The sequence below is a fragment of the Ancylomarina sp. 16SWW S1-10-2 genome, assembly GCF_009669305.1.
In the GTDB taxonomy this organism is placed as follows: domain Bacteria; phylum Bacteroidota; class Bacteroidia; order Bacteroidales; family Marinifilaceae; genus Ancylomarina.
Genome location: NZ_SADB01000013.1, coordinates 1 through 57,671, shown reverse-complemented (window position 1 = coordinate 57,671; position 57,671 = coordinate 1). Strand labels below are relative to the sequence as shown.

General features: G+C 34.3%; 37 protein-coding genes (1 of these 37 running past the window's edge). 18 read left to right on the top strand and 19 right to left on the bottom strand.

Annotated features, from left to right (window positions below):
• On the top strand, positions 1–2,356 hold the 3' portion of the coding sequence (locus EMN46_RS12220; RefSeq protein WP_154201096.1) for a HAMP domain-containing sensor histidine kinase. Its footprint begins 686 nt before the window's first position; the window shows 2,356 of its 3,042 coding nt (coding positions 687–3,042); the start codon falls outside the window, past its left edge; it ends in the stop codon at positions 2,354–2,356.
• A 216-nt stretch (positions 2,357–2,572) separates the two neighbouring features.
• Here EMN46_RS12220 and EMN46_RS12215 read toward each other — a convergent pair whose 3' ends face one another.
• The 7 genes from EMN46_RS12215 to EMN46_RS12185 all read right to left on the bottom strand — a co-directional run bounded on the left by EMN46_RS12215 (position 2,573) and on the right by EMN46_RS12185 (position 11,916).
• Complete coding sequence (locus EMN46_RS12215) at positions 2,573–3,550, bottom strand: type I phosphomannose isomerase catalytic subunit (RefSeq protein WP_154201095.1); 978 nt, start codon at positions 3,548–3,550, stop codon at positions 2,573–2,575.
• Between the two features lie 179 nt (positions 3,551–3,729).
• The gene (locus EMN46_RS12210; RefSeq protein WP_229130353.1) at positions 3,730–4,842 is read right to left on the bottom strand and encodes an ROK family protein; all 1,113 of its coding nucleotides are present in this window, start codon (positions 4,840–4,842) and stop codon (positions 3,730–3,732) included.
• Between the two features lie 2 nt (positions 4,843–4,844).
• Positions 4,845–6,002 (bottom strand): sugar MFS transporter, encoded by a 1,158-nt coding sequence (locus EMN46_RS12205; protein WP_154201094.1) that lies wholly within the window; start codon positions 6,000–6,002, stop codon positions 4,845–4,847.
• An 11-nt stretch (positions 6,003–6,013) separates the two neighbouring features.
• On the bottom strand, positions 6,014–7,012 hold the full coding sequence (locus EMN46_RS12200; RefSeq protein WP_154201093.1) for a LacI family DNA-binding transcriptional regulator: 999 nt from the start codon (positions 7,010–7,012) through the stop codon (positions 6,014–6,016).
• Between the two features lie 232 nt (positions 7,013–7,244).
• Positions 7,245–8,381: a YibE/F family protein gene (locus EMN46_RS12195; protein WP_154201092.1), complete on the bottom strand. Its 1,137-nt coding sequence runs from the start codon at positions 8,379–8,381 to the stop codon at positions 7,245–7,247.
• A 52-nt stretch (positions 8,382–8,433) separates the two neighbouring features.
• Entirely contained in the window at positions 8,434–9,972 is a 1,539-nt protein-coding gene (locus tag EMN46_RS12190; protein ID WP_154201091.1) for an alkaline phosphatase, read from the bottom strand.
• Between the two features lie 42 nt (positions 9,973–10,014).
• Positions 10,015–11,916, bottom strand: a complete 1,902-nt coding sequence (locus tag EMN46_RS12185; RefSeq protein WP_154201090.1) for a long-chain fatty acid--CoA ligase — start codon at positions 11,914–11,916, stop codon at positions 10,015–10,017.
• Between the two features lie 377 nt (positions 11,917–12,293).
• Here EMN46_RS12185 and EMN46_RS12180 point away from each other — a divergent pair, with 377 nt between their 5' ends.
• Together EMN46_RS12180 and EMN46_RS12175 are read left to right on the top strand one after the other, a co-directional pair.
• Positions 12,294–13,772, top strand: coding sequence for an aminotransferase class V-fold PLP-dependent enzyme (locus EMN46_RS12180; RefSeq protein WP_154201089.1), 1,479 nt, complete (start codon positions 12,294–12,296; stop codon positions 13,770–13,772).
• Positions 13,773–13,923: 151 nt separating this feature from the next.
• Positions 13,924–14,835 carry a metallophosphoesterase gene (locus EMN46_RS12175; protein WP_154201088.1) on the top strand — a complete coding sequence of 304 codons (912 nt, stop codon included), beginning with the start codon at positions 13,924–13,926 and terminating at the stop codon, positions 14,833–14,835.
• A gap of 33 nt (positions 14,836–14,868) precedes the next feature.
• Here the strand turns inward: EMN46_RS12175 and EMN46_RS12170 are convergent, their stop codons facing one another.
• The 9 genes from EMN46_RS12170 to EMN46_RS12130 form a co-directional block, all read right to left on the bottom strand.
• Complete coding sequence (locus tag EMN46_RS12170; protein WP_195715256.1) at positions 14,869–16,113, bottom strand: DUF3570 domain-containing protein; 1,245 nt, start codon at positions 16,111–16,113, stop codon at positions 14,869–14,871.
• A gap of 23 nt (positions 16,114–16,136) precedes the next feature.
• Positions 16,137–16,364: a DUF4266 domain-containing protein gene (locus EMN46_RS12165; protein WP_154201086.1), complete on the bottom strand. Its 228-nt coding sequence runs from the start codon at positions 16,362–16,364 to the stop codon at positions 16,137–16,139.
• Position 16,365: 1 nt separating this feature from the next.
• The gene (locus EMN46_RS12160) at positions 16,366–17,361 is read right to left on the bottom strand and encodes an FAD:protein FMN transferase (protein WP_229130352.1); all 996 of its coding nucleotides are present in this window, start codon (positions 17,359–17,361) and stop codon (positions 16,366–16,368) included.
• A 37-nt stretch (positions 17,362–17,398) separates the two neighbouring features.
• Positions 17,399–17,842 (bottom strand): thioredoxin family protein, encoded by a 444-nt coding sequence (locus EMN46_RS12155; protein WP_154201084.1) that lies wholly within the window; start codon positions 17,840–17,842, stop codon positions 17,399–17,401.
• A gap of 202 nt (positions 17,843–18,044) precedes the next feature.
• Complete coding sequence (locus EMN46_RS12150; RefSeq protein ID WP_154201083.1) at positions 18,045–21,713, bottom strand: alpha-amylase family glycosyl hydrolase; 3,669 nt, start codon at positions 21,711–21,713, stop codon at positions 18,045–18,047.
• A gap of 110 nt (positions 21,714–21,823) precedes the next feature.
• Positions 21,824–23,566, bottom strand: a complete 1,743-nt coding sequence (locus EMN46_RS12145; RefSeq protein ID WP_154201082.1) for a SusF/SusE family outer membrane protein — start codon at positions 23,564–23,566, stop codon at positions 21,824–21,826.
• A gap of 3 nt (positions 23,567–23,569) precedes the next feature.
• Complete coding sequence (locus tag EMN46_RS12140) at positions 23,570–24,658, bottom strand: SusE domain-containing protein (protein ID WP_154201081.1); 1,089 nt, start codon at positions 24,656–24,658, stop codon at positions 23,570–23,572.
• Positions 24,659–24,677: 19 nt separating this feature from the next.
• The gene (locus EMN46_RS12135) at positions 24,678–26,243 is read right to left on the bottom strand and encodes a RagB/SusD family nutrient uptake outer membrane protein (RefSeq protein WP_154201080.1); all 1,566 of its coding nucleotides are present in this window, start codon (positions 26,241–26,243) and stop codon (positions 24,678–24,680) included.
• Positions 26,244–26,262: 19 nt separating this feature from the next.
• Entirely contained in the window at positions 26,263–29,235 is a 2,973-nt protein-coding gene (locus EMN46_RS12130) for a TonB-dependent receptor (RefSeq protein ID WP_154201079.1), read from the bottom strand.
• 583 nt (positions 29,236–29,818) lie between these two features.
• On the opposite strand from EMN46_RS12130, the gene EMN46_RS12125 reads away from it, so the two are divergent.
• The 10 genes from EMN46_RS12125 to EMN46_RS12080 all read left to right on the top strand — a co-directional run bounded on the left by EMN46_RS12125 (position 29,819) and on the right by EMN46_RS12080 (position 47,828).
• Positions 29,819–30,832, top strand: coding sequence for a LacI family DNA-binding transcriptional regulator (locus tag EMN46_RS12125; RefSeq protein WP_154201078.1), 1,014 nt, complete (start codon positions 29,819–29,821; stop codon positions 30,830–30,832).
• A gap of 773 nt (positions 30,833–31,605) precedes the next feature.
• On the top strand, positions 31,606–33,003 hold the full coding sequence (locus tag EMN46_RS12120) for an MFS transporter (protein ID WP_154201077.1): 1,398 nt from the start codon (positions 31,606–31,608) through the stop codon (positions 33,001–33,003).
• Between the two features lie 12 nt (positions 33,004–33,015).
• Positions 33,016–33,675 (top strand): beta-phosphoglucomutase, encoded by a 660-nt coding sequence (gene pgmB, locus EMN46_RS12115; protein ID WP_154201076.1) that lies wholly within the window; start codon positions 33,016–33,018, stop codon positions 33,673–33,675.
• Between the two features lie 93 nt (positions 33,676–33,768).
• Positions 33,769–36,087 carry a glycoside hydrolase family 65 protein gene (locus EMN46_RS12110; RefSeq protein ID WP_154201075.1) on the top strand — a complete coding sequence of 773 codons (2,319 nt, stop codon included), beginning with the start codon at positions 33,769–33,771 and terminating at the stop codon, positions 36,085–36,087.
• A 126-nt stretch (positions 36,088–36,213) separates the two neighbouring features.
• Positions 36,214–38,076, top strand: coding sequence for a glycoside hydrolase family 13 protein (locus tag EMN46_RS12105; RefSeq protein ID WP_154201074.1), 1,863 nt, complete (start codon positions 36,214–36,216; stop codon positions 38,074–38,076).
• A 328-nt stretch (positions 38,077–38,404) separates the two neighbouring features.
• The gene (locus EMN46_RS12100; protein WP_154201073.1) at positions 38,405–40,804 is read left to right on the top strand and encodes a TIM-barrel domain-containing protein; all 2,400 of its coding nucleotides are present in this window, start codon (positions 38,405–38,407) and stop codon (positions 40,802–40,804) included.
• A complete protein-coding gene (locus EMN46_RS12095; RefSeq protein ID WP_154201072.1) occupies positions 40,804–42,456 on the top strand; it encodes an alpha-amylase family glycosyl hydrolase in 1,653 nt (550 codons plus the stop codon). The genes EMN46_RS12100 and EMN46_RS12095 overlap by 1 nt, the downstream gene beginning before the upstream one ends.
• A 178-nt stretch (positions 42,457–42,634) precedes the next feature.
• Entirely contained in the window at positions 42,635–44,035 is a 1,401-nt protein-coding gene (locus EMN46_RS12090) for an alpha-amylase family glycosyl hydrolase (protein WP_195715255.1), read from the top strand.
• 343 nt (positions 44,036–44,378) lie between these two features.
• A complete protein-coding gene (locus EMN46_RS12085; RefSeq protein WP_154201071.1) occupies positions 44,379–46,241 on the top strand; it encodes a PAS domain-containing sensor histidine kinase in 1,863 nt (620 codons plus the stop codon).
• Between the two features lie 96 nt (positions 46,242–46,337).
• Positions 46,338–47,828: a serine hydrolase domain-containing protein gene (locus EMN46_RS12080; RefSeq protein ID WP_154201070.1), complete on the top strand. Its 1,491-nt coding sequence runs from the start codon at positions 46,338–46,340 to the stop codon at positions 47,826–47,828.
• Between the two features lie 26 nt (positions 47,829–47,854).
• Here the strand turns inward: EMN46_RS12080 and EMN46_RS12075 are convergent, their stop codons facing one another.
• The gene (locus EMN46_RS12075) at positions 47,855–48,247 is read right to left on the bottom strand and encodes a hypothetical protein (protein WP_154201069.1); all 393 of its coding nucleotides are present in this window, start codon (positions 48,245–48,247) and stop codon (positions 47,855–47,857) included.
• A gap of 364 nt (positions 48,248–48,611) precedes the next feature.
• On the opposite strand from EMN46_RS12075, the gene EMN46_RS12070 reads away from it, so the two are divergent.
• The 5 genes from EMN46_RS12070 to EMN46_RS12050 all read left to right on the top strand — a co-directional run bounded on the left by EMN46_RS12070 (position 48,612) and on the right by EMN46_RS12050 (position 53,191).
• Positions 48,612–49,649, top strand: coding sequence for a serine hydrolase (locus EMN46_RS12070; RefSeq protein ID WP_154201068.1), 1,038 nt, complete (start codon positions 48,612–48,614; stop codon positions 49,647–49,649).
• Positions 49,650–49,894: 245 nt separating this feature from the next.
• Positions 49,895–50,380 carry a DUF1456 family protein gene (locus EMN46_RS12065; protein WP_154201067.1) on the top strand — a complete coding sequence of 162 codons (486 nt, stop codon included), beginning with the start codon at positions 49,895–49,897 and terminating at the stop codon, positions 50,378–50,380.
• Positions 50,381–50,543: 163 nt separating this feature from the next.
• Positions 50,544–51,938: an ATP/GTP-binding protein gene (locus tag EMN46_RS12060; protein ID WP_229130351.1), complete on the top strand. Its 1,395-nt coding sequence runs from the start codon at positions 50,544–50,546 to the stop codon at positions 51,936–51,938.
• Entirely contained in the window at positions 51,931–52,572 is a 642-nt protein-coding gene (locus EMN46_RS12055; protein WP_154201066.1) for an RloB family protein, read from the top strand. The genes EMN46_RS12060 and EMN46_RS12055 overlap by 8 nt, the downstream gene beginning before the upstream one ends.
• 82 nt (positions 52,573–52,654) lie before the next feature.
• The gene (locus EMN46_RS12050) at positions 52,655–53,191 is read left to right on the top strand and encodes a GNAT family N-acetyltransferase (protein WP_154201065.1); all 537 of its coding nucleotides are present in this window, start codon (positions 52,655–52,657) and stop codon (positions 53,189–53,191) included.
• A 289-nt stretch (positions 53,192–53,480) separates the two neighbouring features.
• Here the strand turns inward: EMN46_RS12050 and EMN46_RS12045 are convergent, their stop codons facing one another.
• Together EMN46_RS12045 and EMN46_RS20240 are read right to left on the bottom strand one after the other, a co-directional pair.
• On the bottom strand, positions 53,481–54,029 hold the full coding sequence (locus EMN46_RS12045; protein ID WP_154201064.1) for a sulfur transferase domain-containing protein: 549 nt from the start codon (positions 54,027–54,029) through the stop codon (positions 53,481–53,483).
• A 223-nt stretch (positions 54,030–54,252) separates the two neighbouring features.
• The gene (locus EMN46_RS20240; protein WP_154201063.1) at positions 54,253–56,811 is read right to left on the bottom strand and encodes a M1 family aminopeptidase; all 2,559 of its coding nucleotides are present in this window, start codon (positions 56,809–56,811) and stop codon (positions 54,253–54,255) included.
• Between the last annotated feature and the right edge of the window lie 860 nt (positions 56,812–57,671).

Sequence of the window (57,671 nt, the reverse complement as noted above, 5' to 3'; positions counted from 1 at the left end):
ATTTTTACTTGGTACATCTGATGGTATTATAAAAATAACCTTCGATTCTCAAGCTAAGGTCATCAATAAAGAAGTAATTGTAGAGAATATTAACGCATCGTGTTTCGAACGAATTTCCGATACAAAAGTAATAATAGGAACCTGGTTTCAAGGATTAGTGGAGCTTGATATTACTGATAAATATGCTGTATTCAATGTAGGTGGTTTTCCCTTTTTAACAATCAATGATATCCATATGGATGATTATGGTAAATATTGGGTTTCTACAAATACAGGAGCTGTTGTTATGGAAACGAAATTTTTTACCTCGCAGCTTTCAATTGTAAACGCGGAATATATTGCGTCTATTAATCTTGCTGATGATGGAGGTGTGAATTTCGCTGATAGGAAGCATATTTATAAGGCATACGATAGCCATAATATAGAGAGATTACCACTAAACTTTGAAGGTTCGTTAAGTGTTTTTAAAACACAAGGTAATTTGACTTTGGTGGGAACGGAGCAAGGCCGATTGAATGTTTTTAAAGGGAATAATTTATTATTGAATTTAGCTATTTCTGATCAACAAATTACCAGTATTGAGATTTCTTCAGATAAAATAGCATGGCTTGTTGCCAATAAAGAATTGTTTAAAGTCAATCTGGAAACGGGGCAGGTTATAAGTTATTTTGATTCGTTTTTGAGAAAACGTATTGTTCAGGATATTTGCTTGGATGAAAATAAAAATCTCTACATAGGAGGTCAATATAAAGATTCTTATTTGTTTAAATATGATGTTGTTAAGGACAAAATTGTCAATGTAAGTAAACCAATTCCTTTTCCAATTAATGCCGATTTTTGGAATATTGATTTGGTAATGGATCAGGACACATTGTATATGGGAACTTCAGCTGGTTTACTTAAATATTCCGACGATACTATTGTTCAAATCGATTTGGGTACTATGACTAATAGTGAAGTTAAATCACTTGCTATTGACAAACAGCATTCTTTATGGCTTACAACAAGTAAGGGGGTTGTTCGTAAACAAAAATTTGATATTTCCTTATTTGCAACTGATCAAGGTTTGCCTTCAAAAACTTTTACGAACCGTAGTTTGCTTGTTGATTCAAATAATAATTTATGGGTAGGTACTTCTAATGGTATTGCATTTGCACACATTTCGGGTTCTATTCGATCAACACCTAAGCCTTTGGTTTATATGGCAGATGATAAAGGTGAATTCATACATCAAAATGCAGATATTTCAATGGTTGCCAATTCGATGTTATTGTTAGATGTTTCGGCAATTATTTATCCTCAGAAACAAAATAAGTTTCAATATTGTACGGTTGAAGATTCTCCCAAAAATATTGATTGGAAAGAATTATCTGCTAAAAATCAGATTTTGTTATCCAAAATGAAACCAGGAAAGTATAAAATTTGTATTCGAGGGAAACATGACGGAAATTATGGCTGGAGTAAACATCGAATTATTAAGTTAAGGGTTGAGCAAGTTTGGTATTTAAGATGGTATACGTTTCTCTCTGAACTTTTACTGATATTATTGGTTATTTATTTAACAAATAAATATAGTAAAATAAGGACTGAAAAGAATCTTGTAGTCCTTGAGAAAATAGTCTCGGATAGAACAATTCAGTTGCAAAAAGCAAATGAGAACTTATCGACTGCGAATATTTCTAAAGATAAATTTCTATCGATAATTGCTCATGATTTAAGAAATCCTTTTAATGCGATTCGTGGCTTTTCAGATATTTTAATGAAGGAGTCCGATACTTTGACTGAAGACGAAAAGAAGGAACTGATTGAGATTATACACAGAAGTTCTGATGATACATTTAAACTATTGGAAAGTTTGTTAGAATGGGCTAAGGTGCAAAAAGGAAACATTAAATTAAATATTGAAGTGTTTGATTTAAAACTTCTGCTAGAGAAAAATTTGAGTGTTCATAAGAGCTTGGGTCTATTAAAAGAGCTTGAAGTGAAGGGCGAATTTGATCATGTAAATGTGAAAGCAGACAAAGCGATGATAGATACTGTAATTCGAAATATCATGTCGAATGCCATTAAATTTTCATTTCCAGGTCAAACAATTACTATAAGTTCGAAAATATCTAATGGTTTTGTTGTGATTCAAGTTGCAGATCAAGGTGTTGGAATGACAGAAAAACAATTGGAACAACTCTTTAAAATTGATTCTGTATTTTCTAGTGAGGGTACAGCAAATGAGACTGGTACAGGATTTGGTTTAATGTTGAGCAAAGAGTTTATAGAACTCAATGGTGGCGAAATATGGGCAGAGAGTGAAAAAGATAAAGGAACAAGTTTCTTCTTCTCAATTCCACTAAAACAATAGATTTTACTCTGTAATCTTAATTCTGTTTATAAGTAAATATAGAAAAAGACTCGAAAACATTATGCTTTTCGAGTCTTTTTTTATTTGAATATATTTGAGAAGAAAGGCATTTAATCGTTTTCCCCTTCTTAACTTTTACCAAGTTCAAATAAATGATTTATAAAGAGAATGTTTACTCTCTCATTCGAATCGTATTTTTAATACTATTGGTAAAGTTTATAAATAGACTTCTAAACATTTAGCTTTTCCCATTGGTTTAAGCTTTATATGTTTTAGTTCTGATGGAATTAGGATACTTTCTCCTTTTTTTACGCTTGTTTTTTCTTGATTGTTATAATCAATTTCGAATTCACCATCCAAACAAATATAAATCACAAAAGAATCCAATTTTGAGTAATCACAATCAATAATTCTATCGAAATCTAAAAGGTTGGTTGTGAAATGTTCACAGCTTTCAAGTTGTGTTGTTTTGTTAAGCTCAGTTTTATATTTTGTTGCATATTCTTTTTCTTGCGTATAATCAATCGCATCTACTGCCAATTCAGTATGAAGTTCTCTTGGATTTCCTAATTTATCGACTCTGTTCCAGTCATACATTCGGTATGTGATGTCCGATGTTTGTTGAATCTCAGCTAAAAGTATGCCTTTACCAATTGCATGAACACGACCTGCAGGAATAAAATAACAAGAACCATTTTCTACTTTTTCGGCATTTAGAATGTCTTCGAGTTTACCAGCTTCTAATTTCTCTTGATAGATTTTTTTATCAACCTTTTGATTAAACCCAACAATTAAATTGGCATCTTTTTCGGCATCTAATACGTACCACATTTCTGTTTTGCCGAAAGAATTATGACGTTGTTTTGCTAGCTCATCATCTGGATGAACTTGTATCGATAATGCATCGTTAGCATCTATGAATTTGATAAGCAGAGGAAATTCGTTTCCAAATTTTTCATATACTTTATCTCCTAGCAAACGAGCTCCAAAGTCTTCGATTAACTTGGTTAAACTTTCTCCTTTTAGATGACCGTTGGCTACAACAGATATATCATTTTTAACGCCTGATATTTCCCAACTTTCACCTATTAGTTTTTCGGATGAGAAATTTTTTGAAAGAACTGTTTTTAATTTACTGCCTCCCCAAATTGTTTCTTTAGCAATTGGAGTGAATTTGATTGGGTATAATTGCATGCTTTATAGTTTTTACTTTAGGACACCTTCTTCATTAATGATAAAGGTACTATTCGTTTTGTGTTTCTAGTTACTTAAGAACAGTCATCTTTAAATTTCATTTATAGTAGCCGCAAGATAATTAGCTGTGTCTAGTTTTTTTGTAAAATGGCGATCTTCTTTTTTACGATTCCATTTTTTTATTGACAACTAATTTCTTTTAGAGCATATGCATATGCTCCAATTCCAATTGCCTTACTTGCTCCCAATTTACTTGAGCAAATAGCTAATCTAGGTTCTGGATCATATTTTAAACTTTTATCGGTTCCTGGAATTGTAATTTTTCTGGAGCGATCTTTTATGAATTCTTGAAATTCCGCTTCATTATCGATATTATAAACCTTCTGAACTAAACGATTTTGAGTTTCTCCTTGAGCTGTATGGTACTGTCCATTTATTTCATTCATAACAGCAGGTATATATAAATCGTGTGCTCCAGTTAATCCTCCACCAATAACAGCTATACCGTCTGTTAGAGTTAAAAGATTTGCTAAACTATCGCCTATGCATCGTCCAAACATGTCAAATGCAGTTAATGCCGCTTTTTGATCAGAATTGTTAGAATCCATTGCAATATCATAAATATCCTTAGGCATCAATTCATCCGAATACTCTTTAGTTGCATTTTGTAAAAACTCTCTTTGAATAGCACGAGTGCTAATGCCTTCTTCAGCAAATCGTTCCGGAAATAATCTAGAACTCGTTAGCCAAACTTCGGTTGCAATTGAATTGTCACCAATAAATAGATTTCCATTCTGAACAATTCCTCCACCAAAACCAGTTCCTAGTGTTATACCTACTAGATTGGAATATTGTTTTGGACTATTAGCCTCTAGTAATCGTTTGTTTATTTCTGGAAGTATGCCTCCTAAAGCTTCGCCATATGCAAACAAATCTCCATCATTATTAATGAAAACAGGGATGTTAAAATGTTCTTCTAACATAGGTCCAAGTGCTACACCTCCTCTAAATGCAGGTAGATTTGGTAAGTCACCTATAATTCCTCTGCGGTAATCAGCTGGACCAGGAAAAGCAAAACTAATAGCTACTGGCTTTTCATTAATTAAGTTTTTTACTTCCTTAAAACCGTCAATTATTGTTTTTAAACAAAGTTCTAATTGATCAGCATTAGAAGGCTTTCTTATGGGTTCAATAATTTCAGAACCACTTTTTATTGCTGAAAAAACAAAGTTTGTTCCACCTGCATCAAGTGTTAGTACAACTCTATTGTCACTCCATATATCCATGTGCATCTTTACTTTCTTTTATAAAATGATAAACCAAAAATATACCCAATACATACTAGTGTAACAATAAAACCTGCCATTAATGAAAAAATATCAGCAACAGCACCAAAAGCTACAGGAACAAAAGCTCCACCAATAATAGCAGTTACCATCAAACCTGAAATTTCATTGCTTCTTTCGGGCATTTCATCAACAGTAATTGAAAATACCAATGGAAAGATATTTGCAAAACTTAATCCGATAAGGAAAATGGCTGCAAAACCCATTATAGAGCTTGTGGCAATAAAAAGTCCGACAATTCCAATCAGAGATAAAAATGTTGTAAGTTTCAAAAATTTTGAAGGTGACATCCAGTTTAAAATTATTCCACCTAAAAAACGACCAGTCATTAATGCGAGAAAGAAGAATAGTGTTCCCCATAAGCCTAATTCTTTAATATCGAAGCTAAATTTCTCAGCTAAGTAATTTGGTAGTTTTGCACTCATACACTGTTCAGCTCCTACGTATAGAAATATTGCTAACACCATAAAGAATATATATGGATTCTTTAATAAGGCTAATACTGAACCAAAAGATGCAGGAGTTGATGCTGTTTCATCTTTCTTCTCTTCTATTTTGACTACGTAAAGATAAATGGTTGCAATAAGTAAAATTCCAGAATAGATAGGAAATAACAATTTCCAATCGAGGCCCCAATATCGAGCTGCTATAAGAGGTAAAAGAGCTCCGGATAAAGATCCAATAGCTTTAAAAAATTGACCAAAAGAAAGGTTTCTTGAATACTTTCCTTCTGGAGATACATCACGCATAATAGGGTTGCCAGCAACCTGTAATAGTGTGGCTCCTGTTCCTAAAAGGAGTAAAGAGCCTAATAATAAGCCGAATGATGAGAAATCACCTAGAATCGGTAAAATCAAACCAGCTAAAGCGATAATCATCCCTAGTAGCAAAACTGTTTTTTTTCCTTTTCTATCTTGGAATAATGCCATTGGAACAGATAATAATCCGAACATGATAAATCCCATAAAAGTGACCAAAGAAGCCATGAAATTTGTCAATTCATATTCTGCCTGTAGTTGACTGGTTAGAGGGCCCACAACATCACCAAAGCCCATGCAAAGAAAGGCTAGAAATATAGGACCTGATTTTAAGTAATTATTCTTCATAAATATGATTATTAATTTCGTTCGATTAGTTTAGGTGTCAGCTCAATTCGTTTATTCTCATTTTTCTTCGAATGAATTATCTGAAGTATCATTTTTGATATTTGCTCAGTAACTTCTTTGATTGGTTGTGCTACCGAATTGACTTTAGGTAATGAATAGTCGAATAAGTCAACGTTATCAAAACTTACGAATTTAATTGTGTTCACTTTATCCTTATAGTAAGTATTCATTAACCAAATTGCAATAACAGTAATCTGGTTATTCGTAAATACGATTGTATCAACATTCGATTCTATGAGTTTTCTGAGTTCTCTTTCAGTCGTTTTCTTTAAATCATTATTATCAACTATTCGTATTAAATTACTATCAAAAACAATATTATTATCTTTTAAGGCCATTTTGTAACCTTCAATACGATTTTTAAGGGAATATATGTCGGGCGTTAATGTGATTAACCCCAGTTTTTTAGCTCCAGAATAGATTGTCTTTTCAATTGCATTTTTCATCGAAATTTTATTTTCGACTAAAATATAATTAGCTTTTACATCGGGATCTTCTCTATCAAAAAATACGAGAGGAAAATCTCGCGATAATAAGGATTTGATTGTATCACTTTGTATGAAACAAGAAGCCACAATTAAGGCATCAACTTGGCGATTTACAAACATGTTTAGAACTTGAGTTTCCTTATCTTTATTTTCGTCAGTACTACCTATAATAAGATGGTAGCCTTTTTCCCAAAAATGGTCTTCAAGTAAACGTCCTATTTTAGCAAAGAATGGATTGGAAATGTCAGGTACCAAATAACCTATTGTATTGGTTTGTCCTTGCTTTAAACTTTTAGCTATTTGGTTGGGGTGATAATTAACTTTCTTTACGTAGTCAAGGACTTTTTTTTGAGTTTTTTTGCTGATATTTTTCTCATCTCCTTTGTCGTTAAGGACAAAAGAAACAGTGGTTTTTGATAGTTCAAGGTCTTGAGCGATATCTTTAATTGACTTCTTTTTCAAAGCGTATTTTTTACTAAATCGGTTTACTAAATCGGTTTACGAATGTAGTAGTTTTTTTTAATTATACAAACACAATCGTTTGTTTTAATCAGAGTAGTTTGATTGGTTGATGATTTAATGTACTTAAAATGAGATATTTTAAGGCTTGGTGAAATTGATTTTATTTTGGAATTAATTAAGTATTTCGATTGATATCTTAATTATGAATCAAAATCTTAAAATTTGGAGTGAATTAAGATTTTGAAACTTTTTGGGTTAAAATCCAACTTCCTATGATGGCAGTAAATGGTGCCACTAGAATTAGTCCGAAGCTGCCAACCAGTGTGTGGAGCATTTCGCCTGAAACATAGGTGAGGTTTAGAATATTTGTCATTGGTGTGCCTTGTGCTATAAAAACCATTAGTAAGGCAGAAAAACCTCCTGAGTAAGCTAGAAGAAGTGTAGTTGTCATTGTGCCAATAACAGCTTTACCAACTTCGAACCCAGATTTACGAAGCTCCTTATGACCTATATTCGGATTGTGATTGACTACTTCGCATTGGGATGCGGCAATATCCATTGAAATATCCATTACAGCTCCAGATGAGGATATAAAGATACCTGCTAGAAAAATTTCAGTAAGATTTAAATGTGCGAAGCCTGAGTAAAGTAGGGTTTCTGAAAAGGGTTTTATAGCTCCATGTATATTAAATAAATCACCAAAGAAAATTGCCATTAGACAGGTGATTGCGACACCACTCATTGCGCCTAAAAATGCAACAACGCCTTTTCTATTGGTTCCAGCAACTAAAAAAATGATTACAGAAGTAAGTAAGGCAACGATGCCTAGTGATAAGGGGATGGGAGAGTAGCCTTTTAAAAAGCCTGGAAGAAGAAGTTTCCATATTGCAAGCCCAGTAAACATGAAAGAAAGGATGGCTTTAACACCAGTCCAACCAGCAAAACAAATTAATAGAATAACGAACAAAACTAAAAGCCACAATTCGATATTGATTCTATAATGATCGACAATGTTGGCATTGATAATTTTAGTTTGATCTTGGTTTAAATTTAAAACAGTAAGTGCTTTATCACCTTCTGAGAATACTTTATCAAATTCCATTTGACCAATCAATTGATTGAAGGCTTTAAGTTCTTTACCCTTAAATCGACTATTTAGAATCCTAATTTGAAGAACTTGTGTTCCTGTTTTTATGATACCTGTTTCAACAATTAGATCATCATTTGTTGATAAAACTAAGGCCTTTACTCTAAGCGAACTTGAATGATTGCTTTTATCAAAACCATTGGGCGCTAGAATTAAACATATACAAACCAATATGAGTAAGCTAACTAAAATTAAATCTGATTTTTGAGGTATTTTAAACATGCTAATGGAAAAGAAACAAGGATAAATCAGTTGACTTATCCTTGTTGAGTATTTATTTAGATTCTAATAATTTGAAAATGTTTTTTGCCATATCGGTGTTGTCATAGTAACCTGTGAATAGCTCTGATCCAACACCTATAGCTCTAACAGGAATAGGAGTCGCAGTATGCGAAAATGAGGTCCAGCCGATACCTGCTTTTTGCGATAAAATATGACAAGCTGTAGTTGTTAATGGATTATATCCACCATAAAGCAAGTAGAATTGATCATCTTTTTTTGAATTCTTATTGTCATTCATACTTTGTTCGAAAGCATTTTTAAGCTGCTCTTTTTCATAGTCTGAAAGTTCTAAATCTTTTTCTTTATCTCCTAAGCCAAAATGTTTTTTAACTAAAGCCATTCCATCTTCAAACTTATAGTTTCCAACATTATTTTTTTTGTAATTATTAACGAGTTCCGTAAAGCCGCCATTAGAAATGTTTTGATATTGAAGAATTTTAAATTCTGATTGGTAATGACTACCAGAAAAACCTAGAGCCATTCCTCCAGTTTCATGATCTCCACCAACAACGATAAGCGTTTCTTCGGGATGTTTGTTGTAGAAATCGATGGCTACTTTAACGGCATTATCAAGATTAATAACTTCTTTAATGGCAGTCGCTGCATCGTTGGCATGGCAGGTCCAGTCTATTTTACCACCTTCGATCATCATAAAGAATCCCTTGTTATTATCTAATAATTCAATTCCTTTTTTTGTGAATTCACTTAAACTGATATCATCCTTAGTTTGATCTATGGCGTAAGGTAAAGACATGCCTCCATCTAAACGAGGAGCAATTGCTATAATTTTATCATCTCCTTTTTTTAGCTTCTCAAATTCAGACTTCGTGTTTAATATACTGTAGCCACGCTTTTTTGCAATTTCAATTGAATTGGTTTGTTTGTTCTTAATTTTTTTATCTTTTCCTTGACCAAAATTGGCCATGATATTGTTCTTATCTATTTTCCCATCTCCATCAGGATGTTTGATGCCTCCACCTGCAAAGTAGTTGAAATTTGATTTGCTCAAGTCAAGGCTGATATTATAATACATGCTTCTTGATGGTTGATGTGCGTAAAAAGCTGCAGGTGTAGCATGATCGATAGATACCGATGTTACAATCCCAACCTTATAGCCTAGGTCTCGTGCTTTTTCAGCAATAGATTGCAACGGCTTCTGTTTTGAGGCATCCATACCAATGGTATTGATACTTGTTTTATGACCAGTTGCAAGTGCTGTACCAGCTGCTGCTGATCCGGTGATAAATCGGTTGGTTGCATAGGTTGTGTAAAAACCAAGATTTGGAAATTTGTTCATCTCAAGTTTTTGAACGCCATCTTTATTATTTATAGCAGATAGATAGGCTTCTGCTGCGTTAGTCTGCGTTAAGCCCATGCCATCACCAATAAAATAGAAGATGTATTTTGGCGACTTTCCTTTATAGTCTTTACGCTGTTTTTCACTATTTGAATCAAGCGCACTTGCTGTAAATGTAAGTAGTATTAAGCCTAGAGTTAAAAGACTTGTGAATTTGAAATTGTTGAATCTCATCTTTATTTGTATGTTATTAGTTGAAATTTTGTAGATGTAAATTTAAAATTTTTGGATTGTTTCTTTGTTCTTAAGGTTAAAAAAGTTTTTCCCATCTGGGGTATACAGATAATCTACATAATCTTTAAAGTAAGAAATAACCTTATCTCGAACAACTTTCATGGTTGAATTAACAAGCTTATTTTCTTCTGTAAATGCTTCAGGAAGAATACCAACGGCAGTAGGCATCCATCTTTGAGGAAACATATCTTGATATTTTCCTCCTGTTTTGTATGCGTTTAATTCAGATTGTAAGAGTTTAAGGGCTTCGTTTTGTCCTTCGTCACTTTTTGAATCTAATCCCTGTTCTTTTAAGTAAGATTGAATTGCTCCCTTGTTTGGTACAATTATGGCAATGGTGTATGGATTCTGGTTGTTGTATAAAATACACTGATCGATATAGGGTGACTGATCTAAGAAAGCTTCTTCTATACCTTCAGGGCTAAATTTTTCACCATCGTTGGCAATAAGTAAGGATTTAAATCGTCCAGAAACATGTAGATAGCCATCTTTGTCTAAGTGTCCCATATCGCCAGTATGTAACCAATCATTTTTAATTGTTTCGGCACTGGCTTTTTCATTTTTCCAGTAGCCTTTCATTACATTTTTACCTTTAATTACGATTTCTCCTGTTTTGCCTGCTGATAGTGGAATACCAAGATCATCACAAATTTGTAAATCCATATTTTTCACAAGCATACCAGATGAACCTAATTTATGATGTTTGTGTGAGTTTGATGAGATAACTGGCGATGCTTCTGATAACCCGTAACCTTGATATATTGGAATACCAATGGCGTAAAAAAAGCGTTGTAATTCCATATCCAGTAAGGCACCTCCACCAACAAAGAATTTAAGGTGACCACCAAAATTATCTCTGATTTTAGAAAATAAAAGCTTGTCGTAAAACTTGTAAATAGGTTTTAGAAATTTGCGGCTACCTTTTCCTTTGTCTATGCCAATACCATTGTAACGATAAGCTACATTAAGAGCTTTGTTAAACATTCGTTCTACTCTTGGACCTTTTGCTTTAATTCCTTTTTCAATATTTTTCTTGAAATTTTTAGCCAAAGCCGGAACACTTAATAAAATATCGGGTTTAATTTCCTTAATATTATTGGGAATGTTTTTAAGAGCTTCCATTGGTGATTTACCTTGTTGAACTGCAGCAATTGAGGCTCCTTTTAGCATAAAACTGTATATGCCAGCTGTGTGCGCAAATGAATGATCCCAAGGTAGAATAAGTAGTGTTTTGTATGTCTCTGGTATGTCCATCAAGCTTGATGCTTGAATAACATTGGATGTGTAGTTAATATGAGAAAGAATAATTCCCTTAGGATCGGCTGTTGTACCTGATGTATATGAAATGTTGGCATTGTCATTAGGCTTTATAGCCGACCAAAGTTTAATTAGGTTATTTTTATCTGTATCAGGTAAATTTTTACCAAGCTCAATTACCGAAGACAAATAAATTTCCTTAGATTCTAAAATAACATCATCATCAATGACGATAATGTGTTCAATGAGATCTAAATCATCTTTAATCTCTCTGATTTTCGAGATGTTATTTTTAGATACAATAACTAACCTAGATTCAGAATGTTGCAAACGAAATTTAAGTTCGTTTTGAGCATCTAATTTTACAGATAAAGGAACATTAACAGCTCCAGAGTATAGTATACCTAATTCTGAAAGTACCCATGCATTTCTACCTTCCGATAATAGCCCAATACGATCTCCCTTTTTTATGCCCATGTCATACAGTCCTGCGGCAAGTAAAAGAACTTGAGAATGAAGCTCTTTATAGGATTGAGAAGTGTAATTTTCTTCAGTTTTTTCCCATAAAAAGGGGTTGTTGGAGAATTGTTTTACACTATTCTCGAAGAGTTGAATAATCGTCTCCATATATGTTATCTTCTGTATTTTATAAGTTGTAAATCTAGGCCATTATGTGTTAATGAAGCCAAATTTAATGTTTTCCTGTCAATTTCTTCTATACTTTATAAATAGTGCTCATTCTAAATAAGGGAAGGTGTTATTTATTGTAAACTAATTGTTCATTGTTTTTGATGATTGGTGTTTATAATCAATATTATAGCTAGTAGAATTGTGCTGCTTGGTGAGTCCAAATAGCCTGATTCATAATAATATATGCATACACTATTTGTATTCCTTTTTCAGAATAGATACATTTATCTTTAGAATAAATGATCTGAAAATGATCTGGTTTTGTGATAAACCAAATTTTATTTAACAACAAAACATTTAATACAAACTTGAGCATGAGTAATTTGGAGAACCATTTTAAAAAGTTCCGAATAAATACGGTGGGAAACGAGGCCCAATTTTATTCACCTTTTGGTAAGCAAACCATCGTTTATGGCGATTGGATTGCCAGTGGTCGTTTATATAAACCTCTTGAAAAAAGAATGTTAGAAGATTTTGGCCCTTATGTAGCTAATACGCATACAGAGACAAATGTAACTGGTTCTTTAATGACCAAAAGTTACCATAAAGCTCAGAATCTAATAAAAAAACATTGTAACGCAGGACCTATGGATGTGTTGATGCATGCAGGTTATGGTATGACAGCGGTTATCGTAAAATTACAGCGTATTTTAGGCTTAAAAGACTGTGGCAGATTGGGGTCGAAAACCTGTATTCAAAATCAAGAAAAACCAGTTGTCTTTATTACTCATATGGAACATCATTCGAACCAAACATCATGGTACGAAACCAATGTTGATGTTGTGGTTGTACCTCCAGGAGAAGGTTTAACAATTGATTTGAATGAGTTGGAAAAGCAACTTGAAAAATATGCTGATCGTAAGAAGAAAATAGGTTCGTTTAGTGCTTGTTCAAATGTAACAGGTATTATAACTCCTTATCATGAAATGGCTAAGTTAATGCATAAACATGGTGGAATTTGCTTTGTAGATTTCGCAGCATCGGCTCCTTATGCTGATATTGATATGCATCCAGCTGATCCAGAATGTCGTTTAGATGGCATATTCTTTTCACCTCATAAATTTCTTGGAGGACCGGGTTCTTCAGGAGTTATGATTTTTGATTCAGCTCTTTACGATCCTAATGCGGCACCCGATCTTCCTGGTGGAGGAACTGTTGACTGGACTAACCGATGGGGAGAGTATAAATTTGTAAACAATATTGAAGCTCGTGAAGATGGAGGAACTCCAGGTTTTCTTCAATCCATTAGAGCCGCTTTGGTTATTGATATAAAAAATCAAATGGGTACTGATAATATGGAAGCTCGAGAAGAAGAATTACTTGATCTAGCTTTCACATTGATGCGCGAAATTGATGCGGTGACAATTCTTGCTGATGATGGACAAAAACGTATTGGTGTCATGTCATTTTACATTGATTATATTCATTTTAACCTGTTAGTAAGGTTGTTGAATGATCATTTCGGAATTCAAGTTCGTGGTGGTTGTGCATGTGCAGGTACTTATGGTCACTTTATGCTTGATGTAACTTACGAAAAGTCCCAGTCGATTACTGATGAAATAAATGCTGGTGATTTAACTCATAAACCAGGTTGGGTGCGTTGGTCATTACATCCAACAACTACTGATGAGGAGGTTGTTTATTTCGTGGAATCTATCAAGAAAATTGTGGCTAATTTTGATGAGTGGAAGAAAGATTACGAATACAGTAGCAAAACCAATGAATTTATTTACGCTGGTCTAAATAAAATTAAAGAAGAGTTTAGTCTCGATAAATTATTTATACTTGATTAGTTGATTTACTCAATTTAAAACAAAAACTCATCTTGTTGTATTGCAATAGGATGAGTTTTTTTTGTTTTTATATCTTTGAAAGTTTAACAAATACAAGATCAAAATAGTTGTAATTTTACTGATGTTCAGTTTTATTTAAAAAAAAATCGATTTGTACGATATTATTGGAGATATACACGGTGAGTTTGAAAGTTTGGAGAAAATGATTCAAACTTTAGGTTATACGATGGAAGACGGTTTTTATGCTCATCCTGAAAGAAAAGCCGTTTTTGTTGGAGACTTTGTTGATCGAGGTCCGCGTGTGATAGATAGTCTTTGTTTGATTAAGAATATGGTCGATCATGGCTCTGCCTATGCTGTAGTTGGTAATCATGAACTCAATATATTATCTTATTATACTAAAGATGATGAAGGTAATCCTTTGCGTGAGCATAGTGTGAAGAATAAAGCTCAAATTAGAAAAACTTATATAGAGTTTCAAGCTAATAAAGAAGCGAAAAAAATATACCTGAAATGGTTAAGATCTTTACCCTTGTTTTTAGAGTTTGATAATTTTAGAGTAGTTCATGCTTGTTGGGACCCAAAAGCTATTGATCTAATGAAAATGAAGCATCCTGAAAATAGGTTGAATAAAAAGTTTCTTAGAAAAATATATGGTAATAAAGGCAAGCTATATGATGCTTGTATGTTATTATTAAAAGGACGAGAATTCGCATTACCAAACGATCTTGTTATAAAAGATAGCTATGGAATCAAGCGTAATATGTTTCGAATAAAATGGTGGAAAAGGATGGAAGGAGAGAGTTTTTGCTCTTTGGCTTTTGGTAATCGATTTAAATTACCTAAATATACTATTCCACTAGAACTTTGTAAGGATATTCCCCCATACTCTGAGCAAGAACGACCTGTGTTTTTCGGTCATTATTGTTTATGTGAAAAAGCAGGTGTTGTGAGAGACAATCTTTGTTGTGTAGATGCTTGTGTTGCTAATGGAGGGCATTTAATTGCTTACCGTTGGGATGGTAATAGAAAATTGAGCAATAAAAATATTATAGAAGTGTAAAGAGTTAATAATAACTCTTTACACTTTCTTTTTTTAAAATGTGAAAGCAAAATCAAGGCTAACTAACCATGCATTTAAACCATCACTTCTATCGTAATAGGCTGTTCTTAAACCAATACTTTTAAACTGAACTTGTTTATCCTTTCTGAAAAGCGATTTGAAATTTCCGACTCCCATTATTGGTGAGTATTGTAAGCCTAAACCTATTTTAGTACTGTTTAAATCAGATAAATCGTAATCAGAGGTATAGAATTCGGGCGTTTGTGTACTGCTCGCTTTTCCAAATTCATAAAAATCATCAGCAGCAGTTTGTGTGTGATATCTAAAAAATGGAGATGCGATTAAACTTGGTGTAACTTGCATTGGTAATTCTATGCTTGCAGTATGTGCAGTAATTCCCCAACTATCGGTATAAAATCGATAGAATGTTCTCACTCTCATAAAATCGTTTAAGTAATAATTCCATCGCATTGAGATAGGTATTTTTAGACGATTATCATCCAAGCTTTCAACATTGCTAATACCTTTTAATACATCATCAGATTGTCCAATGGCATCGTCGAAAAAGACACGATGGAATGGCGTACTAAGAAGTCCCGATTGAGAAACAACTTCCATTGAGAATAAAGCCTGTAAGCGTTTATTAATTACTTGTGAATACGATAAACCAAGCTTCATGGTTGTACGTGTATCGTCTTTAAGCCATTCTGTTCCATTTCTGAGCTCTGTTGGATATAGCAATTTCCACGTATCATTCATATAGAGTGCATCCAAACTTAATGAGCGATTCTTATCTTTAGAATTTAAAGTATAAGAACCTCCAAAATTGAACGAAGTTACATCGTACTCAGCTGAAAAGCCAGCCATTACGCTATATGCATTTCCAGAATTGATTAAATTTCTGTTATAAGCTGCATTAATATGAGTACGAACATCCATGCTCGAAGCTCCAGATTTATTGCCATCAAAATAATCGATATTATCTGTTGAAGCAGACGAATAAATGTCAATTCCAAAATTCAAATCTAAACTCGATACCGAATCCATAGGAATATGAACCACGAAAGTAGGAGCGATGTTCTGAAGGTCTTCAGTGCCACGTCCACCCGTTACAGGTGAATGATCTCCGTCTTGGTCGTAGTAATTAAATAGAAAGTTTACTTCAGTGTCTTTGAGGTCAGCTGCCGATTTTTTTACTTTCTGTTGCTTATTATTTTGTTTGTCGTCAATACTGTTTTTATCAGTTTGAGCAGTAGCAGCAATTGATACTAATATCATTGCGCATAAAAGGATTAGTTTATTTAATTGCATCCACAGCCTCCTCCTGATTTACCACCGTTTGCACCGGCAGCACCTTCACGGTACGATTGAAAATTTGATTCGTAGCTTTCAAGCTTTTTAGCCTGAAGCGCCATTGCTTCGTCGTTAAGATACGCTTTTTGGTAGGCTGCAACTGACATACATGAGTTGAGACCAAACAATAAGCATAACCCAACCAGCAATATGATTGTTTTATTTTTTTTGTGCATATTATTCTCCAATTTTAATTTGATATTTGTGATTAGTTATCGGTTTCTGTATATAATCTAAGTGTAGATTATTAGATGTGAAAAGTTCTTGCTTGTCTGTAATCATTAGACATTCAATCCCCTTCAATCGGTTAATTAATTCAAGACCTTTATCTTTCCCAAGTACAAAAACTGAGGTGGCTAAAGCATCAGCCAATTCAGCATTGGGACAAATGATGCTAACGCTGCTTAATCCCTTAACAGGATAACCTGTTCTTGGGTCGATAATATGTGAATAGCGTTGACCATTTATAGTGACAAATTTTTCGTAATTGCCCGAAGTAACAACTGCTGTTTCGTTTATGCTTAGCCAGGAAAAGACTCTTCCTTTTTGTTTTGGATTCACGATGCCAATTTTCCAATCTTTTCCGCCTTCGTCTTTTCCCCAACTGATTAAATCACCTGAGGCATTAACCAAAGCGCCTGTTAAATTCATTTTCGACATGATATCGAGAGCCTTATTGGCAGCATAGCCTTTTCCAATTGCACCAAAGCCAATTTTCATACCTTTCTCTTTTAAGAAAACGGTTCTTTTATCAGGATTAAGGATAATGTTTTTATAATTGATCTTTGCTACCGATGCAGCTATTGTACTTGAGTCTGGCATTTCTTTCATCTTCCCATCAAAATGCCAAACCTTATCCATTGAGGCATAGCTAATATCGAATGCACCACCTGTTAATTTTGAGATTTTAAGTGATCGACGAATCAAGTTGAATAATTCTTGGTCAACAACAACAGGTTTTATTCCTGCATTTTTTATAATTTCTGAAGTTTGAGAATTCGTATTCCAAGACGAAATTAACTTCTCAATTCGCTTAATTTCTGCGATACCAGAGTCGATTGCTTTTGCTGCTTCTTCCTGATCTGTACTAATGGCTGTTAGTTCAAATCGAGATCCCATAAGTAAAAGAACTTTGGTATGAGATTCTTTTTGTCCTAATGTAATTAGTGACATAAACAGTAGGAGTATGCACGTAATATTTCTAATCATCTTATTTTTCAATCAATGTTTTTATGTGATTTACATATTCAGCTGGACTTAATTGTTTATAGCCTGTTTTCGCTATAATATTAAGATCAGAATCTAAAATGATAATCGTAGGGAATTGGCCTTCCTTATTATATTTCTCTGCTAGTTTTTCATTGTATTGCACTTGTTTTTTACTCAGTCTGTTTCTTTTCATTCTTGGAAAATCAACATCGAGCATAATCAAATTATCCTTTGCAAATGATTCAAATTCTGGAGTATTTAATATTGTTTGTTTTAGAATTATGCAGCCATGACACCAGTCAGAACCTGAGAAGTTCATAAATATCAGTTTGTTTTCTTGTTTAGCTAATTGTGCCGCTTGCTCAAGTTGATTTGTTTGAGAAAATCCATTGGAGAAGCTGGCTAATACTAGAAAAATGCTCAATAAAATTGTTTTATAATTCATCGGTATGTGTTCAATATGATAGAATAAATATTGTGTTTATAAACAAATGTAACTAATAATGTATCTAATTATCTAAATAAGTTGTTAAAATATATAAATAATTTAAGATCTTATTGTTTTAATTTATATTTCAATTGTTTTTTAATAAAGAATCCCACTTAACTCGAGTTAAGTGGGATGGTCCAATTATATGAAAATTTAATTACTGCTTAATTATTTTTTTTGTTAATCGACTACCATCTTCAAGGTCGAGTATGAGGATATAAATACCTTGATTTAAATGTCTGATATTTAAAACTTCATTAGCATCAGGTGTGTTTTTATGTAAAATCATTCTCCCTGTTAAATTATAGATATTAATTTGTTTAACCTGGTTAAGGTTATCCAGATAAAGTAAATCTTGAACAGGATTTGGATATATTCTAAGTTCTTCATCTAACACGTCCTCAATGCCTGTGGCATATCCAATTTCTTGTGTGTAGCTAGAATAAACTTTAGAACCAGTTAGTAAATCTCCACTTTTAGCAATTGGAGTTACGGAGAATCGTATGTACCTGCCCACATCCTCACGAGAAATTGTATATTCACGAGAAGTGGCTCCTGCTATAGCTGTTTCGTTAGTTCCTGATTCATCATCTGCAACATACCATTGTATAATAGGGCTGTCTTCCAAATCTCCTTCAGTATCGGTGTATATGTATGAGGCTGTTAACATGGCATCTTGTATAAGTTCACCATTAATTGCTAAATTACTTGCAACTGGAGGATTCGCAAGTGAAACAATTGAAGTAGTATAAGGACTATATACAATATCTCCGGTTAATAAATCACCAGTTTGAGCTATTGGAGTTACTGAGAAACGAATAAATTTGTAGCGATCATCTGAACTTAAGGTATAGTTTATATTGGTTGCTGATTGTATAGCTTCTTCATTTGATCCTTCAGCATCTTCTGCTCTATACCATTGAAAAATAGAGTTTCCTTCAGTATCACTTTCCATATCAAAATATGTATAGTTTGCAGTGAGGATTTCATCTTCGGTGAAATTACCACTTATACTTAAGTCACTGGCAACAGGAGGATTCACAAGAGAAATAATCTCTTCGGAGTAAGCACTATATACAATCTCTCCGGTTAAAAAATCACCTGTTAGGGCTACGGGTGTAATAGAAAATCGAATAAATTTATTTCTATCATCTGCACCTAAAGTATATGATAATTGATTTGCATCGGTAATCGTCGTTTCATTTTTTCCTTCAGCATCATCTGCTCTGTACCATTGGTAAATTGAACCACCTTCCAAATCATCATTTGCATCGGTGTAAGTGTAAGTGGCTGTTAAGATCTCATTTTCCTTATAAACACCGCTAACACTAACCTTGCTGGCAACAGGAGCTGTTGCAACATCAGGCGTTGTTAGTTGTTTGGTGGTATAAATGTGATATTCTCCAGCCTCAAGTTCTATTTCTGCATTTTTATCCGTAATTGTGAGTTCTTCACCGCTAAAGTAATCGTACCAAGTTCCAGTTTGACTGAAGTTTGGATCAATATTTCCATTCTCAAGATCGAAATTGGCAATTACACGTACATCCATATCAGAATGATTAATTTCAATTCTCTTGAGTGCTGTACTAGTTACTAGTGTGAAATCTTCTGATTCAAAAGCTATTTCTTCTTTTTTTAGATTAATTAAAGCAGAAAATACGTCATAAAGTCTTTTTCTGTTTGGCATATATTGGTATTCCCAATGAGTTGGTTTTTCGCCTACTCGGTCGTTGTAGTCAATGGAAATATCATAGCCCAATTCTTCAAATTGCCAAATCATTTTAGGACCAGGAGTACTAAAGAATATGGCTCCAGCAGCTTCAACTCTCGATAGAGCAGTACTCAGGTCTGTTACATCGTAATCATCTTGAGAATCGCCATAGGTAAGGTTACGATACATCATACGTTCTTCATCGTGACTTTCCATGTAGTTGACAATATTGGATTCGTCCCAACCTCTTTCATGCCAGGAAGTCCAACTTAGATCGGAATCATCATATCCCATAGTAGCTTGACTATAAGTGTAGTTTGCATTTCCCCACATTAGAATTCCATGATTAGCCAATTCGGTTTCCTCATTATTATCTGAGAGATGTTCAAAAATAACAACGGCATCACTTTTTCGAGCCCAAATTTCGTCGCTCATTCTTTTTAGGATGGCAATTCTATCGGCATCGTAAGCACTACCCCAAGAAGATGCGCCGTATGCTGTGTTCGAAAACCCTTTGGTAAAATCGAATCGGAAACCATCTATATGATATTCGCTCATCCAGTAGGAATTAATGCTGTCGACTAAATTTTGGGTTTGTTCACTTTCGTGATTAAAATCGTATCCCCATTGTGCATCAGGATTACTAAAATTACTTGTAACATTGTACCATGGATTGTTTTCTGTTGGGTTTGTACCATCAAAATACATGCGTAAAAAAGGAGATTGTCCGTAGGAATGATTTAAAACCATATCCATAAAAACAGCAATTCCTCGGCTGTGGCATTCAGCAATAAAATCTTTATAATCAGCTTTTGTTCCGTATGCTTTATCAGGAGCAAAATAAAAGGATGGATTGTATCCCCATGAACTATTTCCTTCAAATTCGTTAAATGGCATTAATTCTATGGCATTTACGCCCAATCGTTCTAGATAATCTAGGGTGTCTTTTACTGTTTTTATGTTTCCTGCATCGGTGAAATCGCGTATATGCAATTCGTAAACGACTAAATCTTCTTTCTTAGGAGAGGTAAATTCCGAATCGGACCAAGTATAGGCTGTTTGTGCTGTTTGAAAAACACTGGCTATTTCAGTTGTTTTATCAGAAGGGTAGGAGATTAAGTCGGGATAAGTACTATCCGAAATATATGAATCATTCCATGGGTCGAGAATTTTATCTGCATAAGGATCAGCAATTCTGATATCTCCATCGATTAGGTACTGGAAAATGTATTCTTTTCCTGCCGTAAGATTATCAAGAGTAATCCAAAAATAATCACCATCCTGATTCATTAGATAGTTATTGTTTAATTCCCAATCGTTAAAGTCACCAATTACAAAAATATAATCTTTATTAGGAGCATATATCGATAAAGTAACACTGGTGTCGTTTATATAGTTAATACCATCTTTAATATTATTAGGCTTTGTTACTGTTGGTGTATTGGCACGAACATAAAATTGAATGGTATCTCTAGCTTCTTTGGTTCCTGTACCTGCAACAGCCACCAATTTATGATAACCAGCTTCGGTAGGCGTTATTTCAGCACTTATTTCAGAGAGGTTATTTGTTGTTTCTAGTTCACCATCGATGTATAGTGTTAAAGTTTCATTTTCAGATGCTTTAACCTCAATGTTTAAAGTTTCGTTGAGTGCAACAACTTGACCATCAGTTGGTGTTGTGAAACTTACATTGAGTCCCTCTTGGTAAATAGGAATGCTTAAATCAGCAGTTTGTTTGGTTCCGTCTGATGAGCGAAGAACAAGTGCTAAATCAGTTACAACTTCGCCATTTGTAATTGAATAGTAGTCGGTAATATTGGGTGTAATAATAAGGGTATAAGTTCCATCGTTATTGTTGGTTAATTGAGGTTGAGCTGTATTGTCTCCCCAATCACCAATAACATGCTGCCATGATGTACTTCCTTCGATAAAAACGCCGGTGTGGGCATATAAATCGCCAGTAAAATAGTCTAAACTGGACTCTTTAGAAGAGTCGAAAGTAATTGTGATTTCTGAATCGACATTCGGAAATTCGGGGACTGTAGTAATTTGTCCAATTCCTATCGATGGGATCAATAGGAGAAAAGAAAGGAGATATATGTATAATTTTTTCATAGTTAGTTTCTTTTCGTGATGATCTTAAGACCTTATTGGTAAGTTATGAATTATTATTAAAAAAAAATCACGGGAACCTAAGTTCCCGTGATTTAATATTTATAGAGTTATTATTCAAATGTTCCGGTTTCAGTACTGAAATTTAATTTAACTACTTGTCCTGTAGTTATAGGAGCTGCAGGTAAATCATTACCCGTTCCACGGTAAGCAATTTCTCCAGATAATACACTGAACTCTGCTTGCCACCAATCTACTGATGTACCACTTTCATTAGTTAAAGTAGTAGCAGTTACATACATTCTTGCATTGTCATCTGCCACAGTTGCAGGAGAAACAAGAATTTTTGCATCTGTTACATCTGTAGTAAACAAGAATTGTCCACCGTCCCAATTTCCAAAAGCAGATCCTTGAGCATATATAACAGGATCGGTTACTTGAATGGTATTAGTTAAAAGATTGACAACAACCATTTTGTAACCTTCAGTTCCAGTTGGTGTATTATCTCCACCTTTAGTAAATATTCCATCAGCATCGGCATCACCTGTTTTTCCAAAATCACCACCGTCCCAAGCTTTATTCGAATTAAATTTTATTTGAGAATCAGCATCAAACCAAGCAATTTTCCAGAAAAGGTGTGGGTTACTATGAACAGGAATCATTTCTAAAATGGCATCATCACTCCAGTTCCAATCTGTTACAAAACTACCATTAATATACACTACAGAAGGATAGATAGGTGCTGCTATAATTGAATATGTTCCTTTGTTAAGATCCAATGTAATAGTATATTCGGCATCACCACCATCAAAAGCGATATTAGTGTTCACACCTTTTGGTGCAATAACTCCAGAGTTACCTTCACCATCAGCATCAGCCCAATCTAAACCGTCCCAATTTTGCTGATTAATAAATTTAAAGCTAGCTCCATCAGGAATAGTATATTCTAAAGAATAAACACCTTCAGATTCTCGAGTAAATTCAGCTGCTTGAGAAGGATCCCAACCATAGTCAGTTCCAGCTGCTGAAGGTGTAAGGCTACCCACTAAATATATATTAGGATAGTCGCTAACATAACTTTCATAAGCTGCGATAGATAAACTACTGTTTACAAAATCTGCAGTAACAGCATACCATCCTGTTTCACCTGTAAATTTGAAGTTTCCTTCATCATCACCTGCAGCTTCAATATTTTCAGAAATAGTAGCAAATTTACCGAAGTTATAATCAAAACCATCGCTCGATTGCATATCTGAAAACTTGAATGAAGCATCTTTAGTAAGCTTCAAATATTTAGTAAACACATTGTCTTTACCGTAAGCCATTAGGGCATCTGCTACCACTTCTGAAGCAGTAGCTGTACCATAAATATACAATTCAGTAGGGATTTTTACATCAAGATAAGGTGTTACTTTCATTGTAAATGAAGAAGAATATAAGCTATTAAGATCTTCGTTAGCAAAAGCTCTAATTCTTGCTTCAAGCTCTACCATTTTTGCAGGTGCATATCTGCTAGATATCAAAGTGTTTAGATCACCTACAGTAATTGTAGTAGTTATGTCATTAACACGATCAAATTCTAAAGGCGCTTTAAATTCATTACCTATAGTATCAATCTGAACATAGTATCTAACTCCGATAGGGTCAGCATATGTTGCATCCGTCCAATTTAAGTTGACTATAGCATTTCCTTCATTCTTCTTTTCAAGAACTAAATCGATTTCTTCGGTTAGTCCCTCAAGAACTGGAGCCGTTCCTTGAACGGGCTCAGTTACACTTGGCGTATCAAAATCGTCGTCACAGGCGATAAAAAAAACAGCCAATAGAGATATAAATAAATATTTAATATTTTTCATTTTTTATTCAATTTTACCTGTTTGATTAATAAAGTCAAGCACTATAGTCTGTTCTCCTGCACCCATGCTAAATCTTTCTTGATCATCACCATCAGCTCTGTATTCAATTACTCCATCAAGGAATATGAATTCAGCATGCCACCAGTCTGTTGCAGAAATGTATGGGTGAGTTATGTGAAGTCTTAGTTCACCAGCTGCAAACTCTTTAGTTAAATACATTGTTTTATTATCTGCATCTAATAAGAATTTGTTCTCATCTACAACTGATTCAGTAGGCCAAACTTCGCCGATAGTAGGACCACAAACGTAAATGTTAGCAGCTTCAATTATCATCTTATTATTTGCTAAATCAATACCAATAGTATAATATCCAGCTGTTCCAGGTACAGGTATATCTATTCCTCTGTCGTCAGCTGTTCCCAATGTATATTCGCCGCTAATTGCTTCACCAATTCTTCCAATGACACCTTTATAATCAGCATCGGAACAAAGTTTAAAGCTTCCAGTAGCTTCCATCCATACTGTAGTCCAAACAACGTCTTCGCTATGAACTTTGATGAATTTAAGCTTATTATTCTGAGCTACGCGTCCTACACCATCACCAAAAAGGTAGAATGTTTCAGGAGCAAAAAGAATATCTAGGTATGGTGTTGTATTAAAATCAATTACTGATGAATACAAAGTTTCAACGCCGTCTAGTGAAGATGTTACAATTCTTGCATAAACAGTAGCTTCTTCATCTACGGGAAGTAATAGTTTTTCTGTTAGAAGCTCGTTAAGAGCTCCTACAGTAAATGAAAAAGTGTTATCAGCAGCATCAACATCAAAAGTGACAGAATTAGAAAATTCAGCTGTAGTTGAAAATTGAAGTTTATGTGTAACAACAAGATCTACACCGTAATATGCAGGTGTGTATGAAATATCAATAGTTTCAGTTTTTGTAGCTTTTGATATAGCCAAAGTCTCACCAAACCCCGCAATATCGGAAGCTGCTGTATACTCTGTTTCATCTAATTTCACATCATCATCGTCGTCGCAAGAAAAGAAACTTACTGCGAGAAGTAATATGAATATGTATTTTATATTTTTCATAACGTATTTTTAAAATCGATTAATAACCTGAGATATTCGACAGATTTGGATTTGCATTTATATCTGACGATGGGATAGGGAATACATTATATAGTTCATTTGTACTTGTTCCATCAGCAACAGCACCTTTCCAAGGCCAAACGTAATCTGAACCTGTAAGTTTTCCAAAACGAACAAGATCTGTTCTTCTTTGACACTCCCAATATAATTCGCGACCTCTTTCATCAAGAATAAAATCTAAGTCTAAGTCTGATGCTGTAATGTCACCAGAAGCATCACCATAAGCTCTTTCTCGTAATTCATTGATGTATCCAACTGCAGTAGCTATGTCACCACCAGCTCCTCCACGAAGAACAGCCTCAGCATACGTTAAATAAAAATCAGCTAATCTGTAAAGAGGAAAATCTGTATCAGGGAATGATGTATTTAATCCAGCAGCGCCAGTAGAAGTGATATTTTTAAACTTACGTAATGCATAACCATCTTTAAAGTTGAAAATATCTGCTATTTCTAGATTTTGACCTTCTGTGAAGAACATGCCTCTGCTGTCTGTTCCTGTAGCATCTGGAAAAAGGTTTACAAAAGCCTTAGTGGTTCTATTACCACCCCAACCTCCGTCAATTCCGGATTCAACAGCTGGCATATCGCCTCCTACTGTAGAGTGTATTATAAATGTCATACCACCCCAAGTTTGAGTATTGTTTCCATCCGATGCAATTGGAAAAATAATTTCATTAGTTCTCAAATTATTATCTGCTAAGAATAAATTAGCATAATTTGACTCTAAAGAATATCCACCATTAATAATTTTGTTAGAATAAGTTATTGCTTCGGTGAATTTAGGCGTACCAATATAAACTTCTGCATTTAAATACAGCTTTGCTAAAATTGCCCATGCTAAACCTTTATCAGCTCTACCATATTCATTTGTTCCTGGATCAACTAAATCAGTTTCAATTGTTGTTAATTCTGATTCTATATAGTCAAATAATTCTTGCTGAGTAGCCATTTCAGGGAAGAAAAAAGAACCTATTTCATCGTCTTCTGTTACAAAAGGACCACGACCAAACATATCTAACATGTGATAATAACTTAAAGCTCTTAGAGCTCTAGCTTCATTACTAAAGGCTTTGTACTCTGGTTTATCTTCGGTTAGTTTAATCAAATTATTACAGTACGTAATTTGAAGTGTTATTCTGTAATACATGGCTGTAACGAATTCATTTGAACTGTCCCAGTCTTGATCATGTAAATCTCTTAAATTACCGTCATTCCAAGCACATATAGCTTCATCTGTTGGTAGTTCTTGGTGATTCCACAATAATCTTAAATAAGATGAAAAACCACCATCAATACTACTGATATCAGGATCTCCATCAACAGCTGTTTGACCTCCTAAAACAAGTCCTGCATAACATTTAGCTAAAAGTTGTTTATACGAATTAGCATCAGTCAGGACATTTTCTGCTGTTTTTATATCCTCGTCAAGAGGTTCCGTATCCAAATCATTAACACAAGACACACATGCAAATAATAATGCAAATGCTATCATGATATAATTTGTTTTAAAATATTTCTTATCCATAATAAATCACATTTATCAATTAAAATTTCACGTTTAATCCAAACAAGAATGTTCTTGGTCTTGGATATACATCATTGTCAATACCACCGTTAACTTCAGGATCTAATCCGTCATAATCAGTTAATACAAATGCATTTTGAACTGTTGCAAATGCTCTTGCGTTCATATCAAAACCTAAAAGTGGTTTTAATAGTTTCGTGAAGTTATATCCAAGAGTAATATTATCTATTCTCAAGAATGATGCGTCCTGAAGAAAATAATCAGAATATTGTTGTGCAGTCTCAAATTTTGATTTATTAATTTCAGAAGGCATGTTTGTCAAATATTCATTTACTGTCATCTCTTGGTAACGACCACCTACAATAACATTGTTGTATATCTGTCCGCCGACTCCAATTCTACCATTAAACCCAAAATCGAAATTCTTATACTTGATGTAAGATGAGAATCCCATATTATAATCTTGAGCAGGATCTTCAGCATAATATTTATCGTCTGAAGTGATTTGACCATCTTTATTTCTGTCTACGTAAAGTCCTTCAATAGGTTTGCCGCTAGCATTATAAACTTGCTCGTATACATAGAAAGTATTAAGAGGGTGACCTACAGCATTGATCTGAATTGTATTTCCAACACCAACACCACTAATATCACCAGTTTCTACACCTTTGTAATTAGGATCTTCATAGTTTGTCAAACGAGTAATTTCGTTTTTGTTATAAGCTAGGTTAAATCCAACTTCCCAATACAAATCGTCTTTATCTATAAGAATACCATTGATAGAGAATTCAAAACCATTATTTTCCAAGTCACCAACATTTGTCAACAGTCTGTCTGTAAAGTTAGTTCCAGCAGGTACTGGGATTGTATTTAATAGATCTTCAGTCTTACGTTTGTACACATCTACTGTACCCGTAATTCTGTTATTTAAGAATCCAAAGTCTATACCAGCATTATAGGTTGTTGTTTTTTCCCATTCTAAACCTTCGTCATATCCATCAGGTCTAATAAGGGTGTAAAATTGATCTCCAAACTGGTATTGAGTTCTTGAATCACTTAGTCTATAAAGACCCATATAAGGGTAGTCACCACTGTTAAGTTCTTGTTGACCTGTAATACCATAACCTAATCGAACTTTAAGGCTACTAATTGCTTCAATATCTTTAACGAAAGCTTCTTCACTCATTCTCCAAGCAAAAGCTGCAGAAGGAAAAGCACCCCATCTGTTGTCTTCATGGAATCTTGAAGAACCATCTTGACGTAAAGTGGCTGTAAGAATATATTTATCCATAAATGTGTAATTGGCTCTACCAAAGAAAGAAACTAGATAATTTTCTGTTTCATTTTTTGAATCTTCAATCTGGTCATTATTTCGATCAACTTCTAAAGCTGAAGATTTAGACCAGAAGTGTTGCCATTCGTAACCTGCCATTACATTTATCTTACTACTTAACGATGGTAGTGCTTTGTCGTAAGTTAGGTAGAAATCGATTAATTCATTCTTCTTTTCTTGAGTATAATCTCTTTTTACGCCTGTTGAAGATGCTCTTACCCATGAGGCATCTAGATCAGTATCAACATTCCCATCACTATCAGAGTAGTCGTATCCTAATTTCATACTTACTTTTAAATCAGGAAGAAAATGTAATTTATAATCGGCTTGGAAATCTGCAATCACTCTTGATACCTCAGAGTTGTCATCTTTTTGTTGCAATTGAGCAACAGGATTACGTGTTGCATTTACATTTCTAGAACCATCACCCATTAACCATGTGGTATAACCGCCGTAAATTCCAGATTTGTTAAAAACAGATTGTGTTGGATCCATGCGTAAAGCATTTCCAATAGCTGCTTTATCAGCAAATTGATTTTCAATCATCATGTATTTTACACCCAAATTAACTTTTAGATGATCATCTAAAAAGCTTGGGTTAACATTTAAGGTTCCTGTAGTTCTTTCCATTTCAGAAGTACGCAAAATACCTTTTTGATTAGTGTAACCTGCAGAAACTCTAAATGGAATATTTTTGAAAGAACCTGAAACGCCAACATTATGCTCATGACCTGATGCATCTCTGTAAATTTCATCTTGCCAATCAGTTGATGCTTTACCCATTAAAGCTGGGTTAACTGAAGAGTTGTTTACAGCCCTCTCATTAACTAGAGTTCTAAATTCATCAGCATTTAAAACATCTACAGTTTCTTTAATTTTACCTATAGAGAATTTATTATCATAGGTAACTTGTATTTTTTGACCAGCTTTACCTTTTTTAGTTGTTATAAGGATAACACCATTAGAGGCACGTGAACCGTATATAGCTGTTGCCGACGCATCCTTCAAAACAGTAAATGACGCAATGTCGTTAGGGTTTAATGAACTTAAAACGTTACTCATTCCATCAATACCTTTGTTATCTAAAGGCATACCGTCAATTACAATTAATGGATCGTTGCTTGCAGACATTGAAGAACCTCCACGAATACGGATTGTTGATCCTGCACCTGGAGCACCACCATCACTAATGATTTGTACACCGGCAACTTTACCAACAATTAAATCTTGAGGTGAACTAGTTGACCCTTGATTAAAGTCATCAGCTTTTACCGAAAAGACTGCTCCCGTAGCATCATCTTTTCTTACTTGACCATAACCAATTACCATTACTTCGGAAAGGTTTTCGACGTCAGCGCTTAAAATAATGTTTAGGTTAGTTTGATCACCAATAAGTATTTCTTGACCTTTATAGCCAATAAAAGAAAAAACTAAAGTAGAACCCGTATTTGCAGTGATAGAAAATTTTCCATCAATGTCAGTACTTGTTCCCATTGTTGTTCCTTTAACAACTACGGAAACACCGGGTATTCCCATGCCATCGTTTGCATCGGTAACTGTACCAGCGACTACTTTTTCTTGTGCTTGGGTTAGGGTAATTGAACATACCATAACCAACAAGAGAAGCAGCTTTCTGAACATACTAATGTTAAGTTTCATAAATGTAAATTTAAGATAAATAAGAAGTTAGATTTAATGATAAATATTTAAGATTGAATCAGCTTTATAACGTTTCCATTATAAGTCTAAATTTGCACTTATACATATTATCACTGTTTTTGATTTAGTTACTAAGTTTATAAATATTGAACTCAATGTTTCCGACTATGAATCTTCCTTGTTATAAGCTAGTAATCAACTAAATCGTAAGTTGTTCTTAATGTTTAATAAGTATAAAGTTAAATATTGTCAATTTATTCAGATAATAGATTAGTAACTAATAAGTTTAAAATCGTCGCAAACGTCACCGCAAACGTTTGATATTTAAATATAGCAATGTGTCTATATGATGGTTTAAGTTAACACATTTTAACAAATTAGTGGCAATCTTATTCTAATAAATTGGTGCTTTGTTCAAAGTAGATTTGACAAAATAATGAAGCTCAAAAAAAAGATTAAGAACGTAATTGATTTATTACTATATTTACATTTAGGGAGATTTTTATTAATTATCATCTACACTTATATGTTTAAGATTATTAGTATTTTAAGCTATGTTAATTGTGGTATTATATTATAATGTATGAGAAGTGGACAGGTCACAATTAAAGATATTGCGAAAGAATTAGGCATATCGGCTTCAACAGTATCAAGAGCTCTAAAAGATCATCCTGATATAAGTGTGAAAACAAAAGAAGCAGTTAATGCCTTGGCAAAGGCATGGCACTATAAACCCAATGCGGTTGCCTTAAGTTTAAGAAGCAGTAAGAGTAATGTAATAGGGGTTATTATTCCTGAAATCGTTCATCATTTCTTCTCATCAGTCATTAGCGGTATTGAAAAAATTGCTCATGTATCTGGTTACAATGTGATGATTTTTCAATCAAACGAATCTTACATGCGTGAGCTTGATAATACACAAGCCTTATTATCTAGCCGTGTTGAAGGTGTTTTGGTATCTATGTCAAAAGAAACCCAGGATTTGGATCATTTTAGAGAGCTGAGAAGAAATGGAATACCTATTGTCTTTTTTGATCGTATTTGTAATGAACTTTCTTCGGATAATGTGATTGTTGATGATTTTGCTGGTGCTTTTTCTGCTGTTCAATACCTTATAGATACAGGATGTAAACGTATAGCGCATTTGTCAGCACCTCAGCATTTGCTTTTAGGACAGAATAGATTAAAGGGATATAGTCAGGCTTTACATAAGAATAAGTTACCTTTTGATGAAAGTTTAGTTATTAAGTGTGATAACTTTGATGAAGCAAAGGAATTAGTTCCTAGTTTGTTGACTTTACCTGAGCTTCCCGATGCCATATTTGCTGTAAATGAATTAACTGCTGCTGGAGCTTTATCAGTAGTTAAAAAAGCAGGCTTGCGTGTTCCTGAAGATATTTCAATTATTGGTTTTACGGATGGGATAGTGTCTAGAGTGACGGATCCTGCCTTAACAACTTTGGAACAGCATGGGCATGAAGTTGGTTTGAAAGCCACAGAACTGCTACTTGAAAGAATTAGCGGAGGAAACATGGATTATGAACCTGTTACTCGTGTTGTAAAAACATCATTGGTCGTTCGAGAGTCCACGAAATAAAATTATTTATAAAAGATTGAATAAGGTCTCTATTAACACAAAAGTGTAGTAGAGACTTTTTTTTGCTTTCTATTTATTCGATGTCTATAACTGTTTTTGTAATCAATCTTGTAACGTATGCCTTCTCCTTATTAATAAACAGTTTTATTACTAATTATATTGAAAATTGGCGAATTTTAGTCGGTTGGAGCACTGTTTTTTTTTAATTGCTATAATTTTCCTCTATAAATATCGGGATCCTAATTTCCAAGCCCGAAACATCGTGGCAAATAGAAGGAAAATAATTATATGAATACTTTTCTTCAATAGAATTCATTTGATAACTGATATCGATAACTTTTGCCCAGTACCTGATGGAATATTGATTATTTGAGAGCTCAGAAAAAGTTTTTTTCACTTTTTTTTTAATTTCTCCGCAACCGTTTGAAATGCGATGTGTCTCAATGTTCATAGGCATTTTTGCATTTGTAGTTTCCTTGTGTTTTTGATATTCTGTGAAATTTAATTTAAATTTGAAACCAGAAGGAAACTTCTATTCCGACTATATTTTAATTACTTCCTTAAATTATTGATCTCAAAATCTAGTGAAAGCTATGTTTAATTGGGATTGGTTTCTTGTATTTATAGTTTAGCACATATTGATTTTTAATCTTTCATGTGTTCCAATCTCACTGATATTTTTTTGAAAAACTGTTGCCCTTTTTGATAGCTTTTAAGAAGAGAATGTCTCATTCAATTTTAAAATGCGTCTTAGGATACAAAATGAAAATCTAATGAATAAACAACCTCGTTTAAATTTTTGGCAGATCTGGAATGTAAGTTTCGGATTCTTAGGAATACAGATGGGCTTTGCTCTACAAGGAGCAAACGTAAGTCGTGTATTATCTAGTTTAGGAGCTGATTTGCATCAATTGCCCTTGTTTTGGTTGGCAGCACCCGTTATGGGATTAATTGTTCAACCAATTATTGGAGGAGCAAGTGACCGCACATGGAATCGTTTTGGACGTAGAGGTCCTTACATCTTAGGTGGTGCTATTATTGCAGCTTTGGCTATGTTTTTTATGCCCAATGCAGGTCTTGCCGTTAAAATTATGCCGCCCCTTGTATTTGGTGCAATAATGTTTGCCTTAATGGATGGTTCTTTCAATATCACCATGCAACCGTTTAGAGCGCTTGTCGCAGATATGACTTCAGAAGATCAAAGAAATGCTGGATATTCTATACAAAGTTTCTTAATTAATACAGGAGCTGTACTTGGATCTATTTTACCATTTGTAATGACAAATGTTCTTGGAGTTAGTAATGTTGATCCTGATGGAGGTGTCCCTTCATCGGTAATATGGTCTTTCTATATTGGAGGAGGTATGTTGTTGTTATCTGTAATTTGGACAGTTTTCCGTACTAAAGAATACCCACCAAAAGAATATGCTGAGTATAAAGGGTTGGAAGTTGAATTGAAAGGAAAAAAAGAAAGTGGTAGTTTACGCGGTTTTATTGATCTTTTGAAAAATACGCCAAAGACTATGATGCAATTATCGGTTGTTCAGTTTTTCTCTTGGTTTTCTCTTTATCTGATGTGGGTTTATACGACCTATGCTTTAGCACAACATTCATGGGGATGTCCTATTACAGATGTGAAATCAGAGGCTTTTCAAGATGCTGGTGACTGGGTTGGAATATTGTTTGGTGGTTATAGCTTATTTGCTGCAGTCTTTTCAATCTTTATGACTCGACTTGCTAATAAATTTGGTAGAAAAATTATTTATTCTTTTGCATTGTTTTTAGGTGGTGTAGGATTTTTATCTACTTACCTCTTTAGTGGTGGTGATTTAATCCATTTAAACTTGTTAATAACAGTGGTTGATATTCCTTCGAGTGCCGCTTTATGGTTATTTCCTATGGCTGGTGTTGGAATTGCATGGGCTGCTATTTTAGCCATGCCCTATTCCATTTTATCAGATTCATTGCCACCAGATAAGATGGGTGTTTATATGGGGATTTTTAATTTCACAATAGCAGGTCCACAAATTATTAGTGGTATTGTTGCTGGTGAAATATTAAGATACTTTTTTGCAGGAGAAGCAATCTATATTATGGTGATTGCAGGAGTTTCGATGTTGTTAGGTGCAATTTCGGTTGCTTTTGTTAAGCAGAACAAAGCGGTTAATTAATATTTTTTGGAGATGGAAAAGATAAGTGCATGTATTTTTGATTTAGATGGTGTTGTAGTTGATACAGCAAAATACCACTATATAGCTTGGAAAAGTTTAGCTAAAGGATTAGGCTTCAACTTTACGAAGGAAGATAATGAGCGTTTAAAGGGTGTTAGCCGTATGCGTTCGCTTGACATTTTAATGGAGATTGGAGGCGTTGATCTTGATGATGAAACTCTACTTAAGATGGCTGCTAAAAAAAACGAGGAATATTTAGAATATATTCTAAAAATGACACCAGACGAAATTCTTCCTGGAGTGAAGGATCTTTTTGAAAATCTTAAAGAGAATGGTGTTAAGATCGCTTTGGGGTCGGCAAGTAAGAATGCTATGCTCATTCTTAAACAATTAAAGCTGACTTCATATTTTGATGCCATAGTTGATGGTACTCATGTAAGTAAAGCCAAACCAGATCCTGAAGTATTCTTAAAGGGAGCAGAGCTTGTAGGTTTTAAACCAGAAAATTGTGTTGTGTTCGAAGATGCAGAAGCTGGTGTGGAAGCTGCTATTAATGGAGGCATGAGATGTGTTGGTATAGGTTCACCTAAAGTTTTAGGTAAAGCTAATTTTGTAGTTCCTGGATTTGAAGGATTTACTTTTGAAACACTGAAAAAGGGTTTAGATAAGTAGTGAAATAAACGATTGTTTATTCGCAATATTAAGTAGCAGATTACTATCGGTTTCCAAAAGAATATGGGCGCTGTAATCTTAATTTGAAGTCATATGAACGAGTATTTAAAGCATGATGAGTGGTGTATAATTGAAGAAGGATTCAAGCCTGAAAATCACCGATCATCTGAAAGTATATTTAGTCTTGGTAATGGAAATATGGGGCATCGAGCTATGTTCGAAGAACATTATTCCGGAGAGACTCTACAAGGAACCTATATTGCGGGCGTTTATTATCCTGATAAAACCAGAGTTGGTTGGTGGAAAAACGGTTACCCTGAATATTTTGCAAAGGTGCTTAATGCGCCAAATTGGATTGGTATTGACGTTAATATAAACGGAGAAGAGTTAGATTTAGCTAAATGTAAGGTGAGCGACTTTGTTCGAACTCTAAACATGAAAGAGGGCGTTTTGCTACGTTCTTTTGTGGCAACATTAGCTAATGAAAATCAAGTGAGAATTGAAGCCAAAAGATTTTTAAGTCTAGTAACTTCAGAGCTTGGTGTGATTCGTTATTCTGTTACTGCGCTAAATTTCGATGGTAAAATAAGTTTCAATTCTTATATCGATGCGGATGTTAAAAACGAAGATTCGAATTACGATGAGAAATTTTGGGATGTCTTAAACGCAAAATCTATTGATGGTGAAGCTTATATCTCTGTTCGTACTAAAAAACTTGATTTCCAGGTTTGTATGAATATGCGTTATAAGGTTTTAAAGAATGGACAAGATGTTACAACCAATGCTGACCTTGTAGAGAAAGATAAATATGTTGCGAATACCGTTGAATTAGAAATTAAGCAGGGTGAGGAGATAAGCTTTTATAAATACGTTGGCGTTTTAAGTTCATTAAATCATAGTAGTAAAGAGCTTAGTTGTAATGCTGCTAAGGTATCATCTGCAGCCTTAGAAAAAGGTTACGAAGCTTTATTGGAAGAGCATGTTGCTGCTTGGGCAGAAAAATGGTCTATCTCTGATATTGTAATCGAAGGTGATGTTGCAGCACAACAAGCTATTCGTTTTAATATATTTCAATTGAATCAAACCTATACAGGTGAGGATGAGCGTTTAAATATTGGACCTAAAGGTTTTACAGGGGAAAAATATGGTGGATCTACTTACTGGGATACCGAAGCTTATTGTGTGCCTTTTTATTTGAGTACTTCTCGCCCTGAGGTAACTCGTAATTTGTTGATTTATCGTCATAAACAATTGCAGAAAGCGATTGAAAATGCTGAGAAATTAGGGTTTAATAATGGTGCTGCTCTTTATCCAATGGTTACCATGAATGGAGAGGAATGTCATAACGAGTGGGAAATTACTTTTGAAGAAATTCATCGTAATGGAGCCATTGCTTTTGCCATTTATAATTATATCCGTCACACCAATGATAAGGCATATTTAGCTGAATATGGATTAGATGTTTTAGTTGGTATTTCACGTTTTTGGAGCCAAAGAATAACTTATTCTGCTGCGAAAAAGAAATATGTAATGCTTGGCGTTACTGGACCAAACGAGTATGAGAATAACGTCAACAACAACTGGTATACGAATACTATTGCTTGCTGGTGTATGTCATATACTCAGGAGGCTTTCAAATACGTGAAAGAAAGTAATCCTAAACGTTACGAAGAAATTATCAAAGATTTGAACTTCGATTTTGATGTAGAAACAGCAAGATGGACGGAAATAACTGAGAATATGCATTTTCCTATGGATGAGGAAACAGGTGTATTTATGCAGCAAGATGGTTTCATGGACAAGGAGCAATTGATGGCTTCCGATTTGGATCCTCAATCTCGTCCTATTAATCAAACTTGGTCTTGGGATAGAATCCTTCGTTCATGTTTCATCAAACAAGCCGATGTATTACAAGGTGTTTACTTGTTTGAGGAGAATTATGACATGGAAACTATTAAGAAAAATTATAATTTCTATGAGCCAAGAACTGTTCATGAGTCATCATTGTCGCCATGTATTCACTCAATTTTAGCATGTAAAATTGGTGATATCGATAGTGCATATGAAATGTATTTGAGAACATCTCGATTAGATCTTGATGATTATAATAGTGAAGCACATGAAGGCCTACATATTACAAGTATGGCCGGTACATGGATGTCTATTGTTGAAGGTTTTGGAGGAATGCGTGTAATTAATGGACAGCTTAGCCTAAAACCTCTTATTCCTGAAAAATGGAAATCATATTCTTTTAAAGTTTTATTCCGTGGCAATTTGCTTGATATTTATGTTTCAGCTGAAGAAGTTGGTGTGATAAATAAAGAAGGCGAAACGGTTTCAATCTTTATATCTGATGACGAATATAAAATTGAGAAAAGTAGTAGTTTAGTGGTAGAAAATGCAAATTTCTAATTGTGATATTGGCTTGTTTAGTTTGTCTTATAAACAAATTAAGCAAGCCAATGTTTTATTATTTAACTTTATTAGCAGCTTAAGTATTAATAAGTTTCTGATTTTACAGAATATATAAACTTGAACATGACCAAACTAAAATCCATTTTTATAGCTCTTAGCCTTATGTCTTTGTTTAGCGGTTACTCCTTTGCAGGAAAAATAAAATTAGATCATGTTGAACCGATGTTTTGGTGGACAAACATGACCAATCCCAATTTACAAGTCATGGTTCATGGAAAGAATATTTCTGATTGTAAAGTTGCAATTGATTACCCTGGCGTTTCTGTTGAAAGAATTATAGGAACAGATAATCCAAACTACTTATTTATTAATCTATTGATTGATAAATCAGCGAAAGCTGGAACTTTCGATCTGCTTTTTACCGATAATGGTAAAACGAAAGCAAATTATAAGTACGAATTAAAAGAAAGAAGATCAGGTTCTGCCAATCGAAAAGGTTTTGATACGTCTGATGTCCTTTATTTACTTATGCCCGACCGTTTCTCAAACGGAAATCCAGACAATGATTCAGTTGATGGAATGGAGGATAAATTAGATAGAGAAAATCCAGATGGTCGTCATGGTGGCGATATTCAAGGTATTATTAATCATCTAGATTATTTGCAAGATTTAGGCATTACAGCCCTTTGGAGTACACCATTGATGGAGGATAATATGCCTAAAGTATCTTATCACGGTTATGCCATATCAGACTATTACAAGATTGATGCACGTTATGGAACAAACGACGATTATGCTCGTTTGTCTGCCGAAGCAAAAAAACGTGGTATTAAATTGATTATTGATATTGTAACCAATCATGCAGCATCGGAGCATTGGATGGTGAAAGATTTACCCACAAAAGATTGGATTCATATTTTTCCGGAGTTTACCAATTCAAATCACTGTAAAACGACAACCAACGATCCTTATGTGTCGGATGTTGATTACCGAAGAAATTTTGATGGTTGGTTTGATACTTCAATGGCAGATTTGAATCAGAAAAACGATTTGTTATTAACTTATTTGGCTCAAAATACCATTTGGTGGATCGAGTTTGCCGATTTAGGTGGTGTTCGTATTGACACTTATCCTTATAACGATACGGAAGCAATGGCTGAGTATTGTAATTTAATTATGGATGAATATCCTAATTTTAATATTGTTGGGGAAACATGGTTGTCTTCGTCAGCCGATATTGCTTACTGGCAAAAAGGTGCGATTAATAATGATGGCTATGAATCAGGCTTACCATGTGTAATGGATTTTCCGTTGATGGATGCTACGCTTAAGGCATTTAATGAAAAGGAGAGTTGGAACGAAGGTTTGATCCGCTTGTACAATTCTTTGGCTGCAGATTATTTTTATCCAGATAGAGATAACTTGTTCACCTTTTTAGAGAATCACGATACCGATAGAGTGATGTCAATAATGAATGGCGACATCAATAAATTTAAAATGTCATTGGCCTTTTTATTAACAACTCGTGGTATTCCTCAGCTATATTATGGTGGTGAAATTATGATGCAAGGGCGTAAGTCTGATGGTGATGGTGTAATGCGTATTGATTTTCCTGGAGGTTGGGAAGTTGATGCGAGAAATGCTTTTACAAAAGAAGGTAGAACTGATCTTGAAAATGAAGCCTTTAATTTTCAGAAGAAACTATTAAATTATCGTAAAAACAATCCTGTATTGCATACCGGTAAACTCAAACATTTCGCACCAGAAAATGAAGTTTATGTCTATTTTAGATCGAATGAGGAAAAGATGATTATGGTTCTTTTGAATAATAGTGATGAGTCTTCTAAAACTGTAGATTGTAAGAGGTTCGACGAAGTGATGGCGGGATTTACATCGGCTAAAAATATAATGACTGATGAGAAGCTAAATGATATTAGCAGCATTGAAGTGCCTGCTAAATCAGTAACAATTTTAGAACTGTATTAATTTGATGATTTGGTAATAAGTTAATTATCTAAAGGAGAAATATTTTAAACGTCCAATAAATTCTCCTCCTTGGATAAGGAGGAGTACCCGAGGAACGAGGGGGAGGTGGTTTGATATCATACTCAATTTATGGACTTGATACTATAAAATATAAATGAGAAAGAGTTTCCTATTTATAATTTGTTGTGAGTTCCCATTTTATTATAAAAGCCTGAAAGGCTTAAATTTAAATAACCGTGGGAGTATCCCACGGTGTAACAAAATAACAAATTGCAACCCAGAATGGGTTGAATATTAAAAAGTTAATTTTAAGAATCTATTTAATAAAATGAACAATCTCTTTAAGAAAATACAAGTTCTCGTTTTACTACTGTTTTTATCGGGAATCATTTTTGCTCAAAATTCAGAACGTATTTATAAGAGTCATGAATTAACGAGTGAGCACTTGCTAGTAAATACCAATGATGGTCAATATCAGATTAAGTTTTACAATCAAAATATTGTAGAAACAGCCTTTATTCCTAAGGGAGAAAAGTTTGATAAAGAATCACACGCTGTTATTCTTAAGCCTACAGCAAATTTGGGAAAACTGTCTGTTAAGAAGAATACTTTAACTTTTAAGACTAAAGGTCTTGTTGTTCATATTACAAAGTCGCCTTTCGATATCGATTATACCTTTAAGGGTAATGAATTGGTATCAGAGAAAGAAGGTTATATCAAAACGGATAGTACTGAGAATATAGATTTCTCAATAGAAAAAGATGAAGTGTTATTTGGAGGTGGAGCTCGAGTTTTGGGTATGAACCGCAGAGGATACCGACTGAATCTTTACAATCGTGCTGACTATGGTTATGGAACCCATTCGGAGTTGATGAACTATACCATGCCTCTTGTCATTTCATCAAAAAAATATGCCATCAATTTTGATAATGCTCCAATTGGTCATTTAGATTTGGATAGTAAGCATACAAATACCTTGCGTTACGAAACCATTAGTGGGCGTAAAGTTTATCAGGTGATTGCAGCTGATACATGGGAGGAATTTACTTACAATTTTACGGCTTTAACAGGTCGTCAGCCAATGCTTCCACGTTGGGCTTTGGGTAATTTTTCCAGTCGATTTGGCTATCATTCTCAAAAGCAAACAGAAGAGACAATCGATCAATTTTTGAACGATTCGATACCTGTTGATGCGATTATTCTCGATTTATTTTGGTTCGGTAAAGAGATGAAAGGCGAAATGGGAAATTTGGCTTTCTATCGGGATTCGTTTCCAAATCCTAAAAAGATGATTGCTGATTTGGATGCAAAAGGCGTGAAAACTATTTTGATTACAGAGCCTTTCATATTAACGACTTCGAAAAGATGGCAAGAGGCTGTTGATAATAAGGTATTAGGAACAGATAAAGCAGGAAAACCATTCACCTACGATTTCTATTTTGGGAATACGGGCTTGATTGATGTCTTTAAACCTAAAGCAATAGATTGGTATTGGAATATCTATAAAGATCTTGCCAATATGGGTGTTGCTGGTTGGTGGGGCGATTTAGGAGAACCAGAAGTGCATCCATCCGAATTGCAACATGTTAACGGATCGGCTGACGAAGTTCATAATATTTATGGACACTATTGGGCTAAACTGATAAAAGAAGGATACGATAAGGATTTAGCCAATCAGCGACCATTTATTTTGATGAGAGCTGGAGCCGTAGGATCGCAACGATATGGTATGATTCCATGGTCTGGAGATGTAAGCCGAAGTTGGGATGGATTAAAACCTCAAACTGAGATTTCATTACAAATGGGCTTACAAGGCATTTCTTATATGCATTCCGATTTGGGTGGATTTGCAGGAGATAATCTAGATGATGAATTGTATACACGTTGGTTGCAATATGGTGTTTTTCAACCCATTTTTAGACCACATGCACAAGAAGCTGTTCCGTCGGAACCTGTATTTCGTGAACCTAAAACCAAAGCTTTGGCTAAAAAATCAATAGAATTGAGATATAAACTGATGCCTTATAATTATAGTTTGGTATTTGAAAATAATCAAACAGGTTTGCCTTTAATGCGACCTCTATTTTTCGAAGAGCAGGATAATAAAGATTTGTTGAATGTCTCTGATACGTACATGTGGGGAGATGCTTTTTTAGTATCGACGATTACCGATGCAGGATTGAAAAAGAAAGATGTTTATATGCCTAAAGGTTCTGTTTGGTTCGATTTTGTATCAGATAAAAAATACGAGGGTGGTCAGACTTATTCTATTGCGACTGCTGAAGATCATATTCCTGTTTTTGTGAGAGGTGGTTCTTTCATCCCCATGTTACGAGGAATGAGAAATACGCAATCCTACTCCCTAAAAGATTTCGATATGCATTTCTATTACGATCAGTCAGTGAAAACTTCGAAAGAAAAATTATATAACGATAATGGTGAGACACCGAAAGCTTTTGACAAAGGCATGTTTGAGCTGTTATCATTTTCATCGAAACAAATGAAAAATCGAATAACGATTGACGTGGATACTGAAAAAGGGAACCATTATCAGTCACTTGATAAAACAATTAATTGGACGATTCACAATATAGCGAGAAAGCCCAAAGAAGTTATTGAAGGTAAGAAAGTCATTGATTTTAATTGGGATGCCAATTTGAAGCAGTTAACTTTTAAAGGTCATGTTTCTGATGAAAACTATTCACTTACTATTAAACTAGCGAAATAATGAAGATTCTTAAATTCAGCATTTTTGCAATTGTGTTACTCTTTTTATCATCATGTCAAACGCTTGATAAGAAAGTAGCACCAAAAGATAAAGCATTTGTGTGGGAGGGAGCAAATTTGTATTTCCTTTTAACAGATCGGTTTAACAATGGAACGACGGATAACGATGTCAATTTCGAACGTGAATTGCCAACGGGCAAATTGCGAGGATTCGAAGGTGGAGATATTAGAGGAATTACGGCAAAAATAAAGGATGGCTACTTTACCAATTTAGGAATAAATGCCATCTGGTTTACACCAGTTACAGAGCAAATTCATGGTTCAGTTGATGAAGGTACAGGTAACACTTATGCTTATCATGGTTATTGGGCAAAAGATTGGACTGCTCTTGATCCAAACTTTGGATCGATGGAAGATCTTCGTGAGTTGGTTGAAACAGCTCATGCCAATGGTATTCGTATTGTAATGGATGCGGTAATTAATCACACAGGACCAGTTACGGATAAAGATCCAGTTTGGGATGCGGATTGGGTAAGAACTGGACCTCAATGTACGTACGATAACTACAAGAATACAATAGAGTGTACTCTGGTTGCGAATTTACCCGATGTAAAAACGGAAAGTACAAAAGAAGTTAGTATTCCAGCAATTTTGGCTGAAAAATGGAAAGCAGAAGGTCGATACGATCAGGAAATGAAAGAATTGGACGCATTTTTTGCTCGTACAGGATATCCTCGCACACCAAAATATCATATAATTAAATGGCTGTGCGATTACATTATTGAGTTTGGAATTGATGGTTACCGTTCCGATACGGTAAAACATACCGAAGAATCGGTTTGGGCTGATTTCAGAAAAGAGTGTGAATATGCTTTTGCTCTGTGGAAGAAAAACAATCCCGAAAAAGTGTTGGATAATAACGGATTCTATTCGGTTGCTGAAGTTTACAATTACAATATCAGCAATAAATTTGCTTACGATTTTGGTGATAGAAAGGTGAATTATTATGCCAATGGTTTTACTGATATGATCAATTTTGAGTTCAAATATAATGCTCAATCCGATTATGAAACTTTATTTTCTAAGTATTCAAATCTTCTTCATGGGGATTTAAAAGGTTATGGCGTGTTAAATTACTTGACTTCGCATGATGATGGTTCTCCTTTCGATAGGAAGAGAGAGAAAACGATGGAATCGGCAACTAAATTGTTGCTTTGTCCAGGTACATCTCAGGTATATTATGGCGATGAAACAGCTCGTCCTTTATTAGTAGAAGGCGCAGTTGGCGATGCGAACTTGCGAACGTGTATGAATTGGGAAGACGTAAATAGCGACGAACAAACGCAAGCTGTTTTGGCTCACTGGCAAAAACTGGGACAATTCCGTAGAAATCATCCAGCAGTGGGAGCTGGAATCCATAAAATGATATCAGAAAAACCTTATGTCTTTAGTAGAAGCTTTGTTCAGGGAAACTATTCAGATTACGTTGTTGTCGCATTAGATTTAGAAAAAGGTGAGAAGGAGATTCCTGTACTCGGTTTTGACGAAGGAACACAATTAAGAGATGCTTATTCTGGTAAAACCGTTAAGGTGAAAGATTCTGCAGTTGTTTTGGACACCGATTTCGATATTGTTTTATTGGAGGTATTGTAATTATTACCCCAAACCCCTAAAGGGGCTTAAAAATAACATGTTCAGTTGAGACATTTTACTCCTTACGCGAATAAGATTTCTCCCCCTTTTTAAGGAGGAGTACCCGAGAAAACGAGGGGAAGGTGGTTTTAGAATCTTCATAAACTCAAAATTAAAAGGAAATATTAAATATATAAACATGAAAAGATTAATCAATTCAACACTTAGCCTAATTTTAATGGCAAGTTTATTTATGTCTTGTCAAAGTACACCAAAGACAAAGACAGAAGCTTGCTCAAAGGATAAAAAAACATGTTGTGCTACCACAGCCGATATGCATTTAGATTGGACACGTAATGCCAATATTTATGAGGTAAACATTCGCCAGTATACACCAGAAGGAACCATTAATGCCTTTGCAAAAAACATGCCTCGTTTAAAGGAAATGGGTGTGGATATTCTTTGGTTAATGCCGGTTTTTCCTATTTCTGAAAAGAACCGAAAAGGAAGTATGGGATCTTATTATGCTGTGGCAGATTACCGTGCAGTGAATCCTGAGTTTGGAACAATGGATGATTTGAAGAACTTGGTGAATACAGCTCACGATATGGGAATGAAAGTGATTCTCGACTGGGTAGCAAATCATACAGGTTGGGATAATGTTCTTATGGCTGATCACAAAGATTGGTACACTCAGAATGAAAAAGGTGAGATTATAATTCCCAAGGGAACAGATTGGACTGATACAGCTGATTTGAACTACGATAATCAAGATATGCGTAAGTATATGATTGGTTCTTTGAAATATTGGATCGAGAATGCAGATGTTGACGGATTCCGTTGTGATGTTGCAGGAATGGTACCAACCGATTTTTGGGAAGAAGCTCGTAAAGAGTTAGATGCTGTGAAACCCGTTTTTATGTTGGCCGAAGATGGTGGTCCCGAACTATTAGAAAAAGCTTTTGATATGGGATATGGATGGGATTTCCACCATATTATGAACGATGTTGCAAAAGGAGAAAAAAATGCCAACGATATGGAATCTTTCTTTACCAAGATTGACACTGTATTTCCTGCTGATTCGTATATCATGAATTTTACTTCAAACCACGATGAAAATTCATGGAATGGTACTGTAGCAGAGCGAATGGGCGAAGGAGCTAAAGCATTTGCAGCCTTAACTTTCACTATGCCAGGTATGCCCTTAATTTATAGTGGACAAGAAGCTGGTTTGAATAAGCGATTGAAATTCTTTGAAAAGGACGAAATTGATTGGTCTAATATGGAAATGGCTTCTTTTTATAAGGATTTAATTAGCCTAAAAAAGAATAATAAAGCATTACAGAATGGCGTAAAAGGTGGAAAGCTTGTTCGTATCAATTCAGATCAAAATGAGAAGGTTTTTGCTTTCTCGCGTGAGGCAGAAGGAAACAAAGTTGTTGTGATTTTGAATTTAAGCAAAGAGCCTGTTAAAGCTACGCTTGATATGGATGCTAATGCAGGTAATTATACTTGCTATAAGGATGGTAAGAAACAAAAGCTTGCTTCTAAGTTTGATGTTGACATGAAACCTTGGGAATATCGCATATTTATAAAATAATATACCTTTCGTTTTACGGAACGTGAGTATCCCTCAAAAAGCCATTCTCTTGGGAGAGTGGCTTTTTTGTATTTGTTTTTTTGTAAAGGTCTTTTTATTCAATAAAATAATATCATCAAGCTGAGTGAGAACAAATTCAATTACGATAGTAGTAGTACCTGTTGTGTCTTTCAGTTGTATGTAATACAGTATTTTGTAGAAAGTCTCTGTCGATTAAATGGGAATGTTTTTTTCTGATGTTATTTTGAATCAGGAATACTTGAAATTTATTAGGATGTTCGGTTGTCTTGTTATATTTTAACAGATACAAAGTTTAGAGCGTATTACATAATTGAGAGTTAATATGGAATTACCTTCGTTAAGACGTTTATTCACGGGAGACATTTTTATGAGCAGTACTGAGGTAATGGACAAATGTGCTACAAAAACAATCACCAATATTGATCATAAAGTACGAGATGCCCAAATAGAACTGCTTTATAAGCAAACCTATACTGGTCTAGTTGGGGCTTTAATTGTGGCACTTGCTGCCTGTGTCATTTTTATGCAGGTTGTTCCTCAGTGGAAACTTGGCTTGTGGGCGGGAATAATAGCTATACAGACTTTAGTAAGAGCGATGATTGTTCTTGCGTTTAAAAGAAGAGATTCTTTAAAATCGGATATTGATCGCTGGGCAAAGCTCCATGTTACAGGTGTTTTTGTTTCAGGCTTAGTTTGGGGTATCCCATTTGCATTTTTATGGCCGGCAGCACACCCTGTATATCAAATGATATGGCCCATAATTATTATACCTATTAGTGCTGCATCTGTCGCGGCTTATTATACATGGGCTCCATCCTATATTTCGTTTTTAATTCTCACGGCATTGCCTATGTCACTACGGCTCTTCTTCGAAGGTGGTAGTCTCTTTTATATCTTGGGCTTTCTTTGTTTGTTTTTTATTGCAATATTGTTGCGGGCAGCTAATGTGATGCATGCTGCCAGTAAGCATGCATTTGAAATAGGCATTCGTAACCAAGCGCTTAATGAGGACTTAAATGTTGGAATATCAAAAAGAGAGCAGCTTAATGCTCGACTTCAGGAGGAAATAGCCGAACGAAAGTTGGCTGAAAATGAAATAAGAAAACTCTCCAAAGTATTTTTGGATGGAACAAATCCGAGTCTTATAGAAGATTTGAATGGCAATATTCTGGAAATGAATGATGAGGCTCTGAATATATATGGGTTTTCTCGAGAAGAATTAGTTGGTAAATCTATTAAGCTATTAGCTCCAGAAAAGAATCATAAAAAAATAGATGAGCTGATTAAACTTTGTATGGATGGTAAATTGGTTCGTGATGTTGAGGGTTTACAAAGGAAAAAGAATGGTGTGGAAATTCCTGTTCTTATGACTCTATCATTGTTGATTGATGAGGACAAAAAGCCTTTTGGAATAGCTTCTATTGCTTCTGATATAACTGGACAAAAAAACATTGAGAAGGAACTCATAAAATCTAAAGCTGCGGCAGAAAGTGCTAATGCAACTAAGGATAAGTTCTTTAAAATTATTTCACATGATCTTAGAAGTCCTTTTAATAGCATAATTGGGTTCTCAAATTTATTGAATACACAATATGATTCATTTGATGATGAGGAAAGAAAAGAGTTTATTGGAAAAATGAATATCTCATCGATTTATGCCTATGATTTACTCGATAACCTTTTAACTTGGGCTAGAACTCAAACTGATGAAATTAAAATAACTAAAGAAAAACTAAATCTGTATAATTTAGTAGAAGCAAGTGTTTCTACTTATTTGTTAAATGCCGATTCTAAAAATATTAGTATAGTTAATCAAGTTCAGGATGAATTGATTATCTCAATTGATGAAAATACAGCTTTAACATTCATTAGAAATATAATGAGTAACGCTATCAAATTTACACCAGAAGGAGGGCGTATTACAATTGATTCACAGCTTACTAAAGATTGTGTTGAGCTTCATATTACTGATACTGGAGTGGGGATGTCTCCTAAAACCATAGATAATCTATTTCAAATAGGTAAGGGAATATCAACCGATGGAACCAACTGTGAGAAAGGGACAGGATTGGGACTTATCCTTTGCAAAGAATTTATCGAAAGAAATGGTGGTTCAATTTCCGTAAAGAGTGAAGTAAATAAGGGGAGCGAGTTTATTATATCATTACCTCTTGGGAGTGATTAGAATTCTCAAAAATAATAATTCGAGGGTATCTAATAAAAGCGAAGTCGCTCATGTAACCTGCTAATCCGTTAGTTCATAGTATAAAAGCCAACTAAAATGAAAGGAATAAATAGAATATTTATCTGCATCAGCCTTCTATTTTTGGGTTGTCAATCTTCTACAAAAACACAAGAAGCATCTTTTAAGCAATTATCAAATCAAATTGATCTTTATGCCAATAATTGCTTAAAAAAAGGCAATATTAATTCGCTGGCAATTGCAATATATAAAGATGGGCAAGTTTATCAGAACTACTATGGAAGTGCTTATAAAGATTCTCGAAAACTACCTAACGACAAAACAGTTTACGAAATAGCGTCTATCACAAAGGTATTTGTTGGTTCCCTTGCTGCTAAGGCAGTTCTCGAAAATAAAATTGCTATAGATGATGATATTAGAAACTATTTAAAAGGTGATTATTCAAATTTAGAATATGAAGGTACTCCAATTACAATTAAAAATTTATTAACCCATACGCTAGGTTTTAAAAATAGAAAACCCCAAAAGTTAGAAGAGATAGAGAATAAAATTGCTAGTGGATATTATGAAAATAGATCCATAGCTTATAATATGAAAGATTTTCTAGAAGAACTAAAAACGATTGAACTTGATAAAAAACCAGGATCCTTTTATCAATACAATTCTATAGGACCAGAATTAGTAGCCTATATTTTAGAACAAGTTTATCGTGATTCATTCAAAAATATATTATCAAGGTTTTTGGATGAATTAGATATGAAAGATACCTATCTAGAGAATAGCCAAGAACAACAGAGCAAAAATCTTATGGATGGCTTTGATGAGACGGGAATTTTAGCACCCAAATCAAAAAGTCCTTTACTCGGTGGTGGTGGCGGTATGCTTTCGACTTTACCAGACTTAGTGAAGTTTATGAAGTTTCAATTAGAAAGTAATAACCCATTAATTAAAGAATCAACCAAGACCTTATTTGAAAATAATGATGACGATAAGTTAGGATACCTTTGGGAAGTAGGCAATGCAGAAGAAGAGGGATTCTATTATTTGAAAAGTGGCACCTCATATGGTATTCAAAGTATTATTTTAATATGTCCTGATACGAACTATGGTCTTATTCTATTAGCTAATAATACCTCGGAAAAAGCATTTTATGATTGGGTAAATCTATACAATCAAATTGAACCTGATCTTATCAAATATCCAAAAATTAACTTGGTGTCTTTACTTAAAGAAGAATTACTTACAAACACAGATAAAGCGATAAAAAGGTATAAAGATTCAATGCAAGAAGGGAATAAATATTATTGTAATTCAAATAATTTAAACAGCATAGGCTATGAATTATTAAATGATAATAAAACGAAAGAATCGATACAGGTATTTAAATTATTTGTAAGTGAGTTCCCTAAAAATGCTAATGCATATGATAGTTTAGGTGAAGCCTATTTTGTAAATAGTGATTATACAAATGCGCTTATTAATTTTAAAAAGTCATTAGAATTGAATCCTAATAATGAAAATGCAAAAAACTACATTTCTAAAATTGAAACACTAATACAGAAAGGCTAAATTATGTTGCACTGTAGATGCTCCTGCTATTCTACATCCTTCTCAGCCAGTATAACTTCAGTGAATGTAGGCAAGGACTCAGTAATGCTGCCGGCACCCTTTTTATTAATTTTGAAAGTAACATCCTTTGTTGTACTAAATAACAAAACAGATGAAAAAGACACTCGGAGATGTGATTTCAAAACTTCAAAAGCTTCTTCAAGTGTAAGTTCGTCTTCCTGATCTTTGGTCTCTTTAGATCTGTATCTTAATTTAAGTAAAACCTTAAAGTCATCTTCAGAATAGACAGGTCTGAGAAATATATTTCTCAAGTTAGGCTTACCAATGGTCTTTGCCATAGTTAATTTTGCAAAGCGACCTTCTTTTGCACTTTCTTCTACTTGTTTCCAGAAAAGAATAAACATATCTTGGTATGGCATAATCTAAAGATTGATGAGAAAATATTTTGTCTGTGCAAAAGTAATACTATAATTCAATTCTCAGAAAAATAAGCCACAAACAAAAGCTAATAAACCTATATTTAATGCGGAATTCAGTAGTTTAACTGAAATTTAGTCTTGTATAGAAGTTTGATAAAACTTAAAGCTGTCGTTTAAAAAGTAGATTTGAATTTTTACGATAAGTGAGCACATTGTCTAGCTTGCTTGAACAATGTCGAGTGAAGTAAAAATAATGAAATAATTTCTTTATTTGTGAATGAATTTTCGGGAACTCATGATCTCAAATAAGCTCGGTTGGGCGGAAAGCCCAATTGTTACAACTATTTAAGACAAGATCGATATTATGAATAAGAAACAAATAAAAGGAATATTCAGAATCTTATTTATTATTGCAAGCATAGGCTCTTTGTACTTTGTACCATGGATTCTGGTGAAAGCTTGGATTTTACCGCTACCCAATACGGTTCAAGAGCAAGTGAATGAAGCAATTGATTATGATTTTGATGGGATGCTAGTGTATGTGGACGAAGCGGGGAAGCCTCCAGCCTTTTATTCAGCAGGTTGGCACGACCGAAAGAATAAAATACCTGCTAACCCCAAAGCCTTATTCAAAATAGCTAGTATTGGCAAGTTATATGTTGCAGTTGCTATCGCTAAATTAGTTAATGATAAACAATTGTCGTTAGATAAAACGCTAGCTGATTACTTTCCTGAACTTGTTGGAAAGATTGAAAATGCAGAAAAAATTACACTTAGAATGATGGTGCAACATCGAAGTGGTATTCCCAACTATATAGACCATCCTGAATATTGGAACATTCGCCCGAAAAGTGATGACGGAAATCTTGAATTAGCTATTGATATGCCGGCAAGCTTTGAACCAGGAGAAGATTATGGCTATTCTAACACGAACTATTTATTGCTTTCTAGGCTTATTGATAAGGTCTTGGGTTATAGCCATGATCAATTTATTAAGGAGAGAATTCTGATGCCACTCGGATTGAAACATACTTTTGCTTCGCTTAGTGAGGTGAATATAGACGATGTAATGGGTGGCTATTACGTTGGTTTCGACGAAGATTTTAAGACCGAGGAAGCGGGAATGATTGCTACAGCAGAGGATGTGGGCATATTCTTAAGAGCATTAAACGATGGTTCAGTGTTTAATGAAGGGGAACAGGAGATTTATTCCTCTATTTATGTCTACAAGCATACCGGATTGGTTGTTGGATATCAAAGTATTGCCGAATATCATAAAGACATTGATACGGTTGTTATTCAATTTAATAATACAACTAACTTTGATGGCTATAATTGGAATTTAGCCGAAATCATTTATAGTCGTATCGTAAAAATTATAAGAAGAAAAAGACGCTCATGATGTTATTATACAGAGTATTAAGAAACTCTTTGCACGAGGTATTCAATCTAAAGAACAAATAAGCCAAGCTTCATGCTTGACTTCTGTTATTTCGTATTGTTTCTTTTGTTAGACCCTAATTGTTTTGTAGTTTCGGGCTCTCAATCTAATAAGAGTTCATTTTCTAGCTTTGGCACAATAATCTAAGGTGATAAATTAGGAAAGTGAAAGTTATATAAAGACGTGAAAAACAAATAAAAGACGATATGACCAATAATGATATATTACGACGTGTTCGTTACCTGTTCGATCTTAATGATACCAAAATGATTGCGGTTTTTAAATTAGTCAATCAGGATGTCAGTAGAGCGGTTTTGTGTGACTGGTTAAAAAGAGAGGATGATCCTTCAATAATAGAAATCACAGATAAAGAACTCTCTAATTTCCTTAATGGAATAATTATTGAAAAACGCGGGAAAAGGGAAGGTCCTTTACCAGAGCCTGAAGATCCATTGACCAATAATATGATTTTGAAGAAGCTGAAAATTGCATTGGATTTAAAATCTGATGACATTCTAGATATGTTAGCCGCAATAGATAAAAAAATAAGTAAACATGAGTTGAGTGCTTTCTTCCGTAATCCAGATCATAAATCTTACCGAGATTTCTTAGATCAATACCTAAGATATTTTCTTAACGCATTGCAAAAGAAATACAAGCCTAACCTAAGCAATTATGACATACGCCAGTAAGGTTGTTGAAAATTACTCACACAACATTACATATTTTTAAAAACACAAAAGCCATTTTCTTCGGAGATTGGCTTTTGTATTTTTTATGGTAACTGTCATTACGAGGAGGAACGACGTGGTAATCTCCAAGCAAAAGAGCTTTTCTAAAAGCAATAACTGGATTTTGTCTAAAAAGCAAGTAATTGTGTTGTTTTTAATGTTTTTATCCTTTAATTTGCAGTTCGATTACGAAAATGAAAGGAAAAGTATCATGTTAGTTAATTTTTCAGTACAAAACTTTCGTTCTATAAAGGACAAAGTAACATTGTCATTCGAAGCAGCCAAGTCAGATGATTTGGAAGATTATTATATTATTAAACCTAAGGAAGGCATACGTTTATTGAAATTAGGTTTGATTTATGGTGCTAATGCTTCTGGAAAAACGAATTTATTAAAAGCTCTCGATTTTTTGAGGGATTTAATAATGGAACCTGTAGATAAAAAAACAGAGCCAATTAGTTTTGCTCCTTTTCTTTTTGATGATAAAACACCTACTCAAAATACTATTATGAAGATCGAGTTTTATCAGAAAGGAATTAAATATTTGTATGAACTTGAATTTAATAACGATTTTATCGTTAAAGAAGAGTTGAGGAATTTTAATCCTAACAAGGCAATTGTATTTACTAGAACAACTAATAAAGAAAATCAGTTATCTAAGATTGAGTTTGGACGTAAAATAGAAATTGATAAAAGTCATAAATCTACACTTGAAGCAAATACCTTGTGGAACAATACGGTTTTAGGCGGCTTTTTAAAAACCAATATAGAATCTACTGAATTACAGAATGTGATTAATTGGTTTCGAAGCAAATTGAAACCAATAGTTCATCCTAAATCGAACTTGTTTGATTATGTTTCTGATAAATTAGATTCAAATGCAATTGATAAGCGAACTGTACTTGAGGTTTTGAAGAAAGCTGACTTTAATATTTCTGATATTGTAGTCGATGTGAATGAGCAAGAGGTAACATCTGAATTTGTAGATCTTGTATCAAAAAAATTAAAGATCTCTGAGTTTGAACTAAAAAAACTAAAATCAGAAAAAAAAATAACAACAAAGGAATTGTTATTTGAACATGTCGTTAATGGTACTGGTAAGTATCATCTTTCATTTGATGATGAATCTGCAGGAACTCAGCGTTATTATGAATTTGGTGGTTTGTTAGATATGTTGATTCATAATGAAATAATATTTCCAATTGATGAATTTGAATCTTCCTTACATCCAGATTTATTAAAACATTTTCTTTTAAGTTTTTTAGTTAATTCTAAAAAATCGCAATTAATAGCTACGACACATCTTCGTGAATTATTGATGGAAAAAGATATTTTCAGAAATGATGCCATTTGGTTTACTGAAAAGAAAGACGATGGTAGTACCGATTTGTTTTCGTTAGATGATTTTGATTCTTCGGTAATTCGTAAAGGTAGCTCGGCGTATAATGCCTACAAGGCTGGTAAATTGGGTGCAACTCCTAATTTGAGTGATTATTATTTAGATCTTGATTATGAATAGAGATAATCGAAGAGGTCAAAGGAAGAGAAGAGGACAGGGAAATAAGACTATTTATGTTCTTGTTGATGGAGAAACTGAAAAACTGTATCTCGATCAGTTGAAGAATATTGAAAGATTAAAATCTATAACAATAAAACCTGATTTAAATAAGAAGAAGACAATTGCTCAGCAGTTTGAAACGATAAAAGAAGAATCGAAACATTACGATCAAGCTATATGGATGGTTGACTTTGACACCATCTTAAAAGAAGAAAGAGAGTTTAAAGGAGGAAGGAAATCACCTTTGATTGTATTTAATGAATGTTATCGAGAATTATCTGAAATTGAAAATGTGAATGTATTAGTAAATGTTCCTTGTTTGGAATATTGGTATTTGCTGCATATTAAAAATTCAGGTCGATTTTATAGTATTTATTCTGAATTGGAGAGAGAGTTGAATGCAATACCAATTTTAGGATACAACAAGAGTAGAAAATATTATATTTCGGGAGGCGGAATATATGCTCGATTGAAACCAAACTTAAATACGGCATATCAAAGAGCAAAAGCTTTAGGGCAATACGATTCTGAAAATCCTCAGCAGGCAAAAGCTGAAATTTATCGCTTGTTTGAAATTCTAGAGATAGAATTGTAACTTATAGAATATACAAAAGGCTGAGCTTATAACTTAGCCTTTATTCTTCCCCTGATCTACCAAAGCAATTCATCCACTCAAAATGAAAATCACAAGACTAAGCCAAACAAATAGCAAAAGCTTTTTACAAGCCTGGCATTTGTACGAACAAGCATTCCCGATGGATGAGCGCAGAGATCTTGATTTGCAGCAGCAAGCAATGCAAAATGTCAATTATCATTTCGATATAGTAAGCATCGATGGTGTTTTTGTGGGTTTTATATTGTGGTGGCAATTTAAGGGCTTACGTTATATCGAACACTTAGCAACACGAATGGAATGTAGGGGCAAAGGTTACGGTAAAAGCATTGTAGAGCAGTTTGCTACCGAGAGTGCCGATCAAATAATCTTGGAGGTAGAACTGCCTAATAATGCTATCAGCAAGCGTCGAATCGGATTTTACCAACGATTGGGTTTTAAACTCAATCAGCACGACTACAAACAGCTGCCCATGCGTAAAAATGGAGCTGAGGTCGAGATGTTACTTATGACCTATCCCAACGCGCTAACAGCACAACAGTTGTCCTTTTTTAAAGCCAGTTATAGGGAAATGTGTTATAGTATTTTGACGAATTCATGAGCTATTTCAGTAATGTATTGGTATTATGAGGCTTGTTTTAAATGATAGATGCCCAGTCTGTTATTTTTAGGTAAGTGAAAATGTTTTCCTTGAGAATATATGAATTCTTGAAATAGAATTATAATTAATAGAATATAAAAATGGCGTTCCAATCAGTTGAAACGCCATTTTATTTTGAGTTTAAATCTTACTATTTTCTCAGTCCTAAACCTGAAGTTTGGAGAATCTTCTATTTCAAATTCTCAGGATAAACAATGCACAGCGATCCGATACCAAAATCTATCTGATACTAATTCTGAATCTCCATGCTGATTTTAGTGTCAAGCAATTTTTCTAAGGGTAAAGAGAATTTAAGCTTACGACCGATATGGGTTGCCTGGTTTACCGAATACCCTTTGTATTTAACTAGGTAAGCCATAAAAAGTGCAGTTGCTCTACCTGCACTGCTACAGTGTATCAATATCTTTTTATCTCCTTCTATTAATTTAGCGAATGCCTCTAAATTCTTTGGCGTATAATCTTTAGAGCCAGCTATTGGTAGGTTATTGTAATCAAAGCCTAACTTTTTAGCCATCTTTTTCTCGTTAAAGGTTTGACTAGCAAAATCCTTATTCTCTTTTTTTGTGCGAAGGTTTATAATTGCGCTGGCACCTTGCGATTTATACCAACCTAAGGCCTCCAAACTAGGTTGTGTACTTATGTAATAGTTTTGATATTTAAAGGCTCCTTTAAAATCTTTGATTATTTCAACAGAATCTGTTTTTACAGTTTTGTTTTTGGCCTGAGAGCTGAATGCTAAAAAAAGAATTAGTAAAAGTGAGAGTATTGATGTTTTCATCTTTTTTGTATGTGTGAAATAGGTTTGTTTTTTGAACGGAGACAAACATCGTTAAATAATTAATAGTAGGCAAGTAAACTTGTTATTTTAGACATCTGATCGCTCTTCGAGCTTAATTGTTTCATCTAGAAAGTAAATTCTAAAAATTTATGAGTTGAATTTAGCAGATATAGAAAAGGCGTTCCAATCAGTTGGAACGCCTTTCCTTTTTTGAGTTTAAATCTTATTTTTTTCTCAGCACTAAATCTGCTGTCTGTAGAATCTTCAATTTTAAATTCTCAGGATAGTCAGGTCTTTCCTCTAAGAACTTGCGAGTGATATCACCCGCCTCTTTCGATTGGTGTCCGCTATAACTTGAACTTAACCAGCCGAATGGAAAAAAGATATCGCGAGTAACTTGTATCTCCTTAAGTAACTCTAAATTCTGTGGCAAATAGGTCAATGCTTCTTTTTCGCGTAGTGGGTGATGTAAATATCGCAATGCATCTAGCACCCAACGCTCGGTTTCTCTGTTTTCAGCCTTAAGTAAACTTGCGAAGAATGCGTTACGAATTTGTGGATCAGGAGAAAGGGCAGGAGCTACAAATTGCATCTTTTTCTTGCTGTCTGGGTTTTTGATTCGTTCTATTTGAGTCTCAACAATCTCATTCGCTTTCTCAGGCATTTTAATAGCTAAATTGCAAGCCAAGGCTGTCGCTTTTGTTTCCGATAGCGTAAAACCACCTATGGCAATCTCATCCTTCCAAACCTGGTACAATTGCTCCAAGCGTTCTTTACTTTCTGTCATACTACTCAAAGTAGTGAACAAGCTAGATTTGTGGCCCATATCTTTTTCTCGATTCAATTGAATCCAAAGCGTTTCTTCAAGATGAGAACCTAATTTTTTTCTGTCCGCAGCACTAATATTCAACCAATAAGCCGATTTCATATACGAAAGCATACGAGCTAAAATTAAGGTGTTCTTTTCCTTAGATATTTGTTGTTCTACAGCCAATACAAAGTCTTTGCCTTCAATCTCGCCTTCACGAAGATTCTCATAAAGGTTAATCCATGCAATGCCTCTTTGTAAATCGTCTTTAACTTGATCGATATGTGTTAGCAAGAATTGTTTTGTCTTCTCATCCATTTTAAAGAATCCATAAGCATTTCCACTTCCATTTGGGATAATGAAATCAGGAACCTTTTTGCCTTTTGCCTCTGGAACGATTATTTGCGCCTGATCAAACTTTACAGGTAAGCTAATTGTTGTGTCAGCGTAACCAAGAATTAAGTTTAAATCTTGATTCCATGCGCCATCAACACCGTTCACATCGGTTTGTGTGAGTTTTAATTCTGTAATCTCATTATTTTCCGATAGGATATCAACCTTAACTTGTGCACGTCCAGCCTTATCAACCCAAACCTTGCTCCACTCTCTTAAATTAACAGGCGTTTTTTCATCAAGAATAGCAATAAGATCTTCCCAACTTGCATTGCCGTAAGCATAGGTTTTTAAATAGGTCTGAAGTCCTTCCTTAAGTGCGTCCTTTCCAATTATTTTCTCCAACATATCCATCACAATAGGCGACTTGTGATAAATGATGCTGCCGTAAACCGTTCCTGCATCTTTCAAGTTTGGAAGAACCTGATTAATAGGATTAGCTCCACTTGTACGATCTATGCTGTATGAACTTGGAAAATGAGCCATCTCAAATTTTAGCTTGTGGTTCATCTCCGGAAAGCTAGGGTTGGTGATTTTATCAGCTAAAAAATTAGCAAACACCTCTTTTAACCAAACTTGATCGAACCATTTCATAGTTACCAAGTCACCAAACCACATGTGCGACGTTTCGTGTGCTATAAGGTTCGCTCTACTGAGTAGGCTACTCTTTGTTGCATCCTTATCTAAAAACATCTTAGAAGCGTTATATAAGGTTGCTCCGGTATGTTCCATGCCTCCGTATTGGAAAGATGGGATTACAATGAAATCATATTTTGCAAAAGGGTAGGGAACGTCGGTATATTCTTCTAGCCAATCTAGCGACTGAAATAGGAGTTTAAATATGGCATCTGTATTGTTTGCTAACTTTTCAGGATCTGTCTCGCGATGATACATGGTGTGTTTGTGTCCATTGCGTTCGCGAGTGACGGTTTCGAATTTTCCAGCAACAAATGAGAATAGGTAGGTTGGTAATTCTTTTGTTGTAAGAAAGCTATAGCGGCTTTTGTTTGCTTCTTCCTTAACAGATTCAATCTTACCATTCCCCATAGCTTTCCACGTTTTTGGAACGATTAATTCCAATTGAAATTTAGCCTTTAGGTTTGGCTGATCGAAACAGGGGAAAGCTGTTCTTGCTCTATCTGGTACAAAAAGGGTATAAAGAAATTCGTCATTTCTGTTTAATGATGTATTTCCGGCTACGAAATCAATCTCGATCGTATTAAGTCCAACTTTTAATTCCGATTTAGGGATAATGAGATGTTCTGATTCAAAAAGGTATGCAGATTCATTTCCGTTACTGATTACGGATTTTATTAAACTAGCCTCTTCACGGAAGTCAATTTGTAGATCTTGATCTGCCGATTTTAGAGTGAAAGTGATTTTGTTTTTAGCTGGAATAGTTTCTTTGCGTTCCTCAGGAATATCAAACTGTAATTGGTATTCAAGATTGGAAATGTTTGCTTTCCTGTAATCAGCTAGTGTTTTGGCTACACCAGGCTCAACAGGTAGTGGCTGTTTTGTGCTAGTACATGCAATTACAAAAAAACATATGAGTACCGATAAGTAGTGTAATTTCTTCACGTCGTTATATTTTGTTTGTTATTCTTACAAATATAAGTGTGTGATTCTTTATAAAGGCTAATCAGAATTAATTTTTACGAAATAAATTTGTGATAGCTGTTTGAGATAAGATAGACTTGTTGTAAAAAAGAAAAAACTCAGATCCCCACCTGAGTTTTTATAACTAACCTAAATCTAATCTATGAAAAAATTACTGAGCTTTTTGGAGTTTGCTCAATACTACTTTATAAAAAAGTAGTTTATTTCTACACTACAAACATAGCTGATTGTTTAGTTAAGCCGAGTGAATACATGTTAAAGAATATTAATAAATCATTTAAATAAGAATTTTGCTGGTTTAGCGATTGGTCTTGCTTGGAGATCTAGTTGGTGTAAAAAAGAAAAAACTCAGGTCCCCACCTGAGTTTTCTAACTAACCTAAATCTAACCTATGAAAAACACTGAACTTTTTGGAGTAGTTCAGCTCTATCTATGAAAAAATAGTTTTTTGTTTCTACACTACAAACATAGCTGATTGTTTCGTTAAGCCGAGTGAATACAAGTTAAAGAAGATTAAGAATTCATTCGAATAAGAATTTTGCTGGTTTTGTGAGTGGTCTTGATTGGCGACAGACTTGCTGTAAAAAAGAAAAAACTCAGGTCCCCACCTGAGTTTTATAACTAACCTAAATCTAACCTATGAAAAAATACTGAGCTTTTTGGAGTTAGCTCAACTCTACTTTATGAAAAAAATGTTTTATTGTTTCTACACTACAAACATAGCTGATTGTTTAGTTAAGCCGAGTGAATACAAGTTAAAGAAGATTAAGAAATCATTTGGATAAAAATTTTTCTAGTTTTCTTCGCGGTCTTGATTGGAT

What these genes read in the sequence shown, in the direction of transcription:
- EMN46_RS12215 (WP_154201095.1), bottom strand. Translation starts at nt 3,550, where the DNA reads ATGCAATTATACCCAATCAAATTCACTCCAATTGCTAAAGAAACAATT.
- EMN46_RS12210 (WP_229130353.1), bottom strand. Translation starts at nt 4,842, where the DNA reads ATGCACATGGATATATGGAGTGACAATAGAGTTGTACTAACACTTGAT.
- EMN46_RS12205 (WP_154201094.1), bottom strand. Translation starts at nt 6,002, where the DNA reads ATGAAGAATAATTACTTAAAATCAGGTCCTATATTTCTAGCCTTTCTT.
- EMN46_RS12195 (WP_154201092.1), bottom strand. Translation starts at nt 8,381, where the DNA reads ATGTTTAAAATACCTCAAAAATCAGATTTAATTTTAGTTAGCTTACTC.
- EMN46_RS12190 (WP_154201091.1), bottom strand. Translation starts at nt 9,972, where the DNA reads ATGAGATTCAACAATTTCAAATTCACAAGTCTTTTAACTCTAGGCTTA.
- EMN46_RS12185 (WP_154201090.1), bottom strand. Translation starts at nt 11,916, where the DNA reads ATGGAGACGATTATTCAACTCTTCGAGAATAGTGTAAAACAATTCTCC.
- EMN46_RS12180 (WP_154201089.1), top strand. Translation starts at nt 12,294, where the DNA reads ATGAGTAATTTGGAGAACCATTTTAAAAAGTTCCGAATAAATACGGTG.
- EMN46_RS12170 (WP_195715256.1), bottom strand. Translation starts at nt 16,113, where the DNA reads ATGATATTAGTATCAATTGCTGCTACTGCTCAAACTGATAAAAACAGT.
- EMN46_RS12165 (WP_154201086.1), bottom strand. Translation starts at nt 16,364, where the DNA reads ATGCACAAAAAAAATAAAACAATCATATTGCTGGTTGGGTTATGCTTA.
- EMN46_RS12160 (WP_229130352.1), bottom strand. Translation starts at nt 17,361, where the DNA reads ATGTCACTAATTACATTAGGACAAAAAGAATCTCATACCAAAGTTCTT.
- EMN46_RS12155 (WP_154201084.1), bottom strand. Translation starts at nt 17,842, where the DNA reads ATGAATTATAAAACAATTTTATTGAGCATTTTTCTAGTATTAGCCAGC.
- EMN46_RS12150 (WP_154201083.1), bottom strand. Translation starts at nt 21,713, where the DNA reads ATGAAAAAATTATACATATATCTCCTTTCTTTTCTCCTATTGATCCCA.
- EMN46_RS12145 (WP_154201082.1), bottom strand. Translation starts at nt 23,566, where the DNA reads ATGAAAAATATTAAATATTTATTTATATCTCTATTGGCTGTTTTTTTT.
- EMN46_RS12140 (WP_154201081.1), bottom strand. Translation starts at nt 24,658, where the DNA reads ATGAAAAATATAAAATACATATTCATATTACTTCTCGCAGTAAGTTTC.
- EMN46_RS12135 (WP_154201080.1), bottom strand. Translation starts at nt 26,243, where the DNA reads ATGGATAAGAAATATTTTAAAACAAATTATATCATGATAGCATTTGCA.
- EMN46_RS12130 (WP_154201079.1), bottom strand. Translation starts at nt 29,235, where the DNA reads ATGAAACTTAACATTAGTATGTTCAGAAAGCTGCTTCTCTTGTTGGTT.
- EMN46_RS12125 (WP_154201078.1), top strand. Translation starts at nt 29,819, where the DNA reads ATGAGAAGTGGACAGGTCACAATTAAAGATATTGCGAAAGAATTAGGC.
- EMN46_RS12120 (WP_154201077.1), top strand. Translation starts at nt 31,606, where the DNA reads ATGAATAAACAACCTCGTTTAAATTTTTGGCAGATCTGGAATGTAAGT.
- pgmB (WP_154201076.1), top strand. Translation starts at nt 33,016, where the DNA reads ATGGAAAAGATAAGTGCATGTATTTTTGATTTAGATGGTGTTGTAGTT.
- EMN46_RS12110 (WP_154201075.1), top strand. Translation starts at nt 33,769, where the DNA reads ATGAACGAGTATTTAAAGCATGATGAGTGGTGTATAATTGAAGAAGGA.
- EMN46_RS12105 (WP_154201074.1), top strand. Translation starts at nt 36,214, where the DNA reads ATGACCAAACTAAAATCCATTTTTATAGCTCTTAGCCTTATGTCTTTG.
- EMN46_RS12100 (WP_154201073.1), top strand. Translation starts at nt 38,405, where the DNA reads ATGAACAATCTCTTTAAGAAAATACAAGTTCTCGTTTTACTACTGTTT.
- EMN46_RS12095 (WP_154201072.1), top strand. Translation starts at nt 40,804, where the DNA reads ATGAAGATTCTTAAATTCAGCATTTTTGCAATTGTGTTACTCTTTTTA.
- EMN46_RS12090 (WP_195715255.1), top strand. Translation starts at nt 42,635, where the DNA reads ATGAAAAGATTAATCAATTCAACACTTAGCCTAATTTTAATGGCAAGT.
- EMN46_RS12085 (WP_154201071.1), top strand. Translation starts at nt 44,379, where the DNA reads ATGGAATTACCTTCGTTAAGACGTTTATTCACGGGAGACATTTTTATG.
- EMN46_RS12080 (WP_154201070.1), top strand. Translation starts at nt 46,338, where the DNA reads ATGAAAGGAATAAATAGAATATTTATCTGCATCAGCCTTCTATTTTTG.
- EMN46_RS12075 (WP_154201069.1), bottom strand. Translation starts at nt 48,247, where the DNA reads ATGCCATACCAAGATATGTTTATTCTTTTCTGGAAACAAGTAGAAGAA.
- EMN46_RS12070 (WP_154201068.1), top strand. Translation starts at nt 48,612, where the DNA reads ATGAATAAGAAACAAATAAAAGGAATATTCAGAATCTTATTTATTATT.
- EMN46_RS12065 (WP_154201067.1), top strand. Translation starts at nt 49,895, where the DNA reads ATGACCAATAATGATATATTACGACGTGTTCGTTACCTGTTCGATCTT.
- EMN46_RS12055 (WP_154201066.1), top strand. Translation starts at nt 51,931, where the DNA reads ATGAATAGAGATAATCGAAGAGGTCAAAGGAAGAGAAGAGGACAGGGA.
- EMN46_RS12050 (WP_154201065.1), top strand. Translation starts at nt 52,655, where the DNA reads ATGAAAATCACAAGACTAAGCCAAACAAATAGCAAAAGCTTTTTACAA.
- EMN46_RS12045 (WP_154201064.1), bottom strand. Translation starts at nt 54,029, where the DNA reads ATGAAAACATCAATACTCTCACTTTTACTAATTCTTTTTTTAGCATTC.